Annotated in this window: 55 protein-coding genes (2 of these 55 running past the window's edge); 27 read left to right on the forward strand and 28 right to left on the reverse strand. The window is 61.2% G+C overall.

Annotated elements, in window-relative coordinates:
• Positions 1–520, forward strand: partial view of a SurA N-terminal domain-containing protein gene (locus N3J91_02170; GenBank protein MCX8155253.1) — the final stretch only. 590 nt of this gene lie to the left of the window's left edge; the window shows 520 of its 1,110 coding nt (coding positions 591–1,110); the start codon falls outside the window, past its left edge; its stop codon occupies positions 518–520.
• A gap of 99 nt (positions 521–619) precedes the next feature.
• On the forward strand, positions 620–1,603 hold the full coding sequence (pdxA, locus tag N3J91_02175) for a 4-hydroxythreonine-4-phosphate dehydrogenase PdxA (GenBank protein MCX8155254.1): 984 nt from the start codon (positions 620–622) through the stop codon (positions 1,601–1,603).
• Positions 1,604–1,605: 2 nt separating this feature from the next.
• Here pdxA and N3J91_02180 read toward each other — a convergent pair whose 3' ends face one another.
• The 14 genes from N3J91_02180 to N3J91_02245 all read right to left on the reverse strand — a co-directional run bounded on the left by N3J91_02180 (position 1,606) and on the right by N3J91_02245 (position 16,424).
• A complete protein-coding gene (locus tag N3J91_02180; protein ID MCX8155255.1) occupies positions 1,606–2,385 on the reverse strand; it encodes a sulfite exporter TauE/SafE family protein in 780 nt (259 codons plus the stop codon).
• A 95-nt stretch (positions 2,386–2,480) separates the two neighbouring features.
• On the reverse strand, positions 2,481–3,962 hold the full coding sequence (locus N3J91_02185; GenBank protein ID MCX8155256.1) for an NADH-quinone oxidoreductase subunit N: 1,482 nt from the start codon (positions 3,960–3,962) through the stop codon (positions 2,481–2,483).
• On the reverse strand, positions 3,959–5,473 hold the full coding sequence (locus tag N3J91_02190; protein ID MCX8155257.1) for an NADH-quinone oxidoreductase subunit M: 1,515 nt from the start codon (positions 5,471–5,473) through the stop codon (positions 3,959–3,961). Before N3J91_02190 ends, N3J91_02185 begins: the two co-directional genes overlap by 4 nt.
• A gap of 2 nt (positions 5,474–5,475) precedes the next feature.
• Positions 5,476–7,023, reverse strand: a complete 1,548-nt coding sequence (locus N3J91_02195; GenBank protein ID MCX8155258.1) for an NADH-quinone oxidoreductase subunit M — start codon at positions 7,021–7,023, stop codon at positions 5,476–5,478.
• Between the two features lie 5 nt (positions 7,024–7,028).
• Complete coding sequence (gene nuoL, locus N3J91_02200) at positions 7,029–9,074, reverse strand: NADH-quinone oxidoreductase subunit L (protein MCX8155259.1); 2,046 nt, start codon at positions 9,072–9,074, stop codon at positions 7,029–7,031.
• Positions 9,071–9,382, reverse strand: a complete 312-nt coding sequence (nuoK, locus tag N3J91_02205) for an NADH-quinone oxidoreductase subunit NuoK (GenBank protein MCX8155260.1) — start codon at positions 9,380–9,382, stop codon at positions 9,071–9,073. Before nuoK ends, nuoL begins: the two co-directional genes overlap by 4 nt.
• On the reverse strand, positions 9,379–9,897 hold the full coding sequence (locus N3J91_02210; GenBank protein MCX8155261.1) for an NADH-quinone oxidoreductase subunit J: 519 nt from the start codon (positions 9,895–9,897) through the stop codon (positions 9,379–9,381). The genes nuoK and N3J91_02210 overlap by 4 nt, the downstream gene beginning before the upstream one ends.
• A gap of 104 nt (positions 9,898–10,001) precedes the next feature.
• Positions 10,002–11,189 carry an NADH-quinone oxidoreductase subunit NuoH gene (gene nuoH / locus N3J91_02215; GenBank protein MCX8155262.1) on the reverse strand — a complete coding sequence of 396 codons (1,188 nt, stop codon included), beginning with the start codon at positions 11,187–11,189 and terminating at the stop codon, positions 10,002–10,004.
• A gap of 164 nt (positions 11,190–11,353) precedes the next feature.
• Positions 11,354–11,932: a 4Fe-4S dicluster domain-containing protein gene (locus tag N3J91_02220; GenBank protein MCX8155263.1), complete on the reverse strand. Its 579-nt coding sequence runs from the start codon at positions 11,930–11,932 to the stop codon at positions 11,354–11,356.
• Between the two features lie 54 nt (positions 11,933–11,986).
• Complete coding sequence (locus tag N3J91_02225; protein MCX8155264.1) at positions 11,987–13,111, reverse strand: NADH-quinone oxidoreductase subunit D; 1,125 nt, start codon at positions 13,109–13,111, stop codon at positions 11,987–11,989.
• A gap of 83 nt (positions 13,112–13,194) precedes the next feature.
• Positions 13,195–13,848, reverse strand: a complete 654-nt coding sequence (locus N3J91_02230) for an NADH-quinone oxidoreductase subunit C (GenBank protein MCX8155265.1) — start codon at positions 13,846–13,848, stop codon at positions 13,195–13,197.
• Positions 13,849–13,851: 3 nt separating this feature from the next.
• A complete protein-coding gene (locus tag N3J91_02235; GenBank protein ID MCX8155266.1) occupies positions 13,852–14,472 on the reverse strand; it encodes an NADH-quinone oxidoreductase subunit B in 621 nt (206 codons plus the stop codon).
• A 20-nt stretch (positions 14,473–14,492) separates the two neighbouring features.
• The gene (locus tag N3J91_02240) at positions 14,493–14,867 is read right to left on the reverse strand and encodes an NADH-quinone oxidoreductase subunit A (protein MCX8155267.1); all 375 of its coding nucleotides are present in this window, start codon (positions 14,865–14,867) and stop codon (positions 14,493–14,495) included.
• A gap of 453 nt (positions 14,868–15,320) precedes the next feature.
• On the reverse strand, positions 15,321–16,424 hold the full coding sequence (locus N3J91_02245) for a hypothetical protein (protein MCX8155268.1): 1,104 nt from the start codon (positions 16,422–16,424) through the stop codon (positions 15,321–15,323).
• A gap of 285 nt (positions 16,425–16,709) precedes the next feature.
• Between N3J91_02245 and N3J91_02250 the strand changes: the two genes are divergently transcribed.
• The 6 genes from N3J91_02250 (at position 16,710) to N3J91_02275 (ending at position 23,085) form a co-directional block, all read left to right on the forward strand.
• The gene (locus tag N3J91_02250) at positions 16,710–17,402 is read left to right on the forward strand and encodes a DUF1080 domain-containing protein (protein ID MCX8155269.1); all 693 of its coding nucleotides are present in this window, start codon (positions 16,710–16,712) and stop codon (positions 17,400–17,402) included.
• Positions 17,403–17,464: 62 nt separating this feature from the next.
• Positions 17,465–18,562 carry a tRNA dihydrouridine synthase DusB gene (gene dusB / locus N3J91_02255; GenBank protein ID MCX8155270.1) on the forward strand — a complete coding sequence of 366 codons (1,098 nt, stop codon included), beginning with the start codon at positions 17,465–17,467 and terminating at the stop codon, positions 18,560–18,562.
• A gap of 44 nt (positions 18,563–18,606) precedes the next feature.
• Positions 18,607–19,518, forward strand: a complete 912-nt coding sequence (locus N3J91_02260; GenBank protein MCX8155271.1) for a hypothetical protein — start codon at positions 18,607–18,609, stop codon at positions 19,516–19,518.
• 80 nt (positions 19,519–19,598) lie between these two features.
• The gene (locus N3J91_02265; protein ID MCX8155272.1) at positions 19,599–21,122 is read left to right on the forward strand and encodes a hypothetical protein; all 1,524 of its coding nucleotides are present in this window, start codon (positions 19,599–19,601) and stop codon (positions 21,120–21,122) included.
• A 107-nt stretch (positions 21,123–21,229) separates the two neighbouring features.
• The gene (locus N3J91_02270; protein MCX8155273.1) at positions 21,230–22,081 is read left to right on the forward strand and encodes a formyltetrahydrofolate deformylase; all 852 of its coding nucleotides are present in this window, start codon (positions 21,230–21,232) and stop codon (positions 22,079–22,081) included.
• Complete coding sequence (locus tag N3J91_02275) at positions 22,078–23,085, forward strand: hypothetical protein (protein MCX8155274.1); 1,008 nt, start codon at positions 22,078–22,080, stop codon at positions 23,083–23,085. Before N3J91_02270 ends, N3J91_02275 begins: the two co-directional genes overlap by 4 nt.
• Before the next feature lie 442 nt (positions 23,086–23,527).
• Here the strand turns inward: N3J91_02275 and N3J91_02280 are convergent, their stop codons facing one another.
• Together N3J91_02280 and N3J91_02285 are read right to left on the reverse strand one after the other, a co-directional pair.
• The gene (locus tag N3J91_02280) at positions 23,528–24,280 is read right to left on the reverse strand and encodes a DUF1080 domain-containing protein (GenBank protein MCX8155275.1); all 753 of its coding nucleotides are present in this window, start codon (positions 24,278–24,280) and stop codon (positions 23,528–23,530) included.
• 57 nt (positions 24,281–24,337) lie between these two features.
• Complete coding sequence (locus N3J91_02285; protein ID MCX8155276.1) at positions 24,338–25,552, reverse strand: PQQ-like beta-propeller repeat protein; 1,215 nt, start codon at positions 25,550–25,552, stop codon at positions 24,338–24,340.
• A 225-nt stretch (positions 25,553–25,777) separates the two neighbouring features.
• On the opposite strand from N3J91_02285, the gene xrtU reads away from it, so the two are divergent.
• The 6 genes from xrtU to N3J91_02315 all read left to right on the forward strand — a co-directional run bounded on the left by xrtU (position 25,778) and on the right by N3J91_02315 (position 33,305).
• A complete protein-coding gene (gene xrtU, locus N3J91_02290; protein ID MCX8155277.1) occupies positions 25,778–27,391 on the forward strand; it encodes an exosortase U in 1,614 nt (537 codons plus the stop codon).
• Positions 27,388–29,262, forward strand: coding sequence for a hypothetical protein (locus N3J91_02295; protein ID MCX8155278.1), 1,875 nt, complete (start codon positions 27,388–27,390; stop codon positions 29,260–29,262). Before xrtU ends, N3J91_02295 begins: the two co-directional genes overlap by 4 nt.
• A 262-nt stretch (positions 29,263–29,524) precedes the next feature.
• Entirely contained in the window at positions 29,525–30,367 is an 843-nt protein-coding gene (locus N3J91_02300; GenBank protein ID MCX8155279.1) for a sugar phosphate isomerase/epimerase, read from the forward strand.
• A 158-nt stretch (positions 30,368–30,525) separates the two neighbouring features.
• Complete coding sequence (locus tag N3J91_02305) at positions 30,526–31,662, forward strand: Lrp/AsnC family transcriptional regulator (protein MCX8155280.1); 1,137 nt, start codon at positions 30,526–30,528, stop codon at positions 31,660–31,662.
• Between the two features lie 54 nt (positions 31,663–31,716).
• Positions 31,717–32,478, forward strand: a complete 762-nt coding sequence (locus tag N3J91_02310; protein ID MCX8155281.1) for a DUF1080 domain-containing protein — start codon at positions 31,717–31,719, stop codon at positions 32,476–32,478.
• A 125-nt stretch (positions 32,479–32,603) separates the two neighbouring features.
• Positions 32,604–33,305: a hypothetical protein gene (locus N3J91_02315; protein ID MCX8155282.1), complete on the forward strand. Its 702-nt coding sequence runs from the start codon at positions 32,604–32,606 to the stop codon at positions 33,303–33,305.
• 12 nt (positions 33,306–33,317) lie between these two features.
• On the opposite strand, the gene N3J91_02320 is transcribed toward N3J91_02315, so the two are convergent.
• Together N3J91_02320 and N3J91_02325 are read right to left on the reverse strand one after the other, a co-directional pair.
• The gene (locus N3J91_02320) at positions 33,318–33,851 is read right to left on the reverse strand and encodes a dihydrofolate reductase (protein MCX8155283.1); all 534 of its coding nucleotides are present in this window, start codon (positions 33,849–33,851) and stop codon (positions 33,318–33,320) included.
• A 72-nt stretch (positions 33,852–33,923) separates the two neighbouring features.
• Positions 33,924–35,024, reverse strand: coding sequence for an SMP-30/gluconolactonase/LRE family protein (locus N3J91_02325; GenBank protein ID MCX8155284.1), 1,101 nt, complete (start codon positions 35,022–35,024; stop codon positions 33,924–33,926).
• A 172-nt stretch (positions 35,025–35,196) separates the two neighbouring features.
• Here N3J91_02325 and N3J91_02330 point away from each other — a divergent pair, with 172 nt between their 5' ends.
• The 5 genes from N3J91_02330 to mntR all read left to right on the forward strand — a co-directional run bounded on the left by N3J91_02330 (position 35,197) and on the right by mntR (position 42,345).
• Positions 35,197–35,733, forward strand: coding sequence for a phosphatidylglycerophosphatase A (locus N3J91_02330; protein ID MCX8155285.1), 537 nt, complete (start codon positions 35,197–35,199; stop codon positions 35,731–35,733).
• Positions 35,734–35,778: 45 nt separating this feature from the next.
• Positions 35,779–36,459 carry an ABC transporter ATP-binding protein gene (locus N3J91_02335; protein ID MCX8155286.1) on the forward strand — a complete coding sequence of 227 codons (681 nt, stop codon included), beginning with the start codon at positions 35,779–35,781 and terminating at the stop codon, positions 36,457–36,459.
• Positions 36,456–37,667 (forward strand): ABC transporter permease, encoded by a 1,212-nt coding sequence (locus N3J91_02340; GenBank protein MCX8155287.1) that lies wholly within the window; start codon positions 36,456–36,458, stop codon positions 37,665–37,667. Before N3J91_02335 ends, N3J91_02340 begins: the two co-directional genes overlap by 4 nt.
• A 261-nt stretch (positions 37,668–37,928) precedes the next feature.
• Complete coding sequence (locus N3J91_02345; GenBank protein MCX8155288.1) at positions 37,929–41,732, forward strand: immunoglobulin domain-containing protein; 3,804 nt, start codon at positions 37,929–37,931, stop codon at positions 41,730–41,732.
• Positions 41,733–41,844: 112 nt separating this feature from the next.
• Positions 41,845–42,345, forward strand: coding sequence for a transcriptional regulator MntR (gene mntR, locus N3J91_02350; GenBank protein ID MCX8155289.1), 501 nt, complete (start codon positions 41,845–41,847; stop codon positions 42,343–42,345).
• Here mntR and N3J91_02355 read toward each other — a convergent pair.
• The 4 genes from N3J91_02355 to N3J91_02370 form a co-directional block, all read right to left on the reverse strand.
• Positions 42,329–43,132, reverse strand: a complete 804-nt coding sequence (locus N3J91_02355; protein MCX8155290.1) for a hypothetical protein — start codon at positions 43,130–43,132, stop codon at positions 42,329–42,331. The two genes, mntR and N3J91_02355, sit on opposite strands and share 17 nt — an antisense overlap.
• Before the next feature lie 207 nt (positions 43,133–43,339).
• Positions 43,340–43,798 (reverse strand): hypothetical protein, encoded by a 459-nt coding sequence (locus N3J91_02360; protein ID MCX8155291.1) that lies wholly within the window; start codon positions 43,796–43,798, stop codon positions 43,340–43,342.
• Entirely contained in the window at positions 43,795–44,088 is a 294-nt protein-coding gene (locus N3J91_02365; GenBank protein MCX8155292.1) for a hypothetical protein, read from the reverse strand. The genes N3J91_02360 and N3J91_02365 overlap by 4 nt, the downstream gene beginning before the upstream one ends.
• A 6-nt stretch (positions 44,089–44,094) precedes the next feature.
• Positions 44,095–44,670, reverse strand: coding sequence for an RNA polymerase sigma factor (locus N3J91_02370; protein MCX8155293.1), 576 nt, complete (start codon positions 44,668–44,670; stop codon positions 44,095–44,097).
• Between the two features lie 207 nt (positions 44,671–44,877).
• Between N3J91_02370 and N3J91_02375 the strand changes: the two genes are divergently transcribed.
• From N3J91_02375 to N3J91_02385, 3 genes are read left to right on the forward strand one after another with little or no spacing between them, the layout of a single operon-like run.
• Positions 44,878–45,906 carry a FeoA domain-containing protein gene (locus N3J91_02375; protein ID MCX8155294.1) on the forward strand — a complete coding sequence of 343 codons (1,029 nt, stop codon included), beginning with the start codon at positions 44,878–44,880 and terminating at the stop codon, positions 45,904–45,906.
• A complete protein-coding gene (locus N3J91_02380; GenBank protein ID MCX8155295.1) occupies positions 45,903–46,751 on the forward strand; it encodes a 50S ribosome-binding GTPase in 849 nt (282 codons plus the stop codon). The genes N3J91_02375 and N3J91_02380 overlap by 4 nt, the downstream gene beginning before the upstream one ends.
• The gene (locus N3J91_02385; GenBank protein MCX8155296.1) at positions 46,748–48,190 is read left to right on the forward strand and encodes a ferrous iron transporter B; all 1,443 of its coding nucleotides are present in this window, start codon (positions 46,748–46,750) and stop codon (positions 48,188–48,190) included. Before N3J91_02380 ends, N3J91_02385 begins: the two co-directional genes overlap by 4 nt.
• A 28-nt stretch (positions 48,191–48,218) precedes the next feature.
• Here N3J91_02385 and N3J91_02390 read toward each other — a convergent pair whose 3' ends face one another.
• The 6 genes from N3J91_02390 to rplU form a co-directional block, all read right to left on the reverse strand.
• Positions 48,219–49,256, reverse strand: coding sequence for a glycoside hydrolase family 26 protein (locus N3J91_02390; protein MCX8155297.1), 1,038 nt, complete (start codon positions 49,254–49,256; stop codon positions 48,219–48,221).
• Positions 49,257–49,304: 48 nt separating this feature from the next.
• Complete coding sequence (locus N3J91_02395) at positions 49,305–50,264, reverse strand: D-2-hydroxyacid dehydrogenase (GenBank protein ID MCX8155298.1); 960 nt, start codon at positions 50,262–50,264, stop codon at positions 49,305–49,307.
• Positions 50,265–50,294: 30 nt separating this feature from the next.
• Positions 50,295–50,984 (reverse strand): hypothetical protein, encoded by a 690-nt coding sequence (locus tag N3J91_02400; GenBank protein MCX8155299.1) that lies wholly within the window; start codon positions 50,982–50,984, stop codon positions 50,295–50,297.
• 80 nt (positions 50,985–51,064) lie between these two features.
• Complete coding sequence (gene obgE / locus N3J91_02405) at positions 51,065–52,243, reverse strand: GTPase ObgE (protein MCX8155300.1); 1,179 nt, start codon at positions 52,241–52,243, stop codon at positions 51,065–51,067.
• A gap of 56 nt (positions 52,244–52,299) precedes the next feature.
• A complete protein-coding gene (gene rpmA, locus N3J91_02410; GenBank protein MCX8155301.1) occupies positions 52,300–52,572 on the reverse strand; it encodes a 50S ribosomal protein L27 in 273 nt (90 codons plus the stop codon).
• Between the two features lie 21 nt (positions 52,573–52,593).
• A complete protein-coding gene (gene rplU / locus N3J91_02415) occupies positions 52,594–52,905 on the reverse strand; it encodes a 50S ribosomal protein L21 (protein MCX8155302.1) in 312 nt (103 codons plus the stop codon).
• Positions 52,906–53,074: 169 nt separating this feature from the next.
• On the opposite strand from rplU, the gene N3J91_02420 reads away from it, so the two are divergent.
• The 5 genes from N3J91_02420 to N3J91_02440 form a co-directional block, all read left to right on the forward strand.
• Complete coding sequence (locus tag N3J91_02420) at positions 53,075–53,602, forward strand: hypothetical protein (GenBank protein MCX8155303.1); 528 nt, start codon at positions 53,075–53,077, stop codon at positions 53,600–53,602.
• A gap of 71 nt (positions 53,603–53,673) precedes the next feature.
• Complete coding sequence (trxA, locus tag N3J91_02425; GenBank protein MCX8155304.1) at positions 53,674–54,006, forward strand: thioredoxin; 333 nt, start codon at positions 53,674–53,676, stop codon at positions 54,004–54,006.
• 18 nt (positions 54,007–54,024) lie between these two features.
• A complete protein-coding gene (locus N3J91_02430; GenBank protein ID MCX8155305.1) occupies positions 54,025–55,017 on the forward strand; it encodes a type II secretion system F family protein in 993 nt (330 codons plus the stop codon).
• 132 nt (positions 55,018–55,149) lie between these two features.
• Positions 55,150–55,953, forward strand: coding sequence for a phosphodiester glycosidase family protein (locus N3J91_02435; GenBank protein MCX8155306.1), 804 nt, complete (start codon positions 55,150–55,152; stop codon positions 55,951–55,953).
• A gap of 36 nt (positions 55,954–55,989) precedes the next feature.
• On the forward strand, positions 55,990–56,758 hold the 5' portion of the coding sequence (locus N3J91_02440; GenBank protein ID MCX8155307.1) for a CotH kinase family protein. 494 nt of this gene lie beyond the right edge of the window; 769 of the gene's 1,263 nt are visible here — the first part of the coding sequence; the start codon lies at positions 55,990–55,992; its stop codon lies off the right edge, out of view.

Below are 56,758 nucleotides of genomic sequence, written 5' to 3' on the forward strand. Positions count from 1 at the left end.
GGAAGCCGCCAAAAAACGCGGATTGGAGATTTGGGGCAAACTAAAATCCGGCCAGCCGTTTCGTGAGATGTTGATTTATAACGAAGGCGCCCAGAGCGACTGGGGCTGGGTGGATCGCAAGAGCCTGCGGCGGGGGATTACGGATCAGTTTTTCCATTTGAAACCTGGCCAGTACACCCCGCTGGTGGGCCGAAGCCTGGATTCGGAGGAGCATGGCTATTGGGTTTTTGTTTATGGCGAAGACGGCCAGGTGAAAATGGCCCGGCGGTATCTGGTTCAGCAAGACGGCTCGGAAAAACTGGCTGCTGAACATCAAGCCGGAGATCCAGCCTTGAATGATGCTCCGCCGCCCCGCGAGTTTTATCTCTTATTTGTGGAAGACGTGCGCAGCCGCAGTGTGCGTCCCCTGCCCGAGGTGCGCAACGAGATCGAAAAACTGCTGGTGGTGCAGGAGCGGGACCGCCTCCAAAAGAAGTGGATTAACCGCTTGCGTGCCAAAACCTTTGTGCAAATATTCTAATCAGCCCGGCGCAGCATAACCCTCCCCAGGGTGACGGGTTGTAGGGCGCCGGCCCAAACGTACCTAACGCTGCCCTGCATTGTGACGCAGGCCTGAAGTATGATCGGCATCTGCATCGGGGATGTGACCGGCATTGGTCCGGAAGTCACGCTAAAAGCGCTGGCGGAATTGGCGGGGCAGGACCAGGAGCGGTATTTGCTGATTGGCGATGGCGGCTGGCTTGAGCGTCTCAATGACCGTTTTAACATAGGTCTCCCCTTATCCCCCTATGATGCCAATGATGCGGAGGCGCGCTTTTTGGTGCTTACCCCGGGGGGGACCAGCCTTCCCGATGATTTGTCGCCCGGCTCGCCGGCAGCGGCGCGGGCGGCGTTGTCGGCCCTGCGCGAAGCCGCGGAGCGCTGCTTGCGCCAGGAGTTAAGCGCCATGGTGACCGCCCCGGTCAACAAGGAGGCCATCATCCGCTGCGGCATTCCCTTCATTGGTCAGACGGAATATTTGGCTGCCATCGCGGGGAATTGTCCGGTCATCATGATGTTATTGGGCGCGGATGACCGCGGGCGATGGTTACGCGTGGCCCTGGTCACCACCCACGTGGCCATCAAGTTGTTGCCGGCGGAGATCACCCAGCCCAAAGTCGAGCTGGCCATTAACATGGCCGCCCAGGCCTGCCGGGATTTGGATTTGCCGCGCCATCGCATCGCGGTGTGCGGCTTGAATCCCCATGCGGGCGAGGGCGGCGAATTTGGGGACGAAGAGATCACCACCATCCGCCCCGCCGTGCTGGCGGCGCGCAGCCGGGGCCTGGATGTGCACGGGCCGCTGGCGGCGGACACGGTGTTTTATCATGCGGCCCACGGGGCCTATGATGCCGTGGTGGCGATGTACCATGACCAGGGGTTGGGGCCGCTGAAATTGCTGGCTTTCGAGCATGGCGTGAATTGGACACTTGGCCTGCCTTTCATTCGCACTTCGCCCGATCACGGCACGGCCTATGACCTGGCCGGCCGCGGCACGGCCAATCCCTCCAGCATGAAGGCAGCCATCAGTTTGGCCCGGCAATTGGCGGCGCGGCGGGCCTGACTTCAGCGCCAGAGGCGGGACACATCCCATCCCACCACCAGTTGCAGGCCGGCCAGGAAGGTGATGGCGTACACGGCGTTCAGGAAGAACTTCTCGCTCATGCGGCGATTCAGCCAGACCCCCAGCCAGACCCCCAGGGGCACCAGGGGAAAATAGTACAGGCCGGTGCGCAGCGTTTCCCAGGTGATCACGTCATTGGCTACGAAAAAAGGGACTTTAATCCAGTTGATCCACGTGAAGATCAGCACGGTGGTGCCGACAAAAACCTCCTTGGGCAGCCGCTGCGGCACCAGAAACATGGTCACCAGCGGGCCGGCCCCGTGGGCAATGGTGGAGGTGACCCCGGCGCCGAAGCCAAAAGGCAGGCCAATCCAGGGGGTGGGCCGAAACTGGCCTTCAGCGCGAAAGACCCACTCTTTGGCGAGTTGAAAGACCACAAAGGCAATGGCGATCACACCAATCCAGAAATTCAAGGCCCGATCGGACAGCGCACGAAATAATTGTGATCCCAGGGCCACCCCCACAATGACTCCCGGCAGCAGGCAGCGCAGATTACGTTTTTCCCATTTGCCCCAGTAGTGATACAGGGAAAAAGCGTCGCCCGCGCAAAGCAAAGGCAGGATGACACCCACGGCAAACATGGCCGGTTTGCCGCCCGCCCCAAACGCCAGCACGCACAGCGGGGTGGTGAGCATCCCCAGACCACCGCCAAAGCCGGCCTTGGAGAGGCCGATGAACAGCACTCCCAGCGCGGCCAGCAAGCTTGTTTTCCACTCCAGCACCGGCGCGAATGTGCCGGGGCAGGGGAGGAGGTGTCCAGATTTTTATGATTTGGGCCGGTCAATGCCGCCCGAGGCCATGGAAATTTCCCGTGACCTTATCGCAGCCAGCGCAGCAGCCAGTCGGGGAAGCAGCCCAGCAACAGCACGGCGAGGCCCAGGATTGCCACTACGCCATGGGTAAGCGGGGCGCGCAGAGGAGCCGCAGATTCGACTGGGTCTGCGCGATAAGCATGCTTGAGCACGATCAGGTAGTAGTAGAGCGAGACGGCGCTCATCCCAATCGCCAGAATGACCAGATACAGCAGCCCCGGAACAGGCCGCCCCCCCGCGCCCGGATCATCCCGCAGCACCTCGAGGAAGACATAGAACTTGCCGAAGAAACCGGCCAGGGGCGGGATGCCGGCCAGTGAGAGCAGGAAAATTAACAGTGCCCCGGCCAAAAGCGGCGAGCGCCGCGCCAGTCCGTTGAAGTGGTTAAGGTCGGAGCCGCCGGTTTGCCGCTCCACCGCGGCAATGACGCCAAATGCTCCCACAATGGCCAGACCGTAGGTGATGACGTAATAGGCCAGCGCGGTTTCCTGTTGCACCAGAATGGCGAGCACGGCATAGCCGCTGTGGGCGATTGCGCTGTACGCCAGCAGCCGGCGCACGTTGCGCTGGACCAGCGCCGCCAGATTTCCCAGGACCATCGAAAGCGCTGCCAACAGGGCGAACAGCGGCTTCCAACCGGCGGCAAATTGGCCCCAATGGGCGTTGCCACTGACCCCGGCAAACACGGAGAGCACCACGGCATTCAGCACCAGAAAGCTCGCCACCTTGGAGCCTGATGCAATCAGGGCGGCGCTGGGTGCCGGCGCGCCCTGATAGGCATCGGGCGCCCACAAGTGAAACGGCACTGCGGCAATTTTGAAGGCCAGACCGCCGAGCACCAGGGCCATGGCCAGGGCCATGATGGGGTCCAGGGGCAGCGGGCCGCGGGGGATCTTGCCGGGAATCTCCTGGAAATAATACTCCCCGGACAAACCAAACAGCAGACTCAAGCCAAACAGCAGACAGGCCGCCGCCATGCTGCCATACAGGAAATATTTGAGGCCAGCCTCGGCGCTGCGGGGATGGCGTTTGTCGAGCGCGGTCAGAAGATAGAGGCTCAGGCTGGACAGCTCGAGGGCGACAAAGAGCAGCAGCAGGTTGTTGGCGCTGACGAGCAGCATGAAGCCCAGGGTGGCGAAAAGTAGCAGGGCAAAATACTCTCCGGCATGGGGGGTGAAATCCGTCTCCGCCGCCAACAGCACCACGGCCAGGGTAAGCACCAGCAGCGCCAGCTTATAATGTTGGATTTGGAGAGAGATTCCCAATAACGGCACCCTTTCATTTGCGGAAGGCGGCCAGCCAATCACCGCCACGGCGGCGAAGGCACATCCCAATGCGGTCAACAAACCGGTCAGTCTCATCCGCCAGGATACGGAACGGTCGCGGCCCCAGCGTAAATCCGCCAAGAGCACGCCCAGCGCCGTGAGCACTAGCACCGCCTCGGGCCGGAGGGCCTTCAACACGTCGAGATAGGCAATGTCGCTCATGGCGTCACCACCTTTCTAAGCCCGTCAAATAGCGGGCTGTTGAATGCCGGAATAATCCAGTCCAGCAACAACCGGGGGTACAACCCCACCGCCAGCGTGCAAAGGATGAGCAGCAGCGCCCCCATCTTTTCCGGCCACGTGATGGGCGGCAACGGCTCGCCGCGCAGTGCCGCGGGTACGGGCCGATCGCTAAAAAATGCTTTGTGCAGGGCGCGCCACGTGTAGGCCACGCCGATGATGACGCCCGCCCCCGCCAACAGCATCAGCCTTGGAAAGGCCTGCCACGCGCCCAGGAGCACCTGCAACTCGGCCACAAAACCGCTGAAGCCCGGCAGGCCCATTGAGGCCGCCCCGGCAATCACAAAAGTGACCGCCGCGAAGGGCAGCGCCCGCGCCAGTTGCAGACCCTCCAGGGTGTCCAGCTCGCGCGTGTGCGCCCGGTCATAGACCATCCGGCCCACCACACCGAAGAGCAGCCCGGCAATCACGCCATGGGAGAACATTTGCAGCACCGCGCCATGTAATCCGATGGATGTCAGGGTTGCCAGCCCCAGCATTACAAAGCCCATGTGGCTGACACTGGAGTAGCCAATGACAAACTTGAAATCATTTTGCGCCAGCGCCGCCAGCGCGCCATAGACGATCCCAATGACCGCCAGCCATGCCAGCAGCATCTGCCAGTGCACCAGCCCCTGGGGGAAAAGTGCCATGGCAACCCGCAAGGCGCCATAGGCTCCCAGTTTCATAATCACCCCGGCCAGCAACATCGAAGCCGCAGTGGGCGCGGCCACGTGGCCGGTCGGCGCCCACGAATGAAACGGCCAGAGACCCGCCAGAATGGCAAAGCCGATGTACATCAGTGGAAACACCCAGAGCTGAAAGGATGCCGGGAACTCCAGCCGGCTCAGCGTGAGCAGATCGAAGGAACGCGGCGCCGCCGCCGTCAGAGGGGCTTGGCTGCCGCTCATTACATACGTGGCCAGCAAGGCAATGAGCACCATCGCGCTGCCCACGAAGGAATACAGCGCCAGTTTCATCGCGCCATATTCCTTGCGCGTCGAGCCCCACAGCGCGATGAGGAAGTACTTGGGCACAATGGCCAGTTCGTAAAAAACAAACAACAGGAACAAGTCCACGCTGAGAAACACCCCATACACCCCCCCAATCAGGGCCAGGTAAAAGGCGAAGTACTCCCGGGCGCGATGTTCAATGTTCCACGAGAACAACACGCCCGCCACGGCGGCAACGCCGGTGAGCAGCACCATCACCACCGTGATGCCGTCCGCCGCCAGATGAAATCGGATGCCCAGCCATTCGATCCAGGGGACATTGACCAGCGTGAGCATGCCGTTCAGAGGATGGACCTGCTGTGCCCCGGCCAGCCCCAACAACAGCCCTCCCACGGAGACGGCCAGCGCGACGAGGCGCGCCCACGCCCCCGCTGCCCGCCCTGGCAGCAGGAGCACGAGCAACAGCCCGGCAAAAGTCAGATATAACGGCCAGTGCAGCATGGTCAGGTCTGGAGATGCGCCGCCAGGCGCAGGACGGTTTCGTTGATCAAATTGATGACCGGCGCCGGCCAGACTCCCAACAGCAGCATGAGGGCCGCGGCCGGCACGAAGCGCAAACGCTCGGCGGGCGTCAGCTCCGCCAGGTTTTCCCAGGCCGGATTCAGCGGGCCGTGAAAGATCCGCTGTATGACCGTCAGAATGACCACCGCCGTGGCCAGCAGGCCGAAGGTGGAGATCGCCGCCGCCCAGGGCGCCAGCCCAAACACGCCTTTAAACACCAGAAATTCTCCCACAAATCCATTCAACCCCGGCAGCCCCAGCGAGGCAAACCACGCCACCCCCGTCAGCCCCGTATAAACCGGCACCACCCGGCGCAGGCCGCCAAAATCTTCCACCCCCCGGCGGCCGCCGCTGCGCTGCTCCAACCAGCCGACGGCGGCAAACAGGGTGGCGGCGGTGATGCCGTGATTGAACATTTGCAGCAGCACACCGTTGAGGGCGGCGGCCTGGTGGGCGGCCCCGGCGGCGGAGCTTGTCGCCGCTGCCACCATGCCAAGCACGCAGTAACCCAAATGATTGATGGACGAGTAACCAAGCAGTCGTTTGAGGTCTCGTTGGGCAAAGGCTGTAAAAGCGGAAATCACCACCGTCGCCACGGCCAGCCCCAGCAGCAGCCCGCTTAAGGCCCGGACTTCGTGCGGAAAAATGGGCAGCGCCAGCCGCAGCAGACCATAGACGCCGAGCTTGGACATCACGCCGGTGAGCAACATGGCCGTGCTCGTGGGCGCTTCCGCATACGCGGCGGGCAGCCACGTGTGAAAAGGCAGGATGGGCGTCTTGATGGCGAAGCCCAGAAACACCCCGCCAAAAAGGAGCAACATGACAGAACGCGGGGCCCAGTCGCCGAGGGGCAGATTCATCGCCACCAGCGCGTAAAGCTCCCCGCTGCGCCCCAGCCGCGCCAGCTCCGGGAAGTCAAATTGTCCGCTGGCGCGATACAACCCCAGCATGGCCAGCAGCAGCGTTACGCTACCTACCATGGTATAAACAAAGAACTGCATCGCCGCCGGCCCGCGCCCCGCTCCGCCCCACAGTTTGATGAGGAAAAAGGCGGGGATGAGTGTCAGTTCCCAGAACAGGAACCAGTGAAAGAAATTCAGGGCGGTAAATGCCCCCAGCAAGCCGGTCTCCAGCAGCAACATCAATGCGAAGTAGGGCGCGGCCTTGTCCTTGATCTCTTGCGCGGCGAGGATTGCCACCGGCGTGACCAGGGCGGTGAGCAGCAGCATCAGCAGGCTCAAGCCGTCGGCACCTACATAATAATGCACCCCCAGCGAAGGCACCCACGCCTGACGCTCAACTAATTGGAGGCCGCCCTGCATGGGATCAAAGCGGTTCCAGAGCAGCAGGGCTTCTGCCAGCACGGCCAGCGCGGCGAGCATGGCCAAATGCCGTGCCCGCCGTGCGCAACTGCGCCCCGCCAGCAGCACCAGCGCCGCCCCCACCAGGGGGGTGAGCGTCAGCACGGTCAAATTGAGCCACGATTCCATGCGCCTTAACCCCACGCCAGATATAGCACCAGCGCCACCAGACCCGCGCCCAGCGCGCGCAACCAGAGCTGAACCCGGCCGCTTTGCGCGCGCGACAACCCCCCGCCTGTCCGGCGGAGGCTGTGGCAGCCTGCGTCAAACCCGCCATTCACCACGTATTCATCGGTGAGCCGGGCCAGCCACGCAAAACCTTGAGCCATCAACCCCATGAGCGCGACCATGGCCCCCCAGAGCCAGCGATCCAGCACGTCCCCCAGGCGGGCCAGCCAGGCATTCCAGCGGATGACCGTGGTCTCGTACAACTCATCGAAATAAAACTTGGCGCGCAATGCATGAAACACGGCCGGCTGCCAGCGCTCCAAAGGGTCTGGCTCTTCCGGTGTCTGGCGGGGGACCCGGCCGTAAATCAACCAGCCGGCGGTCAAGCCCCCCAGGGCCGCCACGGTGGATGCCGCCATAACGCCCAGAGTGCCGCCCTGCCAGAGGCGTGCCCAATCCACCAGCGGCGCACGGCCTTCCCAGTAATCGCGTAACCACGGCCAGGCTGGCGTGCCCAGAAAGCCCAGCCCCACCGCCCCAAAGGCCAGCACCACCAGCGGACCCAGCATGACGGCGGGACTTTCATGCGGAGCCTTCAGGGGATTAAGCAAAGGGCCTCGATAGCTGCCCAAAAAGACCAGCACCGTTTGGCGGGTCATGTAAAAAGCGGTCAGCACCGCCGCCGTCAGCGCCAGATAAAAAGGCCCCTGCGAAACCGGCCAGCCGTGGGCGGCATGCAGGATTTCGTCCTTGCTCCAAAAGCCGCTGAAAAACACGGGGAACCCCGCCAGTGCCAGCATCCCCACGGCATAGGTGGTAAAAGTCCACGGCATGAAACGCCGCAGGCCGCCCAGATGGCGGATGTCCTGCTCGTGATGACAGCCATGAATGACCGAACCGGCCCCCAAAAACAACAGCGCCTTGAAGAAGGCATGGGTGATGAGATGAAACATGCCCACCGCCACGCCGCCCGTGCCCAGGCCCAGCATCATAAAGCCCAGTTGCGACACGGTGGAATAGGCCAGAATGCGCTTGATGTCCGTCTGGGCCACCGCCACCAGCGCGGCAAATAAAGCCGTGGCCGCCCCTGTCCAGGCCACCACTTTCAGCGCCGGCGTAATCCCGGCAACCCCGTCCGGCAGGGCGGAAAATACCGGGTACATCCGCGCCACCAGGAACACGCCTGCCGCCACCATTGTCGCCGCGTGAATCAGGGCGCTCACCGGCGTGGGGCCTTCCATGGCGTCTGGAAGCCACACGTGCAACGGCAACTGGCCGGACTTGCCCACCGCGCCGCAGAAGATCAGCAAGGCCAGTGCGGTGCTCAGGCTCATGCCGCTGGCCACGGTTACGGCCGTCAGCCGGGCCAGGACGGCATGCTCCAGACAGCCTGCGCCGTCATCATAAAACAACAGCGTGCCGGTCTCGCAATAGAGCCAGAGCAATCCCAGCAGGAAACCGAGGTCGCCGATGCGTGTAGTGATGAACGCTTTTTTGGCGGCGGCCGCCGCAGAGGGCTTGTGAAACCAGAAGCCGATTAATAAATACGAGGTCAATCCCACCAGCTCCCAGCACACGAACAACAGCAGCAGGCTGTTGGCAATCACCACCCCCAGCATGGCCGCAGCAAAGAGCGAGAGGAAACAGAAGAAGCGGGTGAAGTTGGGATCCTGGGCCATGTAGCCCACGCTGAAGATAAAAATCAGCAGCCCCACCAGCGACACCATCAGCGCCATGCCGGCGGAGAGCGGATGCAGCACCCAGCCCAGCCGCAGGGCCTCATCACCCACCACAAACCAGGTGAAATTGACATATTGGCGGTACTCGCCATCCACCCCGCCCTGCAGAGTGGTTGCAAAGGCCCAAACGGACAGCGTCAGTGCCCCGCTTAGCGCTCCGATGGCCAGCGTTGCCGCCAGGCCGCGGCGCTCCCGGCGCAACAGGGCAGTCAGCCCCGCCGCCACCAGCGGCAGGAGCGGTATCAGATAGAGGTGTTGGGCAATCCAATTCATCCGCGCAGCGTGCTCACCTGGTCCAGGTCCGTGGTTTTGAAATGGCGATAAACCAGAATGATCAGCGCCAACCCCACCCCGGCTTCGGCGGCGGCAATGGCCATGGAAAACAGCACCAACAAAATGCCCCCGATTTGGTGTTCCGGGACATGGTGGCGGGCAAAGGCCAGAAAGCTCAAGTTGGCGGCATTGAGCATCAACTCAATGCCCATCAGCATGATGATGGCATTGCGGCGCAACACCGCCCCGGCAAACCCGATGGCGAACAGGGCGGCAGCGATCATCAGATAGGGATGCAGGGGATTCATCGCGGGGGAGGTTTGGTTTCCGGTGGCTCCTTGACCGCCAGCAGGAGGGCGCCCACCAGCGCCGCGGTGAGCAGCAACCCCATGGCCAGCAACGGCACCACCGCGAGCATCATGGTCTGGCCGAGTTCTGCCACCGTCGGCTCGGTCATGGCCGCAGGCACAGGCTGCGTACCGGGCAGGAGATGCGAGCCGCCCATGCCGCCCACCAACACCGCCAGGACGCCGAGGGTGACCATCCCGCCCGCCAGCACCCCTTTTTTAGATAACGGCGGCTCCTGGGGATTCCCTCCCCGGGTGAGCAGGATGGCAAACACGATCACAATGGACACCGCGCCGACATACACCAGGATTTGCGCAAAGCCGACAAATTGCGCCTGCAGGTCGAGGAAGCAGCCAGCCAGCCCCAGGAAAGTCAGCGCCAGCGCCAGCGCGCAATGGACCAAATTCCGCATCGTCATGGCCGCCGTGGCGCCCACGATCACCAGGAGGCCGAGGAGGTAGGGGGTTATGCTCATAACGGGTGGAAAAATTCCAAAGGCCACGCCCCCGGCCTCCCTCCAGCAAGGGATTGCAGCATCCGGCGTTTGTTATTTGTTTGTTCCGTCATCAAATCTTTTCCTTATTCCGCATACCGATATTCCCGTTTGCCCCAGCCCCGCCGGGCGCTCAAGCCGCGTCCCAGTCCCCACCACGCCGCCAGCAGGAGACCGCCGCCCACCACCCATTGCACCAGACCGCCCCACCACCCCTCGCCCGGCAGAAATCGGCACAAGCCGGCCACCACGAGGTTGACCAGCGCCAGCGGCAGCAGAAACTTCCAGGCAAAACTCATGAGTTGATCCATGCGCAATCGCGGCAGCGTGCCCCGCACCCAGATAAACAGCGCAATGAGCGCCAGCAGCTTGGTGAAAAACCAAAACCACGAGGGCAGCCCCGTCAGCCACGGCAACGGCGCGTGCCATCCCCCCAGAAACAAGGTGATGGCCAGCCCGCTGACGGCGAACATTCCGAGATATTCGCCAAGGAAAAACAAGGCGAACTTGAAGCCGCTGTACTCCACGAAATAGCCGGCCACCAGCTCCGACTCGCCCTCCGGCAAATCAAACGGCGAGCGGTTGCTTTCTGCCGTGGCGGCAATCAGGAACAGGATAAAGCCTGCCAGGCCCCACGGCGTGAACACATGCCAGTTGGGAATCCAGCCCCAATACCCCGCCTGGGCTTCCACCAGTTGCGTGGTGGAGAGCGTGCCCGCCATCATCAGCACCGGCACGGCAGCCAGCACCAGCGGGATTTCATAGCTGAGCATCTGGGCGATGGCCCGCAAAGCCCCCAGGAGCGAGTACTTGTTGCTGCTTGCCCACCCGGCCAGGAAGGGGGCAAGCTCCGTGGCCGCGCCCGCGGCGAAAAAAAACAGCACCGCTGCATCCAGATCAATAGCCACCATGTTGCGCCCCATCGGCAACACCGAATAGGCCAGCAGCACGGGCGCCACCAACACGAACGGGGCGAGAAAATGCAGCACCCGGTCCGCGCCCGCCGGCACAATGTCCTCCTTGATGAGCGCCTTGATGCCATCCGCCGCGAATTGCAAAAAGCCCGCCGGCCCCACCCGGTTGGGACCGCGCCGGTTCTGGATGCGTCCCAGTCCTTTGCGTTCGAGCACTGTCACCAGAGCGAACAGCAGGCCGAACACCGCAATGATGGCGGCAATATTGATCAGCATCGAGGCCAGCGGTTGCAACGCCGGAGGCGCCAGCTCCACCAAGCGGTGCTTCAGTTGCACGAAAATCTGGTCCAGCGAATTCATGGTGCATCAATGCCCTTGCCCCACGGCTTACGGGCGGGGAAGGGGCGGCCGTCCCCCATCCTCCTCAAAATGGTTGCAGGCTCCGGTGAATTTCTCCTCCTGGCGGGCAGTGGTTTCCGTTCTGTAGCCTTGAATCTGTCCATGCGTTTTCCCAAAGTTCAGCCTCAGGCTCCCTCGCCTTTCCCCGGCTCATAAGTTTCCGTGGCCTTGGCCACTTTGGCCGCCATTTCTTTGGCCTTGGCTTCGGCCTTGGCGCGCTCCATGGCCATGCGCGCGTCGGTCTCGGCCGCCTCGGTGGGATGAATCCGTTGGTAGTAACTGTTCGGTTTGGCCAGGTCTTCCTTGTGCAGCAGCAGGCGCCCGAAACGATCGCCGGTGCTCAGCTCAAAGGCCACGTCCATCTTGATGGCGTCAAAGGGGCATACCTCCACGCAAATCTGGCAGCCCATGCACACCGAGATGTCAATGTCGAAAATCTTGGGCTGCATTTGCAGCTTGCCGGTGTGATCCCGCTTCTTGTTGGTATCTTTGACGATGTAAATGCACTGCGGGGGACATTCCTTCTCGCAAATCTGGCAGGCCACACAGCGCAACCCGGCGGCGGCATCCTCCCCGTCATACACCAGGAAGGGAAACGTGCGGGCATTCTCAACTTGCGGGAGGCGCTCCTCGGGGTATTCCACCGTCACCAGGCGGGCGGGATTGGTGTAACTGCCCACAAAATTGCGGGCCGTCACCATCATGCCCTTGAGTATGCCTGTGCCCAGCATGTCCACCGTGAGTTGTGCGCTTTTGTTTTACCTGTCCACCTCGCCCAAGACAATATCCACGCTGCCCAGAATGATGACCACATCGGCCACCTTGTGCCCCAGACACATGTCTTCCAGCACCGTCAAATTGATGAAGCTGGGCGGCCGCACCCGGTAACGATAGGGATTGGGACCGCCGTCGCTGATAAGATAAAAGCCCAACTCGCCCTTGGGGGCCTCGATGCGCCCGTAGGCTTCGCCGGGTTTGGGCCGGAATCCGCGTAACTTGGCCTTCGGATCCATCACCGGCCCGGCGGGGATGTCCCGCAACGCCTGCTCCAGAATCCGGACCGATTCCCGCATTTCCAGCAGCCGCACCATGTACCGGTCATACACGTCGCCGTGCGCGCCCAGCGGGACGCGGAACTGGAAACGCTCATAGATCCCATACTTGTCCACCTTGCGCAGGTCATAATTCACCCCGCTGGCGCGAAGCATCGGGCCGGTGATGCCGGCGTTGACGGCCAGCGCAGGCGGCAGCACGCCCACCCCCTGCGTGCGGGCCATGAGAATTTCATTCTCGGTGAACAACGTTTCGTATTCGTCCAGAAAACGCGGATACTCCGCCACCACTTTTTTCACGCGGTCCAGCCACCCGGGCGGGGCATCGCAGCGGCAGCCGCCAAAGCGCATGTAGTTACACATCATCCGCGCGCCGGTCAGTTCCTCAAACAAATCCAGAATCTTCTCCCGTTCGCGAAAGGCATACATCAACGGCGTGCCCAGCGCGCCCATGTCCTGCACCAGAAAGCCGATCAAACACGTGTGGTTTTGCAGACGGGTCAGCTCGGCGGTGATGACCCGCAAATATTCCGCCCGCTCCGGCGGCTGCAGGCCGGCCAGTTTTTCGACCGCCAGCGCGTAGGCCCAGTTGTTGGTCAGACTGCAAAAGTAGTCCAGCCGGTCCGTATAGGGCATGGAGCCGAGATAACTGGTGTTCTCTGCTATTTTTTCATGGTTTCGGTGCAGATAACCGAACACCGGTTTGAGTTTCACCACCGTCTCTCCCTCCAGCACCACATCCATGCGGAAGACGCCGTGCGTGGAAGGATGATGCGGCCCCATGGCTACTTCCAAGCGGTCCGTCTCCAGTTCCCACCGGCCATGCTCCATGCCTTCGCCGGGCGATGGGCCGATGGGCTGGAGTAGGCCCGTGGGGTTGGGGGCAGCTTGTGGCGGGGAGGTCATCGGTGAGTTCATGCCTGCCTCCCTTGTTGGCCGGCGCCTGCTGCGGGATAATGCCGCCGGGCTTTTTCCAGCACCTGGTCATGCGGCGTGGGCTCGTATTCGTAGTCGTCCGGCTCCACGTAATCCCGCCGCATGGGGTGCCCTTCGAAGCCTTCCCACATCAGGATGCGGCGCAAATCCGGATGGCCTTCAAAAAACACGCCAAACAGGTCATACACCTCCCGCTCCTGCAACTCGCAGGAGCGCCAGATGGGCGTGAGCGAAGCCACCCTGGCCCCCTCCCGGCGGTCTGCCGTGCGCTGGCGCAACACCAGCGGCCCATGCCGCAGCTCCATGGAAAACAAATGATAAACCACCTCCAGGAAACCCGGCTCCACCTGCTCCCGGATTTCCTCAAAAACACGCTCCACGCCCTCCACCATTTGGGTGGTGCGCACCTTCTCCTTGACCACCTTGTCCAGCCAGTCCACGCCGGTGACGTTCGAGACATAGTCGAATCGGCACGCCGGGTCATCGCGCAGAAAACGGGCGACGGCCACTGCATGGGCGGTGTCCACCAGCAGTGAGGGCTGATTGGCGGGGGAGGGGTTGGGGAGTATTTTCAACCCGGCCCCGGGTACTGCGGCCGCCAGGCGTTGCACCAATGACTCCAGTGCTTCCATGCTTCAATCCTCACGGGGAAGGCTCGGTGGCTGCCATACTTCCGGGTTGAAGGGCGGCTCCAGGTCCTGCGCACCATGACGGGGCACGAGATACTCGCCCGGCACGGCACGGTTGAGCGCGGGCGCCTGTCCAGGGCCGCGCAAGGTTTGGGCGGCGATCTTCTCCTGCAACGTGATCAAGGCGTGCAATAATGCCTCCGGCCGCGGCGGGCAACCGGGAATGTGCACGTCCACCGGGATATACCGGTCAATCCCTTTAAGCACGTTGTACCCCTGCTTGAACGGCCCGCCGGAAATGGCGCAGGCGCCCATGGCAATGACATACTTCGGCTCCGGCATCTGATTGTATAGACGCACCACCTGCGGCGCCATTTTCTTGGTCACTGTGCCGGCCACGATCATCAGATCGGCCTGCCGCGGGGAAGGGCGGAAAACCTCGGCGCCAAACCGCGCGATGTCATACCGCGCCATCGAGGCGGCAATCATTTCAATGGCGCAGCAGGCCAGCCCAAACTGGAGCGGCCACACCGAATTTTTCCGGCCCCAGTTGTAAAGCTCCGCCAGCGAGGTCAGGAAGACCCCCTGTTTGCGCAGCTCATCACGTAATCCTTCGTCCACGGCCATGGTAGATCCAACCGGCGCATTCATTGCCATCGCAACAAGCCTTTGGCCCAGGCCCACACCAGCCCCTCGGCCAGCAGCAGCAGAAAAATCAGCATCGCCAGGCAGGCCCCCAAGGGCAGATCTAAAAAGGCGACGGCAAAGGGCAGCAAAAACAACACCTCCACATCAAAGATGAGGAACAAGATGGCGTAGAGGTAGTATTCCACCTTGAATTGAATGGCACCCCGGCCGCGCGATTCCAGGCCGCATTCATAAATGGCTTGTTTCACCGGCCCGGGTTTGGGCGGCGAAATCCACCATGCCCAAAGTTTGGCAACCAGCAGGGGCCCGAGGCCAAAGCCGACGGCGGCCAGCAGAAAGACCACCAGAAAGGCGTATGGGTGATACTCAGTCATACGGCACGTGCCACGGTGCTGGGTACAACCGTGCCAGCCGCACGCCACGGCGTCAAGCCGATGCGCCAGACCTTTGGAAAAAATTTGTTTTGTGGGCCGTAACGCCCCCGCAAAGAGAAGAAATTTGGATCAGATATCAAGCGGTTTTATGATTTTTTCATCAGGGACTGCTTCTAGGTGAACGTGAATGGTCTTCTCGAAGTGCAATGGCCAACACGATAATTGCCAGTCGTGGCCTTGGCTTTAAAAGATTTCATCTTTTTGGCTGGGCTTCCGCAATTCACGCGGCGATGAACTACCCCTGTAGACAAGGCAAGCCAACTCAAGCGGGGACTGCCTGCAAGATTAAGACAATGAATACATTGTTTTAATATCTAACACCGGCCGGGACAAACCGGACAACGACTACTCCCACAGGAGGTGCTTGTAGGCACAGTCCCAAATTGGGACAAGCTAGATCAGTTTTAGGTCTTTCCCAAAACGCACTCCGGCAACTTCGCAGGCAAGCTCAATTGCATGCCTTATGGTGGAGCGACTGTAGTTGGTTCCAATCCACCAACCTCCAAACCGTTCCTCTGAATATTGCTCCGATAAATCTGGGCGGCCAGGATAGAGATCTAGCTTGTTGCGAGCAAGGTAGCGCCGTTTCCGTCCGTGCTTCGGAAGGGCAGCATATCGTTCAAGAAAAGATGGATCCCTTTGCCGAAAGACATCGAGAACTCGGAACAGGGTTCCAATTGCGCTTTCTTCACGATAATGCCTTCCTTCGAAGGTGAAACCCGAAAAGTCATGGTCTGTACTTGTTGGGGGTTCAAAAGATTTTGTTTGAGATGGCGGGGGCTGGAATTTTGTTGATTCAGATTTGGTTGCTGGCTGGGGTTGTATGAGGGCGTTTAAATTAAGGGTGTTTAAAAAATCTCGGACTACCTCAGGCTCGGGTTTGAAGCCACATAGTGTTTCGACCTTTTCTGCGATCAGGTCCACAAGAATCTCATCTTGTTCCTCGATCAATTGCTTGAATGCTTGAGGTAAAGCGGCTGCCATTTGGCGTTGCCTGCTGGAGTGCCCGTGGTCCTCCCTTGCATTTGTAATAGCTTTTCCGGAAGCGACTTCCGCATACTTCAAATACCGCTCAAATATACGGCAGCATTCATCTGTTGTGCGAGCAACAAGGTCCAATTTGTAAACGCACCGCTCGTGATAGTTACCCTGCTCTGCAGGAAGGAAAAAACTCCATTCTTGACCGTCGGTAAGTATGGCCATTGGTATGCCATGGTGAAAAGCATACTCAAAAAGCTGCTTTTCGGCCCCCACGGCGTTGCCGATATCCTTTGACTCAACAATAACTACGGGTTTTGACGGTGGATGACACAGTGCAAAGTCAACCCGGCCGTTACCAGAATTGTACTCAGGACAGACTATCGTAGTGTCATAAATGGCCCATCCAAGAGCATTGAGAAGGCGTAAGATGATGCCTTGTGAAACTGAGGCCTCGTTTTTATACCTACCGGCCCGGAGGCCTTCCCGGATATCATTAATATCTTCCGCGAGTGACATGGCTGTATTTAAGCAAAAAAAGTTTACACAGACAATGTTCTTTGCCGCCGTGCTGGTCGCTCTCATAAAGGTGTTAGGACATTTGCAGGTGTTGGGCATTACAGAGGCGCATCGAAGGGCAATTTTGGGGGTAGGAATAAGCAGATTGATGCCCCCTTTCGCGAATTGTTGCTTGGGTTTTTCCCATGCTTGCTTCCGGTGCGGTGGCAGGGTAGAAGGGTGGGTATGAAGCCTGTTTTCAACCGTTGGGCCGTCGCCTTGGGCGTTGCGGCGTGTCTTTGTCCCATGCTCGTTCTTCCAGCCGAGGAGGGCTTTGTGCCGCTCTTTGACGGCAAGACGCTTCAGGGCTGGCATGTTAGTGCCAAAACCGGGCACAGCCGCGCCAGCACCAATACTTCGGGCGGGCGTTGGGTGGTGGAACAGGGAGCGATTGTGGGCAGCCAGGATCGGCCGGGCAATGGCGGCATCATCATCACCGATGCCCAGTTTGGTGATTTTGAGGTGGCGCTGGAGATGAACAATGACTTTGGGCTGGATAGCGGCCTTTTTCTGCGCAGCACCGAAGATGGACGGGCGTATCAGGCCATGATTGATTATCACGCGCGCGGCAATTTGATGGGCATCTATGGCGAGGGCATTGGCGGCTTCGGCGTGTCCACCTTCAACTTTGACGGCGATGTTACCCGCATCCGGCCCCGGACTAATGCGGTGTCCTTCGCGCTGCCGGTGCGGCCCGAATCGTGGCCCTTTTTCTGGCGGCATGGCCAATGGAATGAACTGCGGGCGCGGATTGTGGGCAACCCGCCCACCATCACCACCTGGATCAATGGCGTGAAGTTCATGGAGTGGACAGACACCCAGAAACGGCTGCCCGACACCGGGGGCATCGCCTTGCAGGTGCACGGTGGCGGCAATTTGACCAACACTTTCGTGCGGTATCGCAACATCCGGGTCAGGCCGCTGGCCCCCAAACCATAATTATCGCCCGGGACCTGCCCGCTCCGCCGTCCATTGACGCCTGTCCTATAATGGACGGCGTGTTGCGCATCGGTTCATTGCAGTTGGCGTCCAACCTGTGCCTGGCCCCCCTGGCCGGTTACACCAATCTGCCTTTTCGGTTGACGATTCGGGAAATCGGCGGAGTCGGCCTCTGCACCACTGACCTGGTGAATGCCCGTTCTTTGTTGGAGCGCCGCGCCAAAGCCCTTAAGTTGGTGGAAACCTGTCCTGAAGATACGCCGCTGGCTGTGCAGCTTTTTGGGGCCGTGCCCGAGGAGATGCGGGATGCCGCGCAACTCGTCGCGTCGCTGGGCGTGGCGGCCATTGACATCAATATGGGCTGTCCGGCGCGGAAGGTGTGCCGCGTGGGCGGGGGGGCGGCAATGATGGCTGATTTGGATAAAACCGCCGCCCTGGTGCGCCAGGTGGTTGAGGCGGTCAAAGTGCCGGTCACGGTCAAGATGCGGTTGGGATGGGACGCGGAAAACATCACGGCCCCGGACTTGGCGCGGGCGCTGGAAGATTGCGGCGTGGCCGCGGTCTTTGTGCACGGCCGCACGCGCGAGCAGGGATTTGGCGGCACGGTCAATCTCGCCGGCATCCGGCAGGTGGTGCAGGCGGTGCGGCGCATTCCCGTAATAGGTAATGGGGATGTGACCACGCCGCAAGCCGCCCGGATGATGTTTGAAGTCACCGGCTGCGCCGGCATCAGCATCGGGCGGGGGGCCTTTTATGATCCGTGGATTTTTCAACATACCCTCCATCATCTGGCCACCGGCGAGCTGCTCCCCGAGCCTCCCCTGGAGGAGCGATTGCGGGTGATGCGCCGGCATTTGGACAGGATGATCCAGGTTTTTGGGGAGGCCCATGGGTGCCGGATGTTTCGCAAGATTGCCCCGTGGTATGCCCGCCGCTTTGGTCCGGCCCATGAATTTACCCGCCCCGTGGCCTTGTTGCAGAGCCGGGCGCACTTCGAGGAAATCGTGGCGCATTATCTCCATTGGCGACAGCAGTTTCTCGATGATAAAGGCGAGCTCAAACCCAAGTACCGTCCCCCACCTCTGGTGGCTAGTTTCATGCACCCGGCCCCTGATCATGCAGGCATCCCGGTGCCCAAGGGGCCGGTGGAACGGTGGTGAAGGAACTGAGGGCGATGGGCCTGCTGAGACAAACATTACGGCTGGTGGCATTCATGCTGCTGGGGGGCGGCTCCGGTTTGTGGCCGGCCACCCGCGAATTGGTGCAAGACCCAGGTTTTACGCATGGGTTTCAACTGCTGGCGCCTGAGCCGGGCCGGGCGGTTTCGGCCGGAATACTCCCGGGTTGGGAGGCCGGGCCGCCGCGCTGGAAACTGGCCCAGTGGAGCAGCCGTTTCCCTTTGTCCACCAATGCCGTGGTCCAACACCCCCAATGGCTCGTCTATTCCAATGCCGCCAAATCCGTGAGGGTGGCCCGCCTCCCGGGCGGGCAAACCACCGAGCTGGCACTCTCCGTGATCGCCAGTGTGGAATACGCAGGTAGGGCGCGTCGGGCCGACGAGCCATGGGTGCACCTGCTCCTTGAACAATCTTTTACCAATCCTCCGGCCTTGAGCGGGTTGGAGCGGTTGGATTTATCGTTTGAGGCGCGCTTGTTGCACTGTCGCAAAGTGGAAACGCCGAATTACCATCCCTCCCGCCATGCCGCCCAATTTTTAATGTATTTCACCGTGCAGAACCTCAACCGACAATCGGAGGGTTACGGCAAGTATTTGTGGTTTGGCGTGCCCCTGTTTGATGACCGGGAGCGCATGCCAGGCGGGCATCAGGCGCCGGATACCGGCGGTACCCGCATGTTTATTTATAATCCTCCGCTTTCTGCCTACACCCGGCACAGTTTGCAGGATGGGCAATGGATCAAGCTCAGTGCCGATTTGCTCCCCTTGATGCAGGAGGGATTGAAGACAGCCTGGCAGCGCGGTTTCCTGCGGGAATCTCAGAACTTGGCGGATTACCATATCACTGGCATGAACGTGGGATGGGAGGTGCCGGGGGTTTTTGATGTGGGCGCCGCCCTGCGCGGATTGAGCCTCCAAGCGGTTTTGTGTGGCCCTTGAGCCGGGGTGGCCTGCCGGATTAAATCCATTGGCGGAGCCTCCGAGTTAGGGTAATGTTGAAGCTGGAAAGCCTAAGTGTCATGCATGGTGCTCAAATCTTTTTCCAGCGCGGGCGCTTCTCCCAGGTTGGGTTGGTATTGGTGGCCGGGTTGCTGCCCGCCTGGGGGCAGGAGGAGCCGGTGGTGCGGCCCCTGCCGGCAGCCCGTATCCTGCAGGCGGCGGCGGAGGTGATCGCCTCCTCGGCAGCGAAGCCTGCCGCCGCCACCAACGCGCCTGCGGCAAAGGCGCCGGTGGATATTTTGGAGTTCAATTCCGGCGACACCCTTCGCGGGCGGTTTTTGGGCTGGAGCGCGGCAGGTGGAATTCGCTGGCAGCATGAAGGGGTGGAGGGCGAATTGAAGATTATTCCCGATAAAGTCCGCAAGTTTCGCCTGCATCGGCCTCCGCAAAGCGCCCCCCAAACCATGCGTGCCCGCTTGTGGCTGCACAACGGCGACCGCCTTTCCGTGAATCTGGTGGAAATGGATGCCCAGAAGGCGGTGGTGGACTCGTGGTATGCCGGCAGGTTGGAACCGCCGCGCGCCGCAATTTCCAACCTGACCTTGTTTTTCTCGTCAGGCGACTTGATTTACCATGGACCAGCGGGTTTGGAGGGATGGCAGCAAAGTGGGCCGATGCGATTGGGCGCCGCGGCGATGGTCCGCAATGAACTGGTGATTGTGGACGGCGAAGTAGTTGTGGCGCGGGAGCAACGGGGGGACGAGGACTCATCCCCGGCTTGGGTGTTCACCGGCGATGTGTTGGAGGCCGTGCGTCCCGGTGCCTTGGGGCGCGATTTCAAACTGCCGCGGCAGTCCTCGGTGTCCATGGAGTTGGAAGCCCCCAATACCCCGGCGTTCACGCTGCACTTGTATGCCGATGCGGTGGACAAGTTTACGGGGATTAACGCGCTGTCCTTCACCTTTTCGGGGCGCATGATCTATTTCCGGCGCAGTTTGGGCAACGGCGGCTCCCGCCAGATTGGCAATGTGGATCATCAAAAATTTGGCGCCGGCGTGCCCACCCGGGTGAAATTGACCGTTTGCACGGATTTGGACCAGCAGGTGGTGGCCGTCTATCTGGATGATTTGCTCATTCGCAAGTTCTCCATTGCCGGCCAGGTTGAAGGCTTGGGCACGGGGCTGGTGATCCAGCAGCAGGCGGCCACTTCGCTGAAGATCAGTAACCTCACCATCAGCCGCTGGAATGGGGTGTTGGACGAGACGCCGGCCACGCCGGTGGCCGGCAGGGAGGATTTATTGCTGCTCAATAATCGCGACAAGCTCAGCGGCCAGTTGCTCTCCCTCAGCGAGGGCAAGCTCTGGTTTCAAACGGCCTACTCCAAGATTGAAATCCCCTTGGAACGCATCCAGCGCATCGCTCTGGTTCCCCCGGCCGGAGCCCAGCCGGCCGCCGGCCGCCAGCCGCGAGTGCTGCTCGGGGACGCGGGACGGCTCACGCTGCAGATTCAGCGCTGGGATGAGCAGGTCATCGAGGGAATCAGCCCGGTCTTGGGCGCGGTCAAATTGAACGCCCGCGCCGTTATCGGAATGCAATACGAGTAGGTTGTTGGAGTTTGTGCCATGGGGTTTGTTCCCCCCCGGCCTTCGTTCGCGTCTTCCCAGATAAAAGAATGGACGGCCTCAGCAGCCTTGGTTAGTTTCCCGCCGAAATGCGCACACGCGAGTTTGCCACCATCACGGTGATTGGAAAGGACAAGACCGGCGTCATCGCCCGGGTGACTCATTTCCTGTTTGAGCAACACGCCAACATCGAAGCCCTGGAAGAGCAGGTGACCCGGGGCCAGTTCAGCATGAATTTGCAGGCCTCGTGGAAACGGGGCACCCTGCGCCGCGAAGCCATTGAGCAGGGATTGGCGGAGCTGGCCCGGGCTTTGCAGATGGAAATCAAAGTCAAGTTCACCGATCCCCGGCGTCGCCAGCGGTTTGCCCTTATGGTGACGCGGGAGCCGCATTGCGCCGAGACGTTGCTCAAGGAAGTGCGCGCCGGCCGCTTAAAGGCTGACCCGGTGATCATGCTTGGCAATCGCCCGGATCTGGCTCCCCTGGCCCAGCGGTTCAAAGTTCCTTTTGAACACATCCCCTGGGTGGAGCGCGAGACGGCCGAGCGCCAGGCGTTGGAAAAACTCGAAGCGGTGGAGGTGGACTTTGTGGTGCTGGCGCGGTTCATGAAGATTCTCTCGCCCAATTTCGTGTGGCGCTATAAGAACAAAATCATCAACATCCATCCCTCGCTGCTGCCCAGTTTTCCCGGCGCCCAGGCCTACCGGCAGGCTTACGAAAGCGGCGTGAAAATCGTGGGCGTCACGGCCCATTTCGTGACCATGCACCTGGATGAAGGCCCCATCATCGCCCAGGATTGCTTCCACGTAAAACCTAACATGGAGCTGCCTGAGATCATCCGCCGCGGCCAGCAGTTGGAGGCGAAGGTCTTGCTGCGGGCGGTTAAGCTGTTTTTGGCCAAGAAACTGGACGTTTATTGGGGCATCGTCAAACAGGTATGAACAGCCCCCTTTTTGCGCGGAAATTGGGGTTGCTGCTCGCCGCGGGCTGGCTGGCCGGCCGCCTGGCTCTGCTGGGCGCAACCTTGCCCGCCCCGGAAGCCACACCCGCCCCCCGAACCCCGGAACAGGAGCTGGATGCCATTGTGCAACTGGATGATTTGGTGCACGAGGAGATCGAGCAATGGCTGGCAGCGGGGGAAACCAACCGCACGGATACCGCTTCCCGCGCCGCGCTTAATCTCAAAATCAAACAGCGCCGCGAGCTGGTGAACGCCGCCTACGAGAAGTATGTGCAGCGCCATCCGGAAAACGTGCGGGCGCGCATCCTCTGGGGCAGCTTTTTGCGCGAAGCCGGGTTTGACCGCGAAGCGCTGGCCCAGTGGGAAGCGGCCCGGCGGCTGGCCCCCACCAATGCGGTCATTTGGAACAACCTGGGCAATTACTACGCTGAAGAGGGACCGGCCACGAACGCCTTTGTGCATTACGCCAGGGCCATCGAATTAGCCCCGCAGGAATCCTTGTACCAACAACAAATGGCGCGCTGCTTGCTTGTGCATGAGGAGGCGGCGGCGACGTGGTTTGGATTAAGTTCACAGCAGGTGATTCTCAAGGCCCAGGAGCATTTGCGGCAGGCTTGTGCCCTGGCGCCCACCAACTTTGCCCTGGCCACCGAGCTGGCCCAGACCTACTACCTGATGAAGCTGCAGCTCACCGGCGATCGTGCTAAAGACTGGGAGGCTGCGCAAAAACTCGCCGACGAAGCCCTGGCTGCCTGGGAAAAGGCGGGCAAGCTGGCCTCCTCTGATTCGGAACGCCAGGGTGTCTTGCTTCATCAGGCGCGCATTCTCGTGAGTGCTGAACGTTGGGCTCAGGCCCGGCGGCTGTTGGACCAGGTTAAGGAGCCGTCGCTGGCCGGCCTGAAAGTGGAATTGGAGGCCCGCCTGGCGGCACGAGAAACGAATGCCGCTTCGTCTGATTCGCCGGAGCGCGAATTCAAGAAATGAGAGCCACCTGGAACGCTTGGCGGCTTAACCTTCTTTGTCCGCCTGGCCGTTAATGAATAGAATAACCTGAAGTAGCGTCCCTTTATTGAATCATCGCATTATGCTTATGAAAACCGCGTCACTCCTGGGAGTCGGAATGATGGCCATGGCCATGGCGGGCGCGTTGTACGCGGCGGATGTCCCTGCCAAAACCAAAGTCTGCCCAATGGGGCCGGGTTGCGGCCTTGGTCCGGGGGCGGCTTGCGGACGGGGGCCGGCTTTTTGTGGCGGCAATGCGGCCGGCCAAGGCCAGAAAAAACAGGCTGCCCCGCCTGCCGCCAAAGGCCGTCACGGCGGAAAAGGCGTTGACCAGAAACCGGGTTGCGGGCTGGGGCCTGGGGCGGGTTGCGGCAAGGGCCCCATGTGGTGCCGCCAGAACGAAGCCTGATTCGGCTCAGGCCGCTCAAGGCAGCTCCTTGAGCCGCACGTTGCGGATTTGTACGTGACTGCCGCCCCGGCTCAATTCCTGGAAGCCAATGTGGCCAAATTTGGGGCGATCCTTGATGGGCGGGGCCAGGGTGCCATCGTGCCGTTTGACCTCCTGTTTTTGTTCTTCCAGGTTGAGGTCTTGGATGACTTCCCCATTAAGGACGACATGCAAATGTGATCCGTTCAGGGTGATGCGGTATTTGTTCCATTCCGTGGGGCGATACACCTGTTTGCGCGGCGCCACGGCCCGATAAAGGCCGCCGGTCAACTCCGAGTCTTTCGCTTCGGGGTTGTAACGGAAATCGGCCATCTGCAACTCCATGCCGTCGAAGGCGGGATCCCCAAAAAGGGGTGCGCGCAAGGCACAACCGCTGTTGCCGGTTTCTCCCAGTTTGAATTCAAACTCGAGGATGAAATTGGTGTACTGACGCTCGCTCACCAGCCAGGTGCCGCGGGTGGTGCTGCCATGCAATATGCCCTGCTCGACCCGCCATACCGCCCCCGTGGGGCCGGGTTTGGCCAGGTCATTCCATTGGGTGACCTTCCACCCCTTGGGAATCCCATCTTCACGAAAAAGGAGGGTAAATCCTTCGTTGTCCACCGGACCCGTCTGCGCGGGCGCCGGGGCCGGCCAGAGGACCAGTCCACCGAGGAGTGCGGTGCAAAAACATGTCCAGCGCAGCAGGCCCTGCGCCGGCGCGGTGATGTTAAAAGGCAGAATTTTCATTTTGTGGACGTAGTTTTCTTATATCATTGAACCCCTGCAGGCCGCAGGCGTCGAGTTTTATTGTCGCACGTCCAGGGCCACCACCTGCCCGGCGGCGTTGCGGCAGTAGATACGGCCCTGGGACAAAACGGGGGTGGTCCAGCAGCGTCCGCTCAGCACTTTGGCGCGGGCCAGGGGGGTGAATTTTTGCGGGGTGGCCTGCACAATGAGTAATTCTCCCTTCTCACCCTGTACGATGAGCTTGCCCTCGGCGGCCATCAAAGCGCCCAGCCCCACCGAGCTTTCCTGCCACTTGACCTGGCCGGTGGCCCATTCCATGCACATGAGATAGCTGGCCTGGCCGGATTCGCCGGTGGTGCCGTACAAATGGCCGTCAATTAAAACGCAGGTATTGAAATGGTTGCGCATGTACTTGTTGGCATAAACCTGGCGCACCTTTCCCTGATTAAACTCAATCAGGGCGCACCCTTTGCCGTAGGAGGAGGAGAGGAACATCTGGTTGCCCGAGACAATGGGATCGGCGGCATTGACATCGTAGCGGGTTTCCCACGGGAAGCGCCAGGCCTCTTTGCCGGATTGCGGGTCCAGGACAAAAAGCGTTTTAGCGCCGAGCACGGCGGCCCGCGTGGCCTGGCCCTCCTGGAAGGGGACCACTGAGGCATAGCCGCAGGCTTCCTTGCCATTATCCCAGACCAACTGGCCGGTGTTCTTGTTCACGGCCATCCCGGCGGTGCCGGCGTTGAGCAGCAGCAAATCCCCCCGGACCAGCGGTGAGCTGGCAAAGCCCCACTCCGGCATTTTCATGCCCCAATCCTCCGTCAAGTGTTTGGCCCAGATCACCTTGCCCGTGGCGGCGTCCAGGCAAAATAGATGACCGCGCTTGCTCAGGGTGTACACCCGGTTGCCATCCACCGTGGGGGTCGCGCTGGTGCCACCTTCGTAGTATTTAGGGTCCAAAGGATGCCGGTAGGTGTGCCGCCAGAGGATTTTGCCCGTATCGGCCTCAAAGCAAAACACCGTGTCATTGCCCTCGGCATTGCCCGTGGTGTAAACCCGCCCTGCACTCACGGAGAAAGAAGCGAAACCGGTACCCACCTGGGCGGTCCACAGTCTTTTGGGGCCTTCCGCCGGCCAGGTGCTGCGCCAGCCGGTCTCCTTGGAAATGCCATTCAAATCGGGGCCGCGCCAGCGGTACCAGTCCACTCCGGCCCCCAGAAGCGGCAACCCGGCCAGGCAGGCCGCCACCGACGTTATCCACGCTAATTTTTTCATGGCTTTACAGTAGAAGTGCATCCCCCTGACGTCAATGACAGAGAAAGTCCCTGCAAGATGGGAGGCCCTGGATCGTCCTCCTCCTCTGCGGCCTTCGCGCCGGGCGCGGCGGCCTCTGGCCGGGGGCGGAGCTTTGGCTGGGCCAATAACTGCAAGCCCAGGAACCGCATCGCCACCCGATACCGCTTGAATTTCCGCATTTTATCGGTATCGTGTCCCTCAAACATGCCATTACTGGCCGGCAGTTCAGATTTGCGCGCCAAACGCCGCTGGTGGCGGATTAGTTTGGTGGTGCTGGTGTTGGGATTCTCTCCTTCGCTGTTCTATTATTTTCTCGGCCTCTGGCAGCGCGAGCATTACCAATTTTTCCCGCTGGCCATCGCTGGGGCTATTTATCTGGCCCGGCGGGATTTGGCGGGGGAAAACGAGACGGTGACGCGGCCGTGGTGGGGGCTGGCGGTGGGTTTGTGCGCGTTGGCAGGCTACGCGGCGTCGGCGTGGCTTTGGTCACCGTGGCTGGGGTATTTGAGCTTTCTAACGGCGCTGGCCGCCTTGTTGCTGGTAGTGGGAGGATGGCCCCTGGTGCGGGCCGCGGTTCCGGCCTTCATCATGATGGCCACCATCATCCGGCCGCCCATGAATCTGGACACCGAGCTGGCGCTCAAGCTGCGGTATGTGGCGGTGGGGTTGAGCACGTATTTGCTGGATTTTGTGCGGGTGCCGCACTTTGTGAATGGGGTGGTGATCGAGATTCCCTGGGATCGCCTGCTGGTGGAGGAGGCCTGCAGCGGCATCAATTCCACTTTCTTTGTCTTTGCCTTCGCGGTTTTCCAGTCCTTGCGCATGAAACGGCGCTGGCCCCACGGGGTGCTGTTGGTGTTGCTGGGATTCAGCTTTGTCATTCTAGGCAATGTGGTGCGCATTACGGCGGGGGCCTTTTTCCGGTATCGCTATGGCATTGATTTGCTGACGGGATGGTCGCACGAGGTGTTTGGGCTGGTGTTGTTTGTGGCCTACATCGTTTTGATTTTGAGTGCCGATGCCTTGTTGTCCTTGTGTCTGGGGGGCTTGGAAGAAGCTCCCGCCAGCAAGAGTGTCATCTGGAGTGAACTCCTCAACCGCTGGCTTGGCCCCCAGATGTCGCTTAACGCCGTGCGCGGTTGCGCCTTAATGGCGCTGGTGTTTTTGGGAGTGGGGGCGGCGCAGATGGTGCTGGCCACGCAACAAATTAACAAACCCAAAATCCTGGTGCCCTCCCGCCTCAAACCGGGGGCGCATTTTGTCCTGCCCGAATTTGTGGCCGGCTGGCGCAACAGCACGGGCAAGATCCCCATGGGCACGCAGCATTACATCCAAATTGGGGCCATTCATTCGCAGGTGTGGACGCTGGAGAAAGGGGGGCTGCAGCTTTTGGTGGCGTTGAGCTATCCCTATCACGGCTGGCATGATCTGAATTATTGCTACAGCGGCCATGGATGGAAGCTGACCGACCCTGTGTTTCGCACCGATGGCGTGAGCGACAAGCAAAGCATCATTGAGGTGGAGATGAGCCGCAAGCCCATGCACAACGCCTATCTGTTGTACAGCGCCTTCACTGAAGACGGCGAGTGGCAGCCCCCCGGGCGGCTGGAAAAGCGGTTCAGCATCCGTCCGGATGTGGATGAGGACATCCGCACCACCTACCAGGTGCAGCTCCTCTACATGGGTTACGCGCCTTTGCCCCCGGAAGAAAAGGCCGAGGTGCTGCAATTATTCCTGGAAGTGCGCAAACTGCTGATGCAGCAGGTGTATGAGCAACTGGTGCCCAGCACCGCCAAATCCATCCCCACCCGCAAATGATTGAGCGCATCCGCAATAACTGGCAGGAGGCCTGGCAGGGCCGCGGCCCGTGGGCGCGCTACGTGCGGGCCCTTTTCCGGGCATGGGACACGCTCCTCGCTGTGCTGCTCTTTGTGCCGCGGTTTGTCTGGCGCGGGCTGTTGCGGGTATTTGAGGCGCTGGAAAACTTCTCCCTGCGAGCTCTTATCTTTGGTGAGGACGGCGGGGGCTATGGTTATGGCTACGGCTATGGCTACGGTTACGGTTACGGCTATGGCAGTGGCAAACCAAAACCCCGGCGCAAGTGGTACAACCCGCTGGTGTGGATTGCAGCGGTCTGGCGGCTTTTCAGCACCATCACCCGCGCGTTTTTTGGGTTTCGCACCGACGGCATGGTGCCGGGTGTGGTGGCAGATGGTTATGGCCGCACCCGCGCAAAGTTGGAGAGTGCGGTGGACAAGCACCGTCTGCTCCTCAAACTCAAAGCCGCGCCGGCCGTCCTGACGATTCTGGGCTGGCTGGGCATCCTCGGATTGGTGGTCTGGTTCACCCCGGCCCGCATTGAAGCGCGTTACACCAAATGGGCGGATGATGCCTACAATATGGGGAATTTGCCGCGGGCGCGGGTGGCCAGCGAACGGCTGTTGCAGCTAGAAAGCACCAATCAACCGGCCCATTTGTTGCGGTTGGCGCGCAATCTGGCGGCCATGGGCTATGCGGACGACGCCCTGACCCTGGCCAGCCGCACGCCCCGGGAGCAGGGGGGCCTGGCCGAAATGCAAATTGAAGTGGCCGAAAATATCATCGGCAATCCCGGCGCCTCTTCCATCATGCTGCATCATGCGGAGCGGTATTTGCTGGAGTTGTTTGCTGGCAAACCAGATCAGGCGGATGCCGCAGTTTTGCTGGGCCGTTATTATTACCGGCTGGGGGACTGGGAGGAGGCCCGCTGGTATTTGAAACGGGCTTTTCCCAAACGCAACGACGCCGGATTGATTCTGGCAGCCATTGAAATGGGCTATGGCAACACCTTGGCTCGTGATCGGTGGGCGTCGGCGGCCTCGGAATATTTCAAATTAAAAACCGCCACCGGCCAACCCAGAGACCCAAAGACCTGGCTGGCCCGCCGCCAATGGGCGGAAGCGGAGCTGATTCAGGGCAACCTGACCAACGCCCTGAGCATTCTCAACGAAGGCATCGCCACCACCGGCCACAAGATTTACCATCGCATGGCCGCCAGCATTTATTGTGATTTGGTCAAGCGCAGTTGGGCCATGGACCCTACTAATCACTGGCAGCGCCTGGAATGGATGCGGACCGGCCTGAATCATGATCCCCAAAATGAATTTTTGCTGCGCACGCTGGCCGCCACGGCCAATAGCCAGGTTCCCACCGCCGAGGCGGCGCTCTCCCTGGCCCGGGACTTGGGTGCCGTGGCCGCCAACCGCCCCATGGTCTATTATTACCTGGGCATGGATTTGTATAGCCGCGGCCAGGAGCAGGGCGCGCGCAGCCATCTGGAGGTGGCGCATCTGGGGCAGCCGGACAACCCGGTGGTGGCTAACAACTTTGCTTATTTGGTTACCATCACCGAGCCCCCCGATCCTACCCGTGGGTTGAACATCATAAACACCGTCATCCAGCGGCACCCGCGCGAGCTGGTTTTCCGCGAAACGCGCGGCCAGATCTTACTAAAAATGCAGCGCTGGCAGGATGCACTGGCGGATCTGGAGGCGGCCCGGCCATTATTTCAAAGCAACTCCGTTTTCCATGCCAGTATGGCCAAAGCCTATGCCGGCTTGGGGCAGATGGACCTCAGCCGGCAGCACGAGAACCTGGCCAGCCAACTGCGGGCGGAGGAATTGCGCGCCCGCACCGCACAAAATCCTTGATCCCGCCATGGCCCGGCCATTTGCCTCTTGAGCGGCCAGCCTGGGGGTAGTGCGGCAACATCGGCCGCAGACAACAACGGGCAGGCTTGCCAAAAAGCGAGGGGTTTGGGAGGGTAGGGCCATGAAATCCAGTGTTCCCGTGCAGTCGGCAGCCGGCCTTTCACGGCGGCAATGGTTGATCCTTGGTGGCTTGCTGGGTCTAGGGGCGGGTTTGGGCCGCCTTTGCGCGGCGGAGGGGCAGGCAGGCCGCCGCAAAATGCGCATGGCGCTGACCCCGGGCAGCATCGGCGTGCGGGCCAATCAAGTCGAGGCCATTCAACTGGCTGCTAAATACGGCTTTGAGGCTGTGGAGCCGTATGCCGGTTATCTGGCCGGGCTTTCCGATGAGGGTCTGAAAGCCTTGCGCGACGAAATGGCCAAGCATCATTTGACCTGGGCCGCCGCTGGTTTTCCGTTGCAGTTCCGCGGGGAGGAAGCGGCTTATCAAGCCAGTCTGAAGGAGCTGCCCAAGACGGCCGCCGCCTTGCAGCGGGCGGGCGTCGAGCGGATGGGCACCTGGCTTTTCCCCACGCACGCCACGCTAAGCCGGCAGGAGAATTGGGAGCGGCATGCCCTGCGCCTGCGTGAGGGGGCGCGGATTTTGGGTGAGCATGGCCTGCGTCTGGGGCTGGAATATGTGGGCACGCGGAGCGCCCGTGCCGGCAACCGGCAAGTCTTTATTTACAATTTGAAGGACACCCTGGCTTTGATTCGAGATATTGGCCAGCCGAATGTCGGCGTCATTTTGGACAGTTGGCATTGGTGGCAGGCCGGCGAAACGGCGGAGGATTTGCGGCAGCTAAAAAACAAGGATGTGGTCTCGGTGGATCTGAACGATGCCCCCGCCGGCCTGGCCATCGAACAGCAACAGGATGGACGGCGGGAACTGCCTCTGGCTACGGGAGTCATCCCGGTGGCCGATTTTCTCAAGGCTTTGATGCAGATGCAGTATGACGGTCCGGTCCGGGCCGAACCGTTCAATCAGGCACTCAATGATCTGGATAATGATGCGGCGTGTGCTGCCGTGGCGGCGGCCATGAAGAAGGCCTTTTCCTTGGTGGATTGATTGCCTGGCTGGCGTCATGCGCGTGTGAGTCCTGAGGAGGGCTCCTTCAACCTTTTCCTTCGGGGGGCAGGACCCGCCTCCCGCAGGCAGTGTCCCGACGTTTGATGCCGGTCAATTTCATTTTGGTTTCGTAAGGGTACGTATTATTTTTACTGCTTATGAGTAATGTAACGGTGCCGGTTTCGATACACGATCCAATCAACGAAAAGATTTTGGTCATCAGTGAAGACCGCGTGCAGGGATTCCAGCGGGATCCGTTGGGCGAAATCTCCCGGATGTCGGGGGTGGATCGTGCCATAGTGTTGGAGCGGCTGCAGGCCATGTTGCGTGCCGGGGTCATCCGGCGCATCCGTCAAACCTTGCTGGCCACCAACCTGGCCCAGGGAGCGCTGGTGGCCTGGGAGACGCCGCCTGATTTGCTGGAAACCACCTTTGACTGGATGTTTGCCCATGATCCCTTCACGGGGCATGTGGTCATCCGAAGCACCGACCCCGGCACGGCGGGCAGCCAGTACCGGCTCTGGACTACGTTGAAGGTGCCGCAGGGTTTCTCGATGGTGAAGCATTGTGATTACCTGAAGTCCAAGACCGGCGCTTTGCGCTATGTGTTGTTGCCCGCCCGCAAGGTTTTTGCCCTGGGGGTGGGCCACCTGCGCCGGCGGGGGTTGCAACCGGGCGATCGCGCGCCGGAGCCGGCCGAGCCGGCGGATGTGGCGGTGACCACCTTGTCCGATTTGGAATGGCGGGTGCTCGTGGCGCTAAAGCGGGAATTTACTCCAGAGGAATTGGAAGTGGAGCCCTTGTGGGGCCCGCGCGCGCAGGAGGCCGGGGTGCCGCTGGAGACTTTTTATGAGGTGGCCACCGAATTGAACCGCCGCCGGGTGATCGGGCGTTTTTCAACCTTCCTGGAGCATGCCAAACCGGCGGAGAACGGCGAGCGGGTGGCGCGTTTCAACGCGTTGTTTCACTGGGCCGTGCCGCCGGGGCGGGAGATTGATGCCGGCAAGGAGGTGGGCCGACATCACGTGATGACGCATGCCTACTGGCGGGATGCGGGACCGGAGTTCCGTAACGTCAACATCATGGGCGTCGCGCACGGGGCCGAGAAAGAAGTGGTGCTGGCCCACAAGGCGGCCATTGACCGGCACTTGGAAGAGGCGGGCATTCCGCTCCTCTACACCAATGTTTTTTGGGGGGGACGCAGCGAAATCAAGCCCTCGGAGATTTCGCCCATGGCCTACGTCGGATGGTGCCGCCGCCAGGGCATAGACCCGCAACAGATGCGCGAGGCCTAGAGCGCAAGGGGATTCGGACTTGTCAGAAAAGGCGGGCGGGGCGATGTTTAAGACATGAACATGGCCCCAGCCTTGCGGTGGTTTTGGGTATTTTTGATGGTGGGCGGCCTGGGCGCGGCCGAGCTGCCACCGTGGCAATCGTTGTTTGATGGCAAGTTTCCCGTGTACTTCCGCGGCTATAAGATGCTGCAATTCCCCGTCAACCTTTGGGCCGCCAAGGCGGGGGTGATCTCTTCGGTGCCGGGGGGGGAGCAGACGGATTTGATGCTGCGTCAGCGGTATTCCCACTTTGAGTTTTCTGTGGAGTACCGTCTGCCGCCGGGAGCGGCGTCAGGTATTGTATATCTGGTACAGGAGGGCGCGCCCCGGGCCGCGATGGGGGGGCTGAAAATGGTGCTGGCGGACGACGAGCGGCATCCCGATGCCCGGAACAATCCCTTGTACCGCACCGGCTCGCTATACGCGCTCCTGCCCGCCACCAATGCGCATCCACGGCCGGCCGGCCAGTGGAATGAAGCGCGCGTGCGGGTCTGGGGCAAGAGAGTGGAGCACTGGATCAACAACGAAAAGGTGCTCGAATTTGAGTTGGACAGTGAGGCGTTGGAGAACGCCGTGCGGCGGGGGCGCCTCAAAAACCTGCCGGATTTCAAGGAGATTGGCGAAGGGTACATCGGCTTGGAGCATCCGGGGGTGGAGATGTGGTTCCGTAATCCCCGCATCCGGGTGTTGCCGGCGCCGGAAAAGGAAACCACGGAGCCCGCAGACGCTCCCACGGAGCCGCTGGCGCCGGACAAACCCGCCGGCGTACCCCAATAAGAACGGCCAGGCCCCCTCGCGGTTGAATGAATGACGGCGGCGGACGTCCAAAGAACAGCGCGGCGTGCCGCGCCGGGTATTAAACAAGATTGACCCCGGCGGGTGAGCCGCTACAAAGACAGGCCATGAGATTGACCAAAAACACTCGGAATTGGCGGAGCACAGGCACTGCCCTGCTGTTGGCGGCGGGTTTATCAGGGTTGCAGGCGGCTGACGCCGGCAAAGCAGAGCTGGCCCCGCTGCCCTTGAAACTGCCCACGCCCGCCTTCAAGGGCACGCCGGCGGAGATTCCGCCAGATACCACGGCGGAGAAACCGACCGGCAAACCGCGTCCGCCATTTCTGGCTCCGAAGGGGGTTGCCAATGTGGCCTTGAACAAGAAAGTCATTTGCAGTGATAAGGCGCCCATGACCGGGACCCCCGAGCTGGTCACCGACGGCAACAAGGAGGCCACTGAAAGCTCGGTGCTGATCATGCGCAAAGGCTCCCAGTACGTGCAGATCGATCTGGAAAAAAACTACGCGATCTATGCCATCCTCATCTGGCATGCGCATGACGCCCCAAAGATTTATCGCGATGTGGTGGTGCAGGTGGCGGATGACCCGGATTTCATCGAAAATGTGCGCACCATTTTTAATAATGATCACGACAACAGCTCCGGCCTGGGCATCGGCACCGACCGCGAGTATTTCGAGGGCTTCGAGGGCAAGTTGATCGATGCCAAGGGCATCGTGGGCCGTTACCTCCGCTTTTACAGCCGCGGCAGCACGGACAGTGCCCTGAACGAATACACGGAAATTGAAGTGTGGGCCTTGCCGGCGAATTAAGGCTCGCCTTGATTAATAACTTCGCATCGCGGCGGCGGCTCCGGGTGGGGCCGCCGTCAGCCTTTCAGGACTTTGATTGACGTAGCGAAGAATCCGAAAATCGCCCGTCTCCCTGACCACCTCCGCCGGGGTGAAACGGTCCTCAAAGGGCGGGAACAACACCTCTCCTTCAGCCGGGCGCAGGACCTGGGTGAGGAACAGCTCCGCGCAAAAGGGCAGGGCCAGCGCATAAATTTGCGCCCCGCCGCAGATGAAGAAACGCCGCGGTTCCGGCCAGCCGGCCAATTCCCTTAAATCCTGAATCACTGTAACGCCGGGATGCCGAAAACCGCTGCGGCTAATGACCACCGTGTCGCGTCCCGGCAGGGGGCGGCCAATGGACTCAAAGGTTTTACGCCCCATGACCAGCACATGGCCCATGGTGACGGATTTGAACCATTGGAAATCCTCCGGCAAATGCCAGGGAAGACGCCCCTGGCAGCCGATGACCCGATTGGCGGCCATGGCCGCAATGGCCGTCAGGCGGGGTGTGGGGCTGTGGCTCATTGCCGCGCTCACCGTAGGCGAGAGTTTATGCGGGCGCAAGCCGCCGCGCAGAAAACTTATCCACCAACCTGCTCAGGGAAGTTTGCCGCGAGTTTTGGTTTTGACCCGCAAGAGGTCATGGTTGGCCGTGATGTACAACACACTGCCGTCATCGCCCCAGGCGCAATTCGCAGTGGGGCGGTCCGTTTTGATGGTGCCCAGGTGTTTGCCCTGGGGCGACAAGACCAGCACTCCTCCCGGCCCCGTTGCGAAGACGTTGCCCTTGACATCCACCTTGAGACCATCGGGCAAGCCAGGGCGGCCCTTGCTGGCCAGCTCGGCGGCGTCAAAGAAGATACGTCGGTTGCCTATGGTCCCGTCCTTGTTAATGGGAAAGGCAAATATGGCAGGATTGGCGCGGTCGGAATTGGCTACGTAGAGAGTCTTTTCATCGGGGGACAAGGCGATGCCGTTGGGGCGGCTTAATTTATCCGAAAGCAAAGTCACTTCCCCGTTGGGAGAGACCCGGTAGATGCCTTGGAAGGGGATTTCCTTGCGGGGATCGGCCATTTGGGCGGGCAGGCCGTAGGGGGGATCCGTAAAATACAAATTGCCCTTGGAATCGAATACGGCGTCATTGGGGCTGTTGAAGCGCCGCCAGAGGTAATACTGTGCCAGGGGGGTAAAGGTGCCGTCTTTCTCCAGGCGGGCGACGCGGCGATCTCCATGCTGGCAAATGACCAGCCGCCCCTGCCGGTCGCGCGTCAGGCCGTTGGACCCCATTTCCCCTCCGCGCGGGTCGGTGCCGGTGTAACCGCTCGGTTCCAGAAACACGGAGATGCCCAGGCCCTCCTCCCATTTGTAGATGCGATTGGTGGGCACATCAGAAAAAAGCAGATACTTGCCCATCCACACCGGCCCCTCGCTCCAGATGAATCCGGAGGCCAGTGGTTGAAGAAAAGTGTTGGTGGGCAGAAGCGCGTTAATCGCCGGATCCAGGCGTTCCACATGGTCCACGACAGGGGGCGGGGCGGGCTTGGCCGGTTTGGCGGGCTTGGGAGTTCCCTTTTTTGCTGCAGGTTGGGTCTTGGCGGTGCCGGCCTTGGAGGATTCCTTGGCGGCGGCATGAGTTTGCCCGACGGCCAGCATCAGGGCGGCGAGACATCCGATGGCTTTGACGCAGTAATTACGCATGATGCAATGTGGCGTGAAGTGTGGCGGGGCAGGGCAGCGGCGGTCAAGTCCGAAGGTGAGCCGGCCACCTGCCCCCCGAGGTGAATTCTTCCTCACGTTTCGCAGCGGCGGGATGCCAGGCACAGGTGAGTTTTGCTTGGAGGCCGTGGGCCAGGAAGGGCATACTGTCAGCATGACTGGTTTTTGGGCGCACGTGGGATTGTGGGTGGCGCAAGGTTTGGGCGTGGGCCGCCTGCCGTTGGCTCCAGGCACCTGGGGCGCGGTGCTGGGGGTGTTCCTGACCATGGCATTGCTGGGCACCGGCAGTTTCTGGCTTTATCTGGGGGGCATCCTTTTGTCCTGTGGGGCCTCCATCTGGTTGTGCGGGAGGGCGGAAGTGATGCTGGGGCAGACGGATCCCGGCTCCGTGGTGTTGGATGAAATTATTGCACTCCCGATCTGTTTTCTACCGTTTGTGGCCACAGCGTGGTGGCGTCATGGCCTGCTGCCTGCGCCGGGCAGTTTGCTGGATAAAAACGGGCCGTTGATTGGGCTGACCGTTTTTGTGTTGTTTCGTTTGTTTGATATTCTCAAGCCCTGGCCGGTAAAGCAGAGTCAGGCGTTGCCCGGCGGCTGGGGGATTACGGCGGATGACGTGCTGGCGGCCCTTTATACCGCGGCGGCGGCCTGGCTTTTACTGCGACTTTTCCACCGGCATATCCTGGCGTGACCGGCGGTTTGGCGTTTGCCCGAGGTTGCGCCATGTTAAGCGCCGATGGCGTTGCTGGAGTTACAGGGTTTACGCAAAAGTTTCTCCACGCCCACCGGCGAAGTGCGGCGGGTGGTGGACATTCCCGAGCTGTCCGTGGACTCAGGCGAGCAGGTGGGCGTGTTTGGCCCCAGCGGCTCGGGCAAGACCACCTTGTTGCATCTGATTGCGGGCATCCTCCGGCCGGATGCCGGGCGCATTTTGCTTCAGGGCCGCGATTTGACACCGCTCCGGGAACCGCAATTGGACCGGGTCCGTGCAGAAAGCATCGGCCTGATTTTTCAGTCCTTCAACCTGCTGCAGGGTTTTACCGCACTGGAAAATGTGGCCTTGGGCATGGCTTTCGGGCGCGGCGTGGATTGGCAGCGGGCAAGGCATTTGTTGGGGCGTGTGGGGCTGGCAGCTTACGCCGATTACCGCCCAGGGCAGCTTTCCACCGGCCAGCAACAACGGGTGGCCGTGGCACGGGCCTTGGCGCCAAAGCCGGCGCTGGTCCTGGCGGATGAGCCAACCGCCAGTCTGGACGAGGCCCATGCGCAGGCGGCGCTGAAGCTCATACGCGAGCTGTGCCAGGAGGAATCGGCCGCGCTGATGTTGGTCAGTCACGATCCGGCGGTTCTGCGCAGCTTTCCGCGCCGACTGGAGATGTCGTTACCGGCGCCGGCCGTGGGGGAGGGAGGGACATGATCCTGCCGTTGTTGATCCGCCGCAGCTTGCGACAGCATTTGGTTTCCAGCGTGTTGACGGCGTTTTCGGTGGCCCTCGCGGGGGCATTATTGCTCACCGTCTGGGTAACTCGGGATCAGGCCCGGCGGGCCTTTGCCGGCGCCACCACCGGATTTGACGCCGTGCTGGGCGCGCGCGGCGCCAAACTGCAGCTTGTGCTTAATGCGGTGTTCCATCTCGAAGCCTCGCCCGGCAATTTAAAGTGGGAGGATTTTCAGGAAATCCGGGACCATCCGGCGGTGGATTTGGCAGTGCCGCTGGCCGTGGGAGATAATTATCGCGGGTATCGAATTGCGGGGACCACCCTGGACTTCTTTCAGCGCGCAGAGCCCGCGCCCGGGCGGCCGTTTGCCCTGCAAGCGGGCGGGCGCTGGTTTGATCCGTTGCGGCGCGAGGCGGTGGTGGGGAGTTTTGCCGCACGGCGCCTGGGGCTGCGCGTGGGAGATCGTTTCCATCCCTATCACGGATTGACGTTTAGCGAGGAACACCAGCATGAAGAGGATTATTTGGTGGTGGGGGTGCTCAAACCTTCCAACACGCCGGCGGACCGGGTGATCTGGATTCCGCTGGCCGGGGTCCAGCACATGAGCGGGCACGATCCTGCGGCGGCGACTGATTTGAGCGCGGTCCTGGTAAAACTGAAAGGGGGCAGTCCGCTGGCTGGTTTCCAACTGGACCAGTATTACAATCGGCAGGGCACGCGGTTGACGTGGGCTTGGCCAATCGGGCGGGTGGTGGCCGAGCTTTTCGAGAAACTGGCCTGGCTGGATCGGGTGTTGACGGCCTTGGCGGCGCTGGTGGCGCTGGTGGCGGGGGCAGCCATCACGGCGAGCATGTACAACGCCATGTATGCCCGGCGGCGGGACGTGGCCATTCTGCGGGCCTTGGGGGCCCGGCGGCGGACGGTCTTTATGGCTACATGGCTGGAGGCAGTTGGCATTGCCGGCCTGGGGGTGGTGGGTGCTTTTCCGCTGTACGCTTTGAGCATGTCTGCGGTGGCCGTCATGGTGCGGGCTTCGACCGGGGTGGTTTTGGAGGTGGCGGTCTGGCATCCGGTGATGCTTTATGCCCCGGCTGCCCTGATTGCGTTGGGCGGTTTGGCGGGTTTGCTGCCGGCGCTGCGGGCCTACCGGACCGAGGTGGCGAGACATTTGGTGCCAGTTGCATAAGCCAACCCGGCCTTGGTCCGGAAAATATAAATCGGGCGCAGTCTGCCTCCATTCGATGGCGGAGCGGAAACAGGGGGGGGCGCTTGATTAAGTTGAACGAATGTGATTTATTAGGGTAAAATTTTAGCTGGTTGCGAAGATTTTTTTTGTTGATTAGGGCAGTCAATTAAGTAGTCTGTCGCATCGGATTTAACCCAAGCAGGGCTGGGTGGCGTGGCCTGTGGCAGGGGCGGCGTCAACAGTCCAGAAATTAGCGAGTCTATGAAAAACAACGCAGTGTTCGGGATATGGAAGCAGGCAGGTGTGCTGTGCGCTTTGGTGGCCGGCATAACCCTGGGACAGGCAGCGATTTCCATCCAACTGGGCAACAATGGCCCTTATACCTTCGACACCGCTCCCACGGCAGCCGACGGGTGGACAACCGGCGCACAAGGGGCGACCGGCGGGGGCACTGCCGGGGCCAACATTTCGACTGTGGAACAATTGGATGCGCACGTCCAAACCCAATCGGCGTCATCTATCGTGACCAACCTTCCCACCTCGGGGACCACCCCGCCCAGCACGCACCAATGGTTCCGCTACAACACCTCCTTGCAGGCCATTCAGAGCCGCGTAACCGGGGTGGAATACTGCATGCTGCTGGCCACGCTGCAGAACAACTCCGGCAGCCCGATTGGCCAGCTTGCCATTAGCTACACTCAGGCGAGTTATGACACCACCGTGGCGGAACAGATTTCAGCCCATCGGGTTTACTGGAGCCTGACCGGCCAGCCAGGCAGTTGGCAGGTAATTCCGGGATTGTCGAGCCAGGCGGATGGCAATTTAAGTGCCACCATTGCGACTACGGGCTGGAGTCCGGGTGGGACCTTGTACATCCTCTGGGTGGATGACAATGCCAACCCGGGCACGGATCCCTCCTGGACGATTGATAACGTTGCTTTTAACGCCACCGGTGCCAGCGGGCCGCTGCAGATTGTGAACCCCAATCTCCCGCAAAGCCTTAGCTTGAATGAATATGACCGGGCGACTTTTCAATTCGTGGTTTCTGGGCAGTCCCCCAATTACCAGTGGTACAAGAATGGCCAGCCCATTGCGGGCGCCACCGGTGCTAATTACACCATTAATTCGGTTACTCCGGCTGACGATGGGCAGTATTACTGTGTGGCGACCAACAACCTCAGCGTGGTGACCAGCCGCGTGGCGGTCCTGAGCGTGGCCCCGGATGAAATCAAGCCCGCAGTGGCGACGGTGAGCGGCGTGGGGGCTGCGGTGGTGCGAGTGGTGTTCACCGAGGCGGTGCGTGCGTCCACGGCCACCAATACAGCCAATTATACGGTGGCCCTGCCGGGCGGGGGCACCATTGCGGTGCAATCGGCGACGCTGCTGAACACCAACACGGTGGAATTGACCTTGGCGGCACCCCGCCAGTATGCGGTGGAATATTATCTCACGGTGCGTGGCGTGCAAGATTTGGCCCGTACCCCCAATACCATCTTTACCCAGACCGAAGTAATTCCACCTGAATATAATATGCCTATTTTCCAAATCAACCACGTGTGGAAATACAATACCAACGGCGTGGACTTGGGCACGGCCTGGCGCAACGTGGGCTACAACGATGCGGACTGGCCTTCCGGGCCGGGCATTTTGGGGTATGAAGACACGGCGGCTACGCTCGCGGCGTTTGCCGCGGCAGGCGAGGCGATGCGCACGGATTTTGGTCCAGTTGGCAGCCGCAACATTCCCACTTATTATTTCCGCACCACCTTTACCAACACCAACACCATTTCGGGGCTGGGGTTAATGGTGGAAGGGTGGATTGACGACGGCGCCATCTTCTGGCTGAACGGTGTGGAAGTGGGACGCTTTGCCAGTCCGGGGACGTGGACGGACCCGGTGGTGTTCACCAGCTTGGTGAGCGCGGCCACCAGCCCGGAGGAAACCATCAAGCAGGTGGTGCTCAATGCCGCTCCGCTGCGTTATGGGGAAAACACCCTGGCGGTGGAAGTCCACCAAAACAGCCTGACCAGCTCGGACATCGTGCTGGGTATCCGGTTGCTGCAGGTTATTCCTGCACCGCTGGCCATCACCCAGCAGCCGACGGGCACGAACATCTTTGACGGCCAGGCCTTCAGCCTCACGGTAGCTTACTCCGGTTCACTGCCCGCCTTCCAATGGTATCGCAACGGGGTGGCGGTGCCGGGGGCCAATGCAGCCACGTATTCCGTGACCTCCGCGGTGACGAACGACTCGGGCAGTTATTATGTGGTCATCACCAACGGCATCTCGGCGGTGACCAGCGCCACCGTCAACGTGACGGTCCGGGTGGACAACATCCCGCCGGCCGTGTACTCAGCGTTGATGCAGACCAACGGCTTTGACCCCAACTGGGGCGATGCCTGCGTGGTGCAGATTGCGTTCACCGAGCCGGTCAACACCAATGATGCCGTGAACCTGGCGAATTACTTCATCGTGCGTCAGGGGGATGCCACCAACACCACTTTGCAAATCTTCCAGGCGACCATTGATGCCACGGGGACCAATTTGACGCTGATCTGCGCTCCGAAGCAGGAGAGCAGCCTGGTCAACTACTCCTTGTATATTGGCAATATCCGCGATCGGTCGGCCCTGCAAAATGTGATGACGCGCACCAATCTGTTCATGTTCCAGCGGCATTACCTTGTCAAGTCCCAGACCCAGGCCTGGCGTTATAATGCCTCGGGCCAGGATTTGGGGACCGCTTGGATCGCGCCTACCTTTAATGACAGCGCCTGGGATCAGGCCTACACTCCGTTTATTGATGAATCCTATCAGGCGGCCATTCCGAATGGCTGGGGCTTCCCGTCGGTGTACATCCCGGTGAGCAACACCATTACCACCTACTACTATCGCACCACCTTCAACCTGCCGGTGGATCCGGCGGGCGTGCGGTTGCAGTTTGAGATTTGGGCGGATGACGGCTGTGTCATCTATCTCAATGGCACCGAGTGGCGTAGTGATCAGGATAATGCCAACAATCCCGGCGGTCGTTACTACATGACCAATGGTACGGAGCAGGTGCGGGCGACGACGCTGGCCCAGAACCACGCCGCCGGCACACCGTCCCAGCGTGCTCCGCTCTATCCGGTGAACCTGCGCAACGGGCAGAACACGTTGGCGGTCTCGGTCCATCAGAGCGCGGCCGACATTGCCGGACCGACACGTGACCATGCCTTCGCGCTGCAGATCATTGCCACCATCCCGCCACTGAACCAGACGGTGCGTCCGTCCCTGGTGCAGCAGCCGGCGAACATCACCACCAACCTGGGGGCCAACGTGACGTTCCGGCCGGTGGGTGACGGCACGCTGCCGTTGACGGCCATCTGGTACTTCAACACCAATACGCCGATTCGCACCAATGTGGTGGCCTCGGGCACGGCGATTACCAACATCCCGAACCTGATTGCCCTGACGCTGAACAACGTGAGCGGCGCGAATGAAGGCACCTACACGCTGGTGTTGCAAAACTCCGGCGGCATGGTCACCAGCGCGGTGGCCACATTGACAGTGTTGCGTCCGCCCACCTTGCTGGTGCAACCGGCTAACATAAGCACTGGCGTGGGGAGCAACGTCACCTTTACGGTGCAAGCCGAAGGCACTTTGCCTCTGCGGTATCAGTGGTACTTCAACGGGGTGAATCGCCTGGTGGGTGAGACCAACGCCAGCTTGGTACTGCTGAATGTGCAGCCGGAGCAGGCGGGGAATTACAGCGTGGTCGTGACCAACAGCGTGGGTGCGGTGACCAGCCAGGTCGCCACGCTGACCGTCATTGGCGGTGGCCCGGCTACGCCGCCGACCATCCCGCGCGGCAGCCTGGTGTATCGTGGCCCGGGCAACAACTTCTCGTTGCAGGTGCCTACGGAGGCTGGGCGCACCTACCGGCTGCAGTGGAATCTGAACGTGCAGGATCGCAATGGCTGGCAAAACGTGCCGGGTGCCACGGTCAGCGGCGATGGCACAGTGCGCACCCTGACGGATGTCAATCCGACCGGGCCGCGGCGGTTCTACCGCATCGCAGTGGATTAACCTCCCTGTGAGTTTTTGATCCGGCGAGGCTGGAGGGAATGCTCCAGCCTCGCTTTTTTTATGGTTGGCAACCGGGCATCGTTCACGACACCATGGGTGCCAAGGTGGCGTCATGAGCACGAACCGGCGGGAGAACATTCGAAACCGGCGGCCCCCCCAGAGCGGCCGCCCGCAACCCAGCATCAGCACCGAGGACTACCTGGAGCGCATGGCGGAACTCATCGAGTCCAAAGGTTTTGCGCGCGCGGTGGATTTGGCCGCAGCCCTGGGCATCAGTCAGCCCTCGGTTACGGCCATGGTGCAGCGGCTGGCCCGCGAAGGGTACGTGGTTTATGAGAAATACCGGCGCCTGCAGTTGACTGAGTCAGGCCGGAGGGTGGCCGCCAGGGTGCGCAACCGGCATGCGACGTTGAAGCGTTTTTTATCCTTGTTGGGCGTGGATGAAAAAACCCAGGAGGATGACATCGAGGGGTGGGAGCATTGCCTGAGTCCCGACACGCTGGATCGTCTGGGGCGGCTTACCGATTTCATCAAGGCGCGCCCCGCTCTGCTGGCCGAAGTGCAGGCAGCGGTTGCCCGGGTGGCTTCGCCGCCTGCTACCACCATGTCTTGATGCGCACGACGGGATTGGTGTTGCTGTGATACACCCGGAAGCGCCATTGTTTCTGCCGTTGGCGCAGGTCCTCCCAATCTTGGCGCAACGCCAGTTCATCCTGCTGTAATTGTGCCCGGCGTTTTTCGAGGGCTTCCGCCTCAGCGCGTCGCTCCGGCGGCCAGGGGGGCTGGCCCAGTTTTTGGGCGGCCTCGCGCACGGCGCGCGCTTCATCGGCCAGCCGTTTGCGGCGTTCCTCCAACATGGCCTGGTCCATTTCCATCCGGCTCCAGATGCGATCCACCTGCTCATAACGGGCGTAGTTGGTGGGATTGGGAAAACCAATGTCGAGTGGCAGTCGCCCGTAGGGCTTGCCAATCTGCAGATAGCCAAACGTATCGAATTCCTGCCGCGGGATGTTGCCCGGCATTCCGCCTGTGCAATCCACATAGACTACGCCCTTATCGGTGGTTTCAAAAGCGTTGAGGACATGGCCTTCCCCTCTGGAAAAATCCACCATTACCAAACCGGCGCGGAGGCCTGCGCTTTCAGCGGCGTTGTGCAGCGCCTGGGCAAATTCGGTGCACACGAATTTGCCCGGTTGAAAGGTGGCAAAATTGACCGGATTCGTGCGTAGAAAAAGCACCAGTTGGCGCAAACTGACATTGGTGGCGGCCGGATGGTTGCGGAGTTGTACCGGCTGGCCGGCGGAGTTGCGCAGGGGGATGGTGCGCAGCACATATTCGCCATTGGTGGCTGGTGAGGCTTGCGGCGGGAGGGGCGGGGTGGCCTCTTGCGCTGACACCATGCCCGAACCGCCCAAAAAAGCGATCACTACCCAGAGGGCTGGTCCCACCAGGCTACCGATAATGCGGCGTCCCATGAGGCAGCGATGCTTCACGCGCTTCAAGGTAACGCAAAGTGGTTTGGCCAACAACTCAGGAGGCTTGCCGGCCTCAATGCAACAACACCGGTATCCCGTGGACCCGTTGGGAAGAACTCCCCAAGGATGGCTTCAGGGCTGGCGTTTGGTCTTCGCAGGGGCGGCGTTGGTGGGGATGGCATTGGTGGCCGGGAGGAGCTTGAAGGTTTTTTGGAATTTTTCTGTGCGCCGGGCATTGAGGTTGGAAAAGGCCACTGCCTGCTCGGGGGTGAGCAGGGCGGTAACTTCCGCGTTAAACTGACGATGCAGGGCGCCAAACAGCTTGAAAGTATTGTTGCGCAGGGCGATGACCTCCGGTTGGTAACGGTCGGCGATGGCCTTGACCTTTTCGGTTTGTTCGGGGGTGAGCTGCAGTTGTTGTTGCAAGTCCCGGGTGGTGCGGCGGCTCCACCCTTCCATGCTCAATTCCCGGATGACGGCTTTGCCCAGGGCTGCGGCCGTCAGCCCCCCGCCGCAAATCAAACCCGCCACAAACAGCCCCACCATGAGCAGCAGGATTTTCCAGTACTTGAACGGATTGGGCAGCTTCATAAATCAGCAACCACCTCCAGCCACGGAGCCGAACCGGACAGGGCCGTCCAGGTGTCATCCCAGGGCAGGTAACTCAGTGCCAGGACGGCGGTCATAACCACCACCGCGCTGAGCAAGACCCGGCGCCCCATCCAGGCCATGACCTCCACCGTGGCGGCTTCTTCCTCTTGTTCCGCCTGCCAGCGGCTGACGATGCGGCTTACGTGCCCACCGGAGAGTTCCGGGGACGTGGTGGGAGCCTGACGGGCTGCTGCCGTCAAACGCCGCCAAAGCTGGTCGGGTGAGATCATAAATCGTTATTGCATCAAGCGCGCCAGTTGTTTGCGCAGTTTGTGCCGCGCCCGAAAGGCGCGTACTTTGATCATGGGCTGGCTCCAACCGGTCAGTTGGCTGATTTCCGCCACACTGCGATCTTCCATGTCCATGAGCGTCAATATGAGCCGGTCTTCCGGGGCGAGGGTGCTCAGCAATTTTTCCACCAGGTCACGCGCCGCGATGGCCTGTTCCACCGGCACCTCGTCGGTTTGCATGGCTGCCGTCAGGGCCTGGACTTCCTCTTCGCTCAAATCGGCATGGCGCACTTCCGGCCGGACCCGGAGGGTGCGCAGGGCATTCCGGCAGGTGTTCACTGCCACACGGGCGACCCAATGCTCGAAGGGCATCTGGCCACGATATTGATGCAGGCGGTGGAACACCTTGGCAAAGATGTCCTGCGCCAGGTCTTCTTCCGCCAACCGTGGCGCCAGATGCGCCCGGACAATTTTCATGACCAGCGGATGCAAAAATTCAACCAACTGGCGCGCGGCCACTTCATCGCGCCGTCGAACGCCTGCCAGACAGGCTGCGACATCAAACACAGGTTGCTCGTCCATAGATGCGCAGCCGTCGGCCCATTTCCAAACTAAATGACACGCCGGGGACAAGAATGGTTACGGTGAAATCTGCGTAAATCAAGGCTTGGCGGTATTTGACAGCGGGGAAAGGGGGGGCTACCTTATGGCGGTCAAACTTAGGCATGCCTAAGTTTAGGCCGGGTGGGGTTGCCTTGCCGGGCGACCGTCGCAGGCGGGTGACGGTTTATGTGGACGTTAATCGCAGGCTGTCTGGGCGTGGGGCTGTTGGCCCTGGCCCTGTTGATTATCTGGCCGCAGGCGGGGTTGTTGGCCCGCTGGAAGGCCAGCCGGTCCCTGGCCCAACGATGTCGCCGGGAGGATGCCTTGAAGCACCTGTTGCATCAGGAGGCCAATGGCCGCCCTGTCAGCCTGGAGAGTCTGGCGGGCGCGGTCCATTTGAAAACCGATGCCGCGGCGGAATTGATGGAGGATTTGGAGGCCCGGGGGCTGACTCGGTTGCAGAACGGCAATTTTCAATTGACCCCCCCGGGGCGCGAACTGGCCTCGCATGTGGTGCGGGCGCATCGGTTATGGGAAAGTTATCTGGCCGACCAGACCGGTGTGGGCGAAAAGGAGTGGCATGCGCAGGCCGAGCAGCAGGAACACCTGTTGACCCCCGAGGAAACCGAGGCCTTGGCGGCGCGGCTGGGGCATCCGCGGGTGGATCCGCACGGGGACATCATCCCCGAATCGGGCGAGCCGTTGCCAGCCGACGTCAGCCAGTCCTTGAACACGGCGCCCATCAACACGCCGCTGGTCATCACCCATTTGGAGGACGAGCCGGCCCGGGTGTATGACCAGTTGGCAGCCCTGGGTTTGGGGCCGGGGGTGAATGTTTCGATCACCGACCGGCAGCCGCATCAGGTCAAGATTTTTGCCCATGGCACGCAACACACGCTGGCTCCGTTGCAGGCCCAGAACGTGGGCGTGGAGGTGGTGCGGGAGGCGGTGCGTCTGCCGGCGGAGGAGCGGTACCTGGCTTCGCTGGGGCCGGGGGAGAAGGCGGTGGTGTTGGGGTTGTCTCCAGCCTGCCGCGGGCCGGAGCGCCGGCGGTTGCTGGACTTGGGCTTCGTACCCGGCACCGAGGTCAAAGTGGCCATGATTAGTCCGCTGGGGGATCCTGTGGCTTATGAGGTGCGGGGCACCACCGTGGCGTTGCGCCGCGATCAAGCGCGGGCCATTCGCATCGCAGCACCTGTCCCGATGGCGGCATGAAAACCCCTCCGGCCCCCACGCCCTCTGCCTCCTCCGCCTGCGCCGACTGTGCGGTGTATCGTTCTGCCCGGTTGCGCAAGCTGGGGCTGGCGATTGATCGCTGGGATTATGTGGTGGCGCTGGCCGGTAATCCCAACACAGGCAAGAGCACCGTCTTCAATGCATTAACCGGCCTGCGTCAGCACACCGGCAACTGGCCGGGCAAAACCGTGGCGCGCGCCGAGGGAGGATTCGAATATGCCGGCAAACACTTCAAACTGGTGGATTTGCCGGGCACCTACAGCTTGTTGTCCACCAGTGTGGATGAGGAAATTGCGCGCAACTTCCTGTTGTTTGGCCAGCCGGATGTCACGGTGGTGGTGGCGGATGCCACCCGTCTGGAGCGCAATCTCAATCTGGCGCTGCAGGTGCTGGAGATCACCCCGCGGGTGGTGTTGTGCCTGAATCTGATGGACGAGGCGCGGCGGTACGGGCTGGAGGTGGATGTCCGCCAACTGGCGCGTGACTTGGGCATTCCGGTGGTCCCCGCCGCCGCCCGACAGGGGGAGGGCCTGCCGGAACTGCTGGAAACCATTCATGGGGTGGCGAGCGGCCAGATACATTGCCGGCCCAAACGGGTGGCGCAGGAGCCGCCGGCGTTGCGGGAGGCGTTGCAGGATTTGGTGGGGCGGTTGCGGCGGTTGTATCCCCGCCTGCCTAATCATCGGTGGGTGGCCATGCGGTTGCTGGCAGGTGACGACCGCATATTGCAGGCGGTGCAAAGCGGCGAAATTGCGCAACTGGCGGACCTGGCCGTCAATGGCGGCGAACCCCTCGCCGGTGAGGAGGTGGTCAGGACGGGATGAGTGCTCCTCAACCCATCCATCCGGAGGTGGCTGCGTTGCTGGAGGCCGCGCAGCAGTATCGCGTCAAAGTGGGTGGTGACCCGCACGAGCTGATTGTCGAGACGCTCTATCAACATGCGGCGGCGGTGGCCGGCCGGGCCATCAAGAAGCCGGGCGCAGCGGCCTCGCCTGCCACCTTGGATCAAAAAATTGACCGCATTGTCACCAGTCGGCGCTGGGGGTTTCCGATCATGTTGTTGATGCTGACGGGAGTGTTTTGGCTGACGATCAGCGGGGCCAATGTGCCGAGCGGCCTGTTGTCGGCCGTTCTGGTGGAGGCAGGCCATCCCTGGTTGCGAGGGGTTTTTGCGGGACTGGATGCGCCCTGGTGGCTGACCGGCCTGGTGGTAGATGGCATGTATCTGGCCACAGCCTGGGTGGTGAGTGTGATGTTGCCGCCCATGGCGATCTTTTTTCCTTTGTTCACCTTGTTGGAGGATTTCGGCTATCTGCCGCGGGTGGCCTTCAATTTGGACCGCTTGTTTCGGGCCGCCGGAGCACACGGCAAGCAGGCCATGAGCCTGATGATGGGGTTTGGGTGCAACGCGGCCGGGGTGATTGCCACGCGCATCATTGACAGCCCCCGGGAGCGGTTGCTGGCGATTTTGACGAATAATTTTTCGCTCTGCAACGGGCGCTGGCCCACGCAGATTTTGATGGCCACCCTCTTTGTGGGGGCGCTGGTGCCGCCCGCGATGCAAGGCTTGGTGGCGGCCCTGGCGGTCAGCGCCGTGGCACTGCTGGGCATTGCCTTGAGCCTGCTGGTTTCCTGGGGGCTTTCCCGCTCCTTGCTGCGGGGGGAGGTTTCCACGTTCAGCCTGGAATTGCCGCCCTATCGGCCGCCCCGTATTCTCCGCACTTTGTACACCTCGCTGATTGACCGCACCCTTTTCGTCTTGTGGCGGGCGGTGGTATTTGCGCTGCCGGCTGGGGCGGTCATCTGGCTGAGTGCCAATGTAAAAATCGGGGAGGTCAGTCTGGTGGAGTATCTCATCCACACCCTGGATCCGGTGGGAGTGATGATCGGCCTGAATGGGGTTATCTTGGTAGCCTACCTTATCGCCATCCCGGCCAATGAAATCATCATTCCCACAATTTTAATGCTGACGGTGCTGGTGACCGGTGACCTGGCGGCCGGGCAGGGCGCCGGCGTGATGTTTGATCCCGGCTCTGACCAGGTGATCAAGAGTTTGCTGGAAAAGGGCGGGTGGACGGTGCTGACCGGCATCAATTTGATGTTGTTCAGCCTCCTGCATAACCCCTGCAGCACCACGATTTACACCATCTATAAGGAAACCGGCAGCGCCCGCTGGACGGCCGTAGCCACCCTCCTGCCGCTGGCTTTGGGATTTGGGGTAACCTTCCTGGTGGCAACGGTGTGGCGCATGGCCGCGGGGTGAGTTCCCCTCTTAGCCCGGCCTTTGGCCTTTATTTCCGCCGTTGGATCATTTTGGGCGAAGAGAGGGTGATGATACGGGAATCCTGCATGAGTTCGCGCCCGTTCAAATTGCCCACCACATTGTAAAAACCTTCGTCGCTCCAGAAATTGAAGCCGGCCAGTTCAGGGTATCTGGTGTCGAGCTGTTTCACCACGTCCAGGCAATCCCGCGGGGCCTCGTTCTTCCCGCGAATGCCTAATTCCGCCCACCAGAGGATTTTCCCGGCTTTCTTTTTCTTCTCCACGGCCCACTCGTATTCGTCAAAAACCAGACCGCGGCCGTAGGCGGACTTGCCCAGGATGTCCACGTAGGCATCGCCGGGGTAATATTCCTGCAGGGCGCCGTTGCGTTGGGTGGTGTGATAAGCCCAGAGCACGTTGTCCACGCCCCTGGCGGCGAAGTGATCGTGAATCAGGCGATACAGACGGATGGCCATCTGTGGCCCCTCTTTGGCGTGCCATTTGTTGCGATCGTCCGATTCCACCAGCGGGGTGTAGATCACGGTGATGCCCTGTTTTTTAAGCCAGAGCAAATTGTCCGCCATGCGATCCATCTGGCGATGGAAGTGAGCTTTGATGGGATTGGACTCCGCAGTAAAAATGGGAGCGATTTGGACGGGCTGATCCCAGCGTCCGCCACAGGGATTGGCCCAGAAGGTGTAAACACCGACCAACAGGCCGCGCTCCCACATTTGTTTGACGCCTTCATTCCATTGGGCATCGCTGAAGGGATCGTCATCGAAGTCATAGGTCAAACAGCCATAGGCCGGCATGATGCCGGTGTGTTGTTGCACTTTCTTCAGCCAGTTGGAGGGATGCTCCAAGTTGGGATTCTCCCCATGGACCCAGGTGGCCATCTGGCCAAAGAGGTAGGAGCCATGGCCCAGTCCCCGTAGATATTGCAAGATTTGCTGGCGGTTTTGGGCTTGGGCGGTGATGCCGCCGGCCAGCAGCAGGATCATGAGCCAGGCCGTTGCGGGCGGTGGCACACGTCGGGCCGGGAAGGGGGGATGGGTTTGAGTTGACATGGATTTTTGTTAGCCGTTGCGGCTGGGCTGTGCAAGCATGCAGGGAACTTAGTTCACGACATTTTGCGGGTGACCTGTGAGGTAGGCGCGAAGGTTTTCCACGGAAACACGTAGCAGGCGCTGGCGGGCGGCGCGCGTGGCCCAGGCCTGATGCGGGGTGATGAAGCAGCGCGGGGCCTGCAGTAGGGGATGATCGGGCGGAGGAGGTTCCTGGCTCAGCACATCCACGGCGGCGCCCGCCAGGCGGCCTTCGCGCAAGGCCTGAGCCAGATCGACTTCCACAACCAGCGCGCCGCGCCCGGTGTTGATCAGGAAGGCGGATGGCTTCATCCAGGCCAGGCGTTGGGCGTTGATCAGCCCGCGCGTCTCGGCGGTCAGCGGACAGTGCAGGGAAACCACGTCGCTGGTGCGCAGCAGGGTCTCCAAATCCACCATGGTCACGGCGGCCAAAGTTTCATGGCCGCGCTCCATCATTTTGCGGCAGGCCTGGACCCGCATGCCAAGGGCCAGCGCGACCCGGGCTACGGAGCGTGCGATGCGGCCAAAGCCCACCAGCCCGAGTGTCAGGCCGTGCAGCTCCACCAGCGGATGCAGCCAGTAAGAAAAATCGGGTGAGCGGCACCAATCACCTGCCTGCACACTGCGCGCATGTTCCCCGACATGGTTGGTCAGCTCCAACAACAGGGCAAAGACCGCTTGGGTCACGGAGGGCGTGCTGTAGTCGGGCACGTTGCACACCGTTATGCCGTGGCGGCGCGCGGCGGCGGTATCCACCACGTCGTAGCCGGTGGCCAGTACGCCAATAAAACGCAACGCCGGCAGGGCGGCCAGTATTTCGGCGCGGAGGGGCGTTTTATTGGTAAAAAGGACTTCGGCGCCCTGCGCGCGGTCCAAGATGAGCGCCACCGGGGTGCGATCATAGACCTGCAACTCTCCCAAGGCGGCCAGTTCCGCCCAGGACAAATCGCCGGGGTTGGCCGCGTAACCATCCAAAATGACGATTTTCACAGGACACGGGCGGGTTGGCGCCGGAAACGATTATTTTTTCGGACGAAAACCCGGAGGCAGGGCAGGGCCTTTGGGTTCCTCGGGTGGAGGGGCGGGGGCTTCTGACGGCGTCTCCTCCGTTGCTTCTGGGGCAGGGGTGGGTTCCGGCCAGCCGAGCTTTTCCCGGGCCTTTTTGGCGGCGGCAGTCTGACTATACTCAGTGGCGATGCGCTCCAGCAGGGCCGTGGCCTTCTCCGGTTGGTTGAGTTTGTTATACAGATTGCAGAGGTGGATGGCCCGCAACCCCCAGCGCTCGGGGTGAATGGGCTTTTTCAGGACTTCTTCGTATTCCAGAGCGGCGGCGAGGTAGTTGCCCAGGTTGGTTTCGTAAATCTCGGCAATCCGCAGGGAGACATGGATTTCCCGCGGATGCTTTTCCAGGTAGGCCCGAAACAGGCGGATGGCCTCAAGGTAATCCCCCTGCCGCCAGACGGCTTCCGCCTGCTCGTATTCTTCGTCTTTTTGTCCCTCACCATCATCGTTGTACATGAAATCCACCGCGCGATCTGCAAAGAAACGGCTCACATCGCGCGCCGCCAGCAGCGCCAGGGCCACCACCGAGAAGAAACAGAACGCCCCATTGGTGCCCATGCGCTCGCGTGAGAGGGCGGCCGCCCAACCGAAGAGCACAGCACTGGCAATCAACCCCACGTAGGCCACAATACGCAACCAGCCATGCATGATACGGCCTTCCTCTTTATGCAAATTTTCACCGGGATGCCAGCCTTTTTGCGGCAACGCCGTCGCCGCTTCGCTGCGGCTCAATCTGCCGCCTCAACGGCCTCGCGCAGGGCGCGTTTGAAAGTCGCCAGGCCATCGCCAAAAGCGGCGGAAATGGTGATCACCGGCACGCGCCGCACATGGCGCTTGAACTGCTTAAGCAGTTCACCGGCGGCGGGCTCGTCCATTTTGTTTGCCACCACCAGCCGGGCGCGCTCCAGCAGTGAGCGGTCAAACAATTCCAGCTCGGCCAGCAGCGTCTGGTAGTCTTCCCACGGCAGGCGGCCATCCGTGCCGGCCATGTCCAGAAGGAGCACCAGCACTTTACAGCGTTGGATGTGTCGTAGGAAAGCATGGCCCAGGCCCACATTGCGATGCGCCCCCGCAATGAGGCCGGGCACGTCACACACCGTCAGGCGGTGGAAATCCTCGTATTCCACAATGCCCACTTGCGGGGTGAGGGTGGTGAAAGGGTAAGGGGCAATCTTGGGCCGCGCCTTGGAAATGGCGGAAAGCAGGGTGGACTTGCCGGCATTGGGGTAACCCACCAGCCCCACCTCGGCCATGAGGCGCAGCTCCAGCAAAAACTCCCCCTCTTCGCCTGGTTCGCCGGGTTGGGCAAAGCGGGGGGTCTGGCGTGTGGCGGTGGCGAAGGCGCGATTGCCCAGCCCCCCGCGGCCCCCGCGGCACAAAACAAAGCGCTGGCCGTGCTGGGTCAGGTCAGCGATCAACTCTCCCTTTTGCGGATGCCGGGGTTGTATTTCGCGCGGGGCCTCGTCTGCCTCCTCGGCAGACAGATCAATTTCCAGCGCAGCTTCGCCCCGGGACACGCGAATGACCGGCCGCTGATGCAGTGAACTCGCCAGCAGAGGGCGGGGGGCGTTTTCCGGCGTTTCCTGAACTTCCTCTGCCTGGAGAGGCGACGGCAAACGCCAGACCAGCGTGCCGCAGGGGACTTTGACAATCAAATCCTTCCCCGAGGCCCCGTCCATGCCCTTGCCCATGCCGTGCTGGCCGTTCTGGGCGATCAGGCGGGGTTTGTAGTACTGGGCGATTAGATTGTTAAGATCATGGTCGGCCTCCAAAATCACCGAGCCGCCGCGCCCGCCGTTGCCCCCGCTGGGGCCGCCTTTGGGGCGATAGGCTTCCCGGTGAAAGGCCACGCAGCCCCGGCCGCCGTGACCGCCGCGCGCATAGACCTTGATCTCGTCAACAAACATGCCGGACAAAGAAAAAGGCGAGGCGGTTGCCTCGCCTTGGCTCATGTGTGCAAAGACTAATTGGCGTTGGCGCCGGCCGTCTCGGCCACCGGCTCCACGTTGACCCGGCGACTGTTCTTATCGAATTTGACGCGACCATCCACCAGAGCGTAAAGGGTCCAATCGCGGCCGATGCCGACATTCTGGCCGGCGATGTATTTGGTGCCGCGCTGCCGGACCAGAATGCTGCCGGCGGAAACCAGTTCGCCGCCGAAGCGTTTGACCCCCAGGCGCTTGCTGATGCTGTCGCGTCCGTTACGGACGCTGCCTTGACCTTTCTTGTGTGCCATAGACTGAGAGGGTTAAAAGGGTTAGACGTTGATGGCGTTGATTTTGACCACCGTCAGCGATTGCCGGTGACCGATGGTTTTGTGGTATCCTTTGCGCCGTTTCATCTTAAAGGTGAGTTTCTTCTCACCCCGTTTGTGCGCCACCACCTCGGCGCTGACGCTCGCGTTGGCGACGGTGGGGTTGCCCACCTTGACGGTGCCGTCCTGATTCACCAGCAACACGCGGTCAAAGACAAAGGGCTGCCCGGCGGGCACGGGCAATTTTTCCACTTCCAGAGTATCGCCCGGCGCCACGCGGTACTGCTTGCTTCCGGTTTCTAATACAGCGTACATAAAAATCAGTTGTCTTCCCTCATTCAAAAAGGGACGGCGATAAGACCAAAAAACCGCCATCCTGTCAACCGACAATTTGGACTATTTTTTTGCCGTCTGCAACCCGGAAAGAGTTTGACACGTCCGGCGGCGGGTTTTAGGTTGCGGGAAACATGATTGCTTAAGATTTATGGCTGACGAAACCGGCACCCCTGGTGGCGTACCGCCCAAACCGGCGGAAGCGAAAGTGCAACCCAAGAAGGAGACGGTGCGCATTGCCCTGCCGCCCAAACCCACGGCTTCGCCCACGATCAAACTGCCCACCTTGCCGGCCTCCAGCGCTCCGGCCGCCACTCCTGCTGTGGCCGTGCCGGCCGCTCCGGCGGGTGCCGCTCCTCCGGCAGCGACTCCAGCGCCCGCGGCTCCGGCTGCGCCCGCCACTACGGCCAAGCCACCCGCGGCCGCACCGGGGGCCAAATTGGCCACCGCCGCCGCACCTGCCGCCAAAGCCGCCGCGCCCGCCGCCGCAGCCAAGCCGGGGACGGCGCCTCCGCCCGCCAAGGCCGCTGCGCCCAAACCGCCGGCAACCGTGGGGGTGTTTGACAAGGTGCTGGCGATTGTGGCGTTTGTAATCTCCGGGGCCGCCCTGGGCACGGTTCTATTTCTCATGAACCTGCTCGAAAAAACCCAGGGGATGCTGGACGAAATTCCGAAATAAGCCCCCATTCATCAGGTGTTTTTGCGTCGGCTCGAAGCCGGCACGGCACGAACCTTGAATTATTACCAACTATGGCAGGAGCCAATATTCTGGAGTTAACGCCTCAAAATTTCAACGCCGAGGTCACGCAGTCTTCCATTCCTGTGTTGGTGGATTTTTGGGCGGAGTGGTGCGGGCCATGCCAGCGTTTGAATCCGGTGCTGGTGGAGCTGGCTGCCGAATATGCCGGTCGCTTGAAAATCGGCAAAGTGGACGTGGAAAAGCACGGCGAGCTGGCTGCCCCTTACAATGTCATGAGCATTCCCAATCTGGTATTCTTCAAAGGGGGCCAGCCGGTGCGACAGGTGGTGGGGGCCAAGTCCAAAGGGGAATTGAAATCCCTCATTGACAGCGTCCTGGCCTGAGGAGCGGGGCGCCGGCCCATGCCATCTTTCAGCCCCGGCCGGTTGCAGCAGAAGGCGGAAAGCTACCGTCAACTGGGCAGCCTGATTCAAGCGGGGGTTTCCATCCTGCAGGCCTTCCGCCTGATTAGCGAGCACCCACCGGCCGCTTGGGTGGCCCGGCAGGCGCGGGAAATTCAGGCATCGTTGGAGACCGGGGCAACCCTCACCGAGGCTTTCCGCCAGGTCCACCCCCCGCCACCGGCATTTGATCTGGCTTTGATTGAGGCCGCCGAACAAGGGGGGCGTCTGGCCGAGGTGTTGCGCTTTCTGGCGGAGCATTATGAAATGCAGGCGCAAATTGCGCGGAGCACCCTGACGGATTTGTTGTACCCCCTTTTTTTACTCCATTTTGCCGCGTTCATTTTTCCGTTTGCCGAGTTTTTCACCAGTGGCCATCTGGGCAGGTACTTGCTCAAAACGCTGGGCTTTTTGCTGCCCCTCTATGCGGTGGTGGGCGGGCTGGTTTATGCCTTCCTCCCGACGCACTCTGAGACCTGGCGGGCGCAGTTGGAGAGGGGATTGCGCTTTATTCCCTTGCTGGGCAGTGCGCGCCATAAGCTGGCACTGGCGCGCCTGGCGGCGGCGCTGCATGCACTCTTGAACGCGGGGGTGCCCATCTTCCGGGCATGGGAACTGGCCGCCGCTGCCAGCGGCTCCCCCGCCTTGCGCCAGGCGGTGGGACAGTGGCCGCCCCAACTGGCCGCGGGACGGACACCGGCGGAGCTGGTGCAAGGTCAGACGTGTTTCCCCACGCTCTTTGCCAACCTTTATTCGAGCGGTGAAATCAGTGGCCGGCTGGACGAAGAGCTGCGGCACTTGCAGCATTTGTATTTGGAAGAGGGACGGCAGCAGATGCGAATCTTTTGGTCCTGGGTGCCCAAGGTCATTTACCTGCTCATTGCGCTGGCCATAGCTTTCAAAGTCATTTCCTTTTACACGGCGCATTACGGCGGAGTTTTCCGGGAGATGTAGCTCCGGGGGCGGCACGACGACTAGGCGGCCACGCGCGGGTGGGAGCTGAATCATCGGGGCCGTGCGGCCCGCCGTGGAAGGGATGCGCCAGATTTGACACGGGCGCAGGCAGCCGATTATCGTTTCATCATCATGATCTCCCGAAAATGCCGGCGGATGTGGTGGTGGATGCTGGCGGGCGGCTGCCTCCTGGTGCTGGCCTGGCCGGCCGGGGCCGCCCGTGCGGCGCGGGTGCAGTTTTTGGACAAGGAGTTTGTTTGTTACTGGGTGGATTGGCGAACGGATCATTTGGGCCTTTATTGGAAGGATCATAACGACAAGCCCCTCGCCACGTTTTCACGTTTGCGTGAGCATGTGCGTCCCGCAGAGCTGAAGTTTGCCATCAACGCCGGGATTTTCTCGCGCGACTTGACCCCGCTCGGATTGCATGTGGAGGGAGGGCGGCAGTTGCGACCGCTGAATCTTAAATCGCTGGAGGGCGGACAGTATAACTTCTACTTGAAGCCCAACGGCGTGTTTTTCCTGCATCCTGACACCGGCCCGCGGGTGATGGCTTCGGAGGAATTTGCCCGGCTGGCGCCGCCGGTGCATCTGGCCTGTCAATCGGGCCCCTTGTTGTTGACCAACGGTGTCTTCCATCCCGCCTTCAGACCGGCTTCCACAAATTTCTTTCTGCGGAGCGGGGTGGGAGTGAGCCGCCGCGGCGAAGTGGTATTCGCGTTATCCTTGCACCGGCTGCGCTTTTACGACTTTGCCCGGTTGTTCCGCGAAAAACTGGAGTGCGACGAGGCCCTTTACCTGGATGGCGAAATTTGCGCCGTGTATTTGCCGGAGCTGGGCTTCAAAGACGACGCCCGCGCGCAATTTGCCGCCATGTGGGCGGTGACAGTGCCCGTGGCGCGGACGGAGCAGGGAACCCCCGCCGCCAGACCGTGAATAAACCGCCGTGCCGGCGGCATCCAACTGTTGGACATGCGCGCCTTTTTCATGGGAGCTGCCTGCCTGGTGACGGTGGCCGTCATGGCCCAGCCGGCTGCGGAACCCAAGCCAGCCCCGCCACTGCGGCCGGCGCTGGCGTGGGGCAGTTTCACCCCAAATTTGCCGGTGGTCTTTTTAACCGTCACCAACCCGCTTTCCCGGGAAACGCCGGTGCCGGCCCTGATGCAACTGGCCTACCCCCCTGGCAGCCGCCAGGGGGTGACCAACGCATTGCCGTTGCAACTGCGCTACCACGGGGCGACCTCCCTGGGGTTTCCGAAAAAATCATACCGGCTCAGCCTTTCCAATGCCGTCCCTTTGTTGGGCATGAGCAGGAAATCAGGATGGGTTTTGAATGCGGCCTACATAGACCGCTCGCTCATGCGGCACAAGTTGGCCTATGATATTTTCCGCAGTTTTTCCGAACCCCGGGCGCCGCGGCATGCGGCGGACAGCCGGTTTGTGGAGGTGTATTTGAATCAGCGTTATCAGGGCGTTTATCTACTGATGGAGCGCGTGGACCGGCAGCTCCTCGGACTCCGACCGTTTCACTCCAATGATTTCAGTCATTCGGTCATCTACAAGGCCGAGGATCACGCGGCCAATTTTGGGCAGTCGGGCCGTGGCGGTTTCGAGCAGCGCGAGCCGGACCCGGAGCGCAAGGAATACTGGCGTCCGCTGGAATTGTTCACGCGGTTCACCAGCAGCGCCAGCCCGCAGGAGTTTTGGGATGCGGAAAGAGGCATCGCGCATCGCCTCGACT

The organism is Verrucomicrobiia bacterium (assembly GCA_026414565.1).
GTDB lineage: Bacteria > Verrucomicrobiota > Verrucomicrobiia > Limisphaerales > Fontisphaeraceae > Fontisphaera.

Coding starts and splice junctions, on each gene's coding strand:
- N3J91_02390 (MCX8155297.1), bottom strand. CDS start 49,256: ATGTCAACTCAAACCCATCCCCCCTTCCCGGCCCGACGTGTGCCACCG.
- nuoL (MCX8155259.1), bottom strand. CDS start 9,074: ATGAATTGGATTGCCCAACACCTCTATCTGATACCGCTCCTGCCGCTG.
- obgE (MCX8155300.1), bottom strand. CDS start 52,243: ATGTTTGTTGACGAGATCAAGGTCTATGCGCGCGGCGGTCACGGCGGC.
- N3J91_02325 (MCX8155284.1), bottom strand. CDS start 35,024: ATGCGTAATTACTGCGTCAAAGCCATCGGATGTCTCGCCGCCCTGATG.
- N3J91_02220 (MCX8155263.1), bottom strand. CDS start 11,932: ATGATGGTGACGGCCCGCAATTTTGTGGGCAGTTACACCAATCCCGCC.
- N3J91_02295 (MCX8155278.1), top strand. CDS start 27,388: ATGATTGAGCGCATCCGCAATAACTGGCAGGAGGCCTGGCAGGGCCGC.
- N3J91_02420 (MCX8155303.1), top strand. CDS start 53,075: ATGGCTGACGAAACCGGCACCCCTGGTGGCGTACCGCCCAAACCGGCG.
- N3J91_02310 (MCX8155281.1), top strand. CDS start 31,717: ATGAACATGGCCCCAGCCTTGCGGTGGTTTTGGGTATTTTTGATGGTG.
- N3J91_02305 (MCX8155280.1), top strand. CDS start 30,526: ATGAGTAATGTAACGGTGCCGGTTTCGATACACGATCCAATCAACGAA.
- N3J91_02235 (MCX8155266.1), bottom strand. CDS start 14,472: ATGGCCGTGGACGAAGGATTACGTGATGAGCTGCGCAAACAGGGGGTC.
- N3J91_02185 (MCX8155256.1), bottom strand. CDS start 3,962: ATGAGCGACATTGCCTATCTCGACGTGTTGAAGGCCCTCCGGCCCGAG.
- mntR (MCX8155289.1), top strand. CDS start 41,845: ATGAGCACGAACCGGCGGGAGAACATTCGAAACCGGCGGCCCCCCCAG.
- N3J91_02315 (MCX8155282.1), top strand. CDS start 32,604: ATGAGATTGACCAAAAACACTCGGAATTGGCGGAGCACAGGCACTGCC.
- N3J91_02210 (MCX8155261.1), bottom strand. CDS start 9,897: ATGAGCATAACCCCCTACCTCCTCGGCCTCCTGGTGATCGTGGGCGCC.
- N3J91_02250 (MCX8155269.1), top strand. CDS start 16,710: ATGCTCGTTCTTCCAGCCGAGGAGGGCTTTGTGCCGCTCTTTGACGGC.
- N3J91_02345 (MCX8155288.1), top strand. CDS start 37,929: ATGAAAAACAACGCAGTGTTCGGGATATGGAAGCAGGCAGGTGTGCTG.
- N3J91_02430 (MCX8155305.1), top strand. CDS start 54,025: ATGCCATCTTTCAGCCCCGGCCGGTTGCAGCAGAAGGCGGAAAGCTAC.
- N3J91_02280 (MCX8155275.1), bottom strand. CDS start 24,280: ATGAAAATTCTGCCTTTTAACATCACCGCGCCGGCGCAGGGCCTGCTG.
- rplU (MCX8155302.1), bottom strand. CDS start 52,905: ATGTACGCTGTATTAGAAACCGGAAGCAAGCAGTACCGCGTGGCGCCG.
- N3J91_02270 (MCX8155273.1), top strand. CDS start 21,230: ATGCGCACACGCGAGTTTGCCACCATCACGGTGATTGGAAAGGACAAG.
- N3J91_02225 (MCX8155264.1), bottom strand. CDS start 13,111: ATGGAGCATGGCCGGTGGGAACTGGAGACGGACCGCTTGGAAGTAGCC.
- N3J91_02275 (MCX8155274.1), top strand. CDS start 22,078: ATGAACAGCCCCCTTTTTGCGCGGAAATTGGGGTTGCTGCTCGCCGCG.
- N3J91_02380 (MCX8155295.1), top strand. CDS start 45,903: ATGAAAACCCCTCCGGCCCCCACGCCCTCTGCCTCCTCCGCCTGCGCC.
- N3J91_02375 (MCX8155294.1), top strand. CDS start 44,878: ATGTGGACGTTAATCGCAGGCTGTCTGGGCGTGGGGCTGTTGGCCCTG.
- nuoH (MCX8155262.1), bottom strand. CDS start 11,189: ATGAATTCGCTGGACCAGATTTTCGTGCAACTGAAGCACCGCTTGGTG.
- N3J91_02400 (MCX8155299.1), bottom strand. CDS start 50,984: ATGCATGGCTGGTTGCGTATTGTGGCCTACGTGGGGTTGATTGCCAGT.
- N3J91_02365 (MCX8155292.1), bottom strand. CDS start 44,088: ATGATCTCACCCGACCAGCTTTGGCGGCGTTTGACGGCAGCAGCCCGT.
- N3J91_02245 (MCX8155268.1), bottom strand. CDS start 16,424: ATGTCACTCGCGGAAGATATTAATGATATCCGGGAAGGCCTCCGGGCC.
- xrtU (MCX8155277.1), top strand. CDS start 25,778: ATGCCATTACTGGCCGGCAGTTCAGATTTGCGCGCCAAACGCCGCTGG.
- N3J91_02285 (MCX8155276.1), bottom strand. CDS start 25,552: ATGAAAAAATTAGCGTGGATAACGTCGGTGGCGGCCTGCCTGGCCGGG.
- N3J91_02360 (MCX8155291.1), bottom strand. CDS start 43,798: ATGAAGCTGCCCAATCCGTTCAAGTACTGGAAAATCCTGCTGCTCATG.
- pdxA (MCX8155254.1), top strand. CDS start 620: ATGATCGGCATCTGCATCGGGGATGTGACCGGCATTGGTCCGGAAGTC.
- N3J91_02335 (MCX8155286.1), top strand. CDS start 35,779: ATGGCGTTGCTGGAGTTACAGGGTTTACGCAAAAGTTTCTCCACGCCC.
- N3J91_02190 (MCX8155257.1), bottom strand. CDS start 5,473: ATGCTGCACTGGCCGTTATATCTGACTTTTGCCGGGCTGTTGCTCGTG.
- N3J91_02230 (MCX8155265.1), bottom strand. CDS start 13,848: ATGGAAGCACTGGAGTCATTGGTGCAACGCCTGGCGGCCGCAGTACCC.
- N3J91_02385 (MCX8155296.1), top strand. CDS start 46,748: ATGAGTGCTCCTCAACCCATCCATCCGGAGGTGGCTGCGTTGCTGGAG.
- N3J91_02300 (MCX8155279.1), top strand. CDS start 29,525: ATGGCGCTGACCCCGGGCAGCATCGGCGTGCGGGCCAATCAAGTCGAG.
- N3J91_02330 (MCX8155285.1), top strand. CDS start 35,197: ATGACTGGTTTTTGGGCGCACGTGGGATTGTGGGTGGCGCAAGGTTTG.
- trxA (MCX8155304.1), top strand. CDS start 53,674: ATGGCAGGAGCCAATATTCTGGAGTTAACGCCTCAAAATTTCAACGCC.
- nuoK (MCX8155260.1), bottom strand. CDS start 9,382: ATGAATCCCCTGCATCCCTATCTGATGATCGCTGCCGCCCTGTTCGCC.
- N3J91_02355 (MCX8155290.1), bottom strand. CDS start 43,132: ATGGTGTCAGCGCAAGAGGCCACCCCGCCCCTCCCGCCGCAAGCCTCA.
- N3J91_02265 (MCX8155272.1), top strand. CDS start 19,599: ATGCATGGTGCTCAAATCTTTTTCCAGCGCGGGCGCTTCTCCCAGGTT.
- N3J91_02240 (MCX8155267.1), bottom strand. CDS start 14,867: ATGACTGAGTATCACCCATACGCCTTTCTGGTGGTCTTTCTGCTGGCC.
- N3J91_02435 (MCX8155306.1), top strand. CDS start 55,150: ATGATCTCCCGAAAATGCCGGCGGATGTGGTGGTGGATGCTGGCGGGC.
- N3J91_02320 (MCX8155283.1), bottom strand. CDS start 33,851: ATGAGCCACAGCCCCACACCCCGCCTGACGGCCATTGCGGCCATGGCC.
- N3J91_02195 (MCX8155258.1), bottom strand. CDS start 7,023: ATGGAATCGTGGCTCAATTTGACCGTGCTGACGCTCACCCCCCTGGTG.
- N3J91_02370 (MCX8155293.1), bottom strand. CDS start 44,670: ATGGACGAGCAACCTGTGTTTGATGTCGCAGCCTGTCTGGCAGGCGTT.
- N3J91_02340 (MCX8155287.1), top strand. CDS start 36,456: ATGATCCTGCCGTTGTTGATCCGCCGCAGCTTGCGACAGCATTTGGTT.
- rpmA (MCX8155301.1), bottom strand. CDS start 52,572: ATGGCACACAAGAAAGGTCAAGGCAGCGTCCGTAACGGACGCGACAGC.